This is a genomic window from Paenibacillus residui (genome assembly GCF_042677205.1).
Classification (GTDB): Bacteria; Bacillota; Bacilli; order Paenibacillales; family NBRC-103111; genus Paenibacillus_L; species Paenibacillus_L residui.
Map to the genome: position 1 here is coordinate 1 of NZ_JBHTIU010000037.1, position 47,478 is coordinate 47,478.

39 protein-coding genes are annotated in these 47,478 nt (G+C 51.3%); 4 read left to right on the plus strand and 35 right to left on the minus strand.

Going from position 1 to position 47,478, the window contains the following annotated elements:
- Nucleotides 1-112: 112 nt before the first annotated feature.
- From sigG to ACFQ03_RS11925, 22 genes are all read right to left on the minus strand, one after another.
- On the minus strand, nucleotides 113-895 hold the full coding sequence (sigG, locus tag ACFQ03_RS11820; protein WP_144935870.1) for an RNA polymerase sporulation sigma factor SigG: 783 nt from the start codon (nucleotides 893-895) through the stop codon (nucleotides 113-115).
- A 140-nt stretch (nucleotides 896-1,035) separates the two neighbouring features.
- Nucleotides 1,036-1,758, minus strand: coding sequence for an RNA polymerase sporulation sigma factor SigE (sigE, locus tag ACFQ03_RS11825; protein ID WP_144935867.1), 723 nt, complete (start codon nucleotides 1,756-1,758; stop codon nucleotides 1,036-1,038).
- Nucleotides 1,759-1,788: 30 nt separating this feature from the next.
- On the minus strand, nucleotides 1,789-2,826 hold the full coding sequence (gene spoIIGA / locus ACFQ03_RS11830) for a sigma-E processing peptidase SpoIIGA (protein ID WP_379288294.1): 1,038 nt from the start codon (nucleotides 2,824-2,826) through the stop codon (nucleotides 1,789-1,791).
- Between the two features lie 429 nt (nucleotides 2,827-3,255).
- A complete protein-coding gene (ftsZ, locus tag ACFQ03_RS11835; protein WP_144935861.1) occupies nucleotides 3,256-4,368 on the minus strand; it encodes a cell division protein FtsZ in 1,113 nt (370 codons plus the stop codon).
- 84 nt (nucleotides 4,369-4,452) lie between these two features.
- Nucleotides 4,453-5,688, minus strand: coding sequence for a cell division protein FtsA (gene ftsA / locus ACFQ03_RS11840; protein WP_144935859.1), 1,236 nt, complete (start codon nucleotides 5,686-5,688; stop codon nucleotides 4,453-4,455).
- A 181-nt stretch (nucleotides 5,689-5,869) separates the two neighbouring features.
- Nucleotides 5,870-6,655, minus strand: coding sequence for a cell division protein FtsQ/DivIB (locus ACFQ03_RS11845; protein WP_225312715.1), 786 nt, complete (start codon nucleotides 6,653-6,655; stop codon nucleotides 5,870-5,872).
- 89 nt (nucleotides 6,656-6,744) lie between these two features.
- Nucleotides 6,745-8,025, minus strand: coding sequence for a UDP-N-acetylglucosamine 1-carboxyvinyltransferase (murA, locus tag ACFQ03_RS11850; RefSeq protein ID WP_379288297.1), 1,281 nt, complete (start codon nucleotides 8,023-8,025; stop codon nucleotides 6,745-6,747).
- A 15-nt stretch (nucleotides 8,026-8,040) separates the two neighbouring features.
- Complete coding sequence (gene murB, locus ACFQ03_RS11855) at nucleotides 8,041-8,946, minus strand: UDP-N-acetylmuramate dehydrogenase (protein WP_379288299.1); 906 nt, start codon at nucleotides 8,944-8,946, stop codon at nucleotides 8,041-8,043.
- Nucleotides 8,947-9,740: 794 nt separating this feature from the next.
- Entirely contained in the window at nucleotides 9,741-10,838 is a 1,098-nt protein-coding gene (spoVE, locus tag ACFQ03_RS11860; protein WP_379288301.1) for a stage V sporulation protein E, read from the minus strand.
- 55 nt (nucleotides 10,839-10,893) lie between these two features.
- Nucleotides 10,894-12,321 (minus strand): UDP-N-acetylmuramoyl-L-alanine--D-glutamate ligase, encoded by a 1,428-nt coding sequence (gene murD / locus ACFQ03_RS11865; protein ID WP_379288303.1) that lies wholly within the window; start codon nucleotides 12,319-12,321, stop codon nucleotides 10,894-10,896.
- A gap of 3 nt (nucleotides 12,322-12,324) precedes the next feature.
- Nucleotides 12,325-13,287, minus strand: coding sequence for a phospho-N-acetylmuramoyl-pentapeptide-transferase (gene mraY, locus ACFQ03_RS11870; protein ID WP_379288333.1), 963 nt, complete (start codon nucleotides 13,285-13,287; stop codon nucleotides 12,325-12,327).
- A 71-nt stretch (nucleotides 13,288-13,358) separates the two neighbouring features.
- On the minus strand, nucleotides 13,359-14,747 hold the full coding sequence (locus tag ACFQ03_RS11875; protein WP_379288305.1) for a UDP-N-acetylmuramoyl-tripeptide--D-alanyl-D-alanine ligase: 1,389 nt from the start codon (nucleotides 14,745-14,747) through the stop codon (nucleotides 13,359-13,361).
- Nucleotides 14,740-16,230, minus strand: a complete 1,491-nt coding sequence (locus ACFQ03_RS11880) for a UDP-N-acetylmuramoyl-L-alanyl-D-glutamate--2,6-diaminopimelate ligase (RefSeq protein WP_379288307.1) — start codon at nucleotides 16,228-16,230, stop codon at nucleotides 14,740-14,742. Before ACFQ03_RS11880 ends, ACFQ03_RS11875 begins: the two co-directional genes overlap by 8 nt.
- Nucleotides 16,231-16,334: 104 nt before the next feature.
- On the minus strand, nucleotides 16,335-18,278 hold the full coding sequence (locus ACFQ03_RS11885; protein ID WP_144935833.1) for a stage V sporulation protein D: 1,944 nt from the start codon (nucleotides 18,276-18,278) through the stop codon (nucleotides 16,335-16,337).
- Between the two features lie 115 nt (nucleotides 18,279-18,393).
- Nucleotides 18,394-20,826 (minus strand): penicillin-binding transpeptidase domain-containing protein, encoded by a 2,433-nt coding sequence (locus ACFQ03_RS11890; protein ID WP_186328319.1) that lies wholly within the window; start codon nucleotides 20,824-20,826, stop codon nucleotides 18,394-18,396.
- A gap of 13 nt (nucleotides 20,827-20,839) precedes the next feature.
- Entirely contained in the window at nucleotides 20,840-21,253 is a 414-nt protein-coding gene (gene ftsL / locus ACFQ03_RS11895) for a cell division protein FtsL (protein WP_144935827.1), read from the minus strand.
- A 24-nt stretch (nucleotides 21,254-21,277) separates the two neighbouring features.
- Nucleotides 21,278-22,228 (minus strand): 16S rRNA (cytosine(1402)-N(4))-methyltransferase RsmH, encoded by a 951-nt coding sequence (gene rsmH, locus ACFQ03_RS11900; protein ID WP_144935823.1) that lies wholly within the window; start codon nucleotides 22,226-22,228, stop codon nucleotides 21,278-21,280.
- Nucleotides 22,229-22,297: 69 nt separating this feature from the next.
- Nucleotides 22,298-22,735 (minus strand): division/cell wall cluster transcriptional repressor MraZ, encoded by a 438-nt coding sequence (mraZ, locus tag ACFQ03_RS11905; protein ID WP_144935819.1) that lies wholly within the window; start codon nucleotides 22,733-22,735, stop codon nucleotides 22,298-22,300.
- Between the two features lie 310 nt (nucleotides 22,736-23,045).
- Nucleotides 23,046-24,311, minus strand: a complete 1,266-nt coding sequence (locus tag ACFQ03_RS11910; RefSeq protein WP_144935816.1) for an adenosylhomocysteinase — start codon at nucleotides 24,309-24,311, stop codon at nucleotides 23,046-23,048.
- 67 nt (nucleotides 24,312-24,378) lie between these two features.
- Nucleotides 24,379-26,004 carry a bacillithiol biosynthesis cysteine-adding enzyme BshC gene (bshC, locus tag ACFQ03_RS11915; RefSeq protein ID WP_144935813.1) on the minus strand — a complete coding sequence of 542 codons (1,626 nt, stop codon included), beginning with the start codon at nucleotides 26,002-26,004 and terminating at the stop codon, nucleotides 24,379-24,381.
- Nucleotides 26,005-26,092: 88 nt separating this feature from the next.
- A complete protein-coding gene (locus tag ACFQ03_RS11920; protein ID WP_186328318.1) occupies nucleotides 26,093-27,055 on the minus strand; it encodes a ketopantoate reductase family protein in 963 nt (320 codons plus the stop codon).
- 561 nt (nucleotides 27,056-27,616) lie between these two features.
- Nucleotides 27,617-28,264 (minus strand): RsfA family transcriptional regulator, encoded by a 648-nt coding sequence (locus ACFQ03_RS11925; RefSeq protein WP_144935807.1) that lies wholly within the window; start codon nucleotides 28,262-28,264, stop codon nucleotides 27,617-27,619.
- Nucleotides 28,265-28,587: 323 nt separating this feature from the next.
- Here ACFQ03_RS11925 and ACFQ03_RS11930 point away from each other — a divergent pair, with 323 nt between their 5' ends.
- Nucleotides 28,588-28,818 carry a DUF2626 domain-containing protein gene (locus tag ACFQ03_RS11930; protein WP_144935804.1) on the plus strand — a complete coding sequence of 77 codons (231 nt, stop codon included), beginning with the start codon at nucleotides 28,588-28,590 and terminating at the stop codon, nucleotides 28,816-28,818.
- A 176-nt stretch (nucleotides 28,819-28,994) separates the two neighbouring features.
- On the opposite strand, the gene ACFQ03_RS11935 is transcribed toward ACFQ03_RS11930, so the two are convergent.
- Nucleotides 28,995-30,098 carry a class I SAM-dependent methyltransferase gene (locus ACFQ03_RS11935; protein WP_150960011.1) on the minus strand — a complete coding sequence of 368 codons (1,104 nt, stop codon included), beginning with the start codon at nucleotides 30,096-30,098 and terminating at the stop codon, nucleotides 28,995-28,997.
- 110 nt (nucleotides 30,099-30,208) lie between these two features.
- On the opposite strand from ACFQ03_RS11935, the gene ACFQ03_RS11940 reads away from it, so the two are divergent.
- Nucleotides 30,209-31,159, plus strand: coding sequence for a hypothetical protein (locus ACFQ03_RS11940; RefSeq protein ID WP_379288313.1), 951 nt, complete (start codon nucleotides 30,209-30,211; stop codon nucleotides 31,157-31,159).
- 117 nt (nucleotides 31,160-31,276) lie between these two features.
- Complete coding sequence (locus tag ACFQ03_RS11945) at nucleotides 31,277-32,359, plus strand: coiled-coil domain-containing protein (protein ID WP_379288315.1); 1,083 nt, start codon at nucleotides 31,277-31,279, stop codon at nucleotides 32,357-32,359.
- A gap of 65 nt (nucleotides 32,360-32,424) precedes the next feature.
- Here the strand turns inward: ACFQ03_RS11945 and ACFQ03_RS11950 are convergent, their stop codons facing one another.
- Together ACFQ03_RS11950 and ACFQ03_RS11955 are read right to left on the minus strand one after the other, a co-directional pair.
- Entirely contained in the window at nucleotides 32,425-33,732 is a 1,308-nt protein-coding gene (locus ACFQ03_RS11950; protein ID WP_186328317.1) for a sugar ABC transporter substrate-binding protein, read from the minus strand.
- Nucleotides 33,733-33,965: 233 nt separating this feature from the next.
- On the minus strand, nucleotides 33,966-35,297 hold the full coding sequence (locus ACFQ03_RS11955; RefSeq protein ID WP_144935791.1) for a PhoH family protein: 1,332 nt from the start codon (nucleotides 35,295-35,297) through the stop codon (nucleotides 33,966-33,968).
- A 105-nt stretch (nucleotides 35,298-35,402) separates the two neighbouring features.
- Here ACFQ03_RS11955 and ACFQ03_RS11960 point away from each other — a divergent pair, with 105 nt between their 5' ends.
- Nucleotides 35,403-35,933, plus strand: coding sequence for a YhcN/YlaJ family sporulation lipoprotein (locus tag ACFQ03_RS11960; protein ID WP_379288320.1), 531 nt, complete (start codon nucleotides 35,403-35,405; stop codon nucleotides 35,931-35,933).
- Between the two features lie 107 nt (nucleotides 35,934-36,040).
- Here ACFQ03_RS11960 and ACFQ03_RS11965 read toward each other — a convergent pair whose 3' ends face one another.
- The 10 genes from ACFQ03_RS11965 to ACFQ03_RS12010 form a co-directional block, all read right to left on the minus strand.
- Nucleotides 36,041-36,184, minus strand: a complete 144-nt coding sequence (locus ACFQ03_RS11965; RefSeq protein ID WP_186328316.1) for a hypothetical protein — start codon at nucleotides 36,182-36,184, stop codon at nucleotides 36,041-36,043.
- A gap of 76 nt (nucleotides 36,185-36,260) precedes the next feature.
- The gene (locus ACFQ03_RS11970) at nucleotides 36,261-36,566 is read right to left on the minus strand and encodes a hypothetical protein (protein WP_379288322.1); all 306 of its coding nucleotides are present in this window, start codon (nucleotides 36,564-36,566) and stop codon (nucleotides 36,261-36,263) included.
- Nucleotides 36,567-36,654: 88 nt separating this feature from the next.
- Nucleotides 36,655-36,933, minus strand: coding sequence for a YlaH-like family protein (locus ACFQ03_RS11975; protein WP_144935917.1), 279 nt, complete (start codon nucleotides 36,931-36,933; stop codon nucleotides 36,655-36,657).
- A gap of 24 nt (nucleotides 36,934-36,957) precedes the next feature.
- The gene (typA, locus tag ACFQ03_RS11980) at nucleotides 36,958-38,796 is read right to left on the minus strand and encodes a translational GTPase TypA (protein WP_379288324.1); all 1,839 of its coding nucleotides are present in this window, start codon (nucleotides 38,794-38,796) and stop codon (nucleotides 36,958-36,960) included.
- Between the two features lie 189 nt (nucleotides 38,797-38,985).
- Nucleotides 38,986-39,468, minus strand: coding sequence for a hypothetical protein (locus ACFQ03_RS11985; RefSeq protein ID WP_144935779.1), 483 nt, complete (start codon nucleotides 39,466-39,468; stop codon nucleotides 38,986-38,988).
- Between the two features lie 146 nt (nucleotides 39,469-39,614).
- A complete protein-coding gene (locus ACFQ03_RS11990) occupies nucleotides 39,615-42,551 on the minus strand; it encodes a VWA domain-containing protein (RefSeq protein WP_379288326.1) in 2,937 nt (978 codons plus the stop codon).
- The gene (locus ACFQ03_RS11995) at nucleotides 42,535-44,478 is read right to left on the minus strand and encodes a vWA domain-containing protein (RefSeq protein WP_379288328.1); all 1,944 of its coding nucleotides are present in this window, start codon (nucleotides 44,476-44,478) and stop codon (nucleotides 42,535-42,537) included. The genes ACFQ03_RS11990 and ACFQ03_RS11995 overlap by 17 nt, the downstream gene beginning before the upstream one ends.
- 120 nt (nucleotides 44,479-44,598) lie before the next feature.
- A complete protein-coding gene (locus ACFQ03_RS12000) occupies nucleotides 44,599-45,531 on the minus strand; it encodes a DUF58 domain-containing protein (RefSeq protein ID WP_150960014.1) in 933 nt (310 codons plus the stop codon).
- 54 nt (nucleotides 45,532-45,585) lie between these two features.
- A complete protein-coding gene (locus ACFQ03_RS12005) occupies nucleotides 45,586-46,575 on the minus strand; it encodes an AAA family ATPase (protein ID WP_150960015.1) in 990 nt (329 codons plus the stop codon).
- Between the two features lie 518 nt (nucleotides 46,576-47,093).
- Nucleotides 47,094-47,345, minus strand: coding sequence for a hypothetical protein (locus ACFQ03_RS12010; protein ID WP_379288331.1), 252 nt, complete (start codon nucleotides 47,343-47,345; stop codon nucleotides 47,094-47,096).
- Between the last annotated feature and the right edge of the window lie 133 nt (nucleotides 47,346-47,478).

Sequence of the window (47,478 nt, forward strand, 5' to 3'; positions counted from 1 at the left end):
CCACCCGCATAGCGGGTGGTTTTTTGTTTCGCGCGTTTCACGCACTCAACTGGCTAAAGCCTAAATAAAATACCGGCCTCCTCCAGGGAAGGCCGGTTTTGTTTAGAACCTCTTAGGTTTTAACATGCTTTTGCATTTGCGATATGGCTGATTTCTCAAGTCTGGACACCTGAGCTTGAGAAATACCGATTTCTTCTGCAACCTCCATTTGCGTCTTGCCATCGTAAAACCGCATGGACAAGATCATTTTCTCCCGGTCATTGAGCTTGCGCATTCCTTCCCGGAGAGCAATCCCTTCGATCCAGGTTACATCCTTGTTGCGATCATCGCTGATTTGGTCCATGACGTATATCGGATCTCCCCCGTCATGATAAATCGGCTCAAACAGCGAGACCGGGTCCTGAATAGCATCCAGAGCGAACACTACGTCTTCTTTAGGAACATTCAGAGCTTCGGAAATTTCGTAAATCGTCGGCTCCCGCGAATTCATATTTGTCAGATTATCGCGCACCTGCAGAGCCTTGTAGGCAATATCGCGGAGGGAACGCGACACTCGGATCGGGTTATTATCCCGTAAATAGCGCCTGATTTCGCCGATAATCATCGGGACGGCATAGGTTGAAAATTTCACATTTTGGCTTAAGTCGAAATTATCAATGGCTTTCATAAGGCCGATGCATCCTACCTGGAACAGATCGTCCACGAATTCTCCGCGGTTGTTGAATCGCTGGATAACGCTCAGAACCAATCTCAAATTGCCATTGACCAGCTTCTCCCTTGCAGTATGATCATTGTGTGTTTGCAGTTGGACAAAAAGCTCCCGCATCTCCGTATTTGTAAGCACAGGAAGTTTTGATGTATCCACACCACAGATTTCGACTTTATTTCGTGTCACCGTGATTACCTCCCAAGGAGCAACATTAATGTTAATTATCTCCTTGGGATCATTTTTTATGCGCGTATGAACGAGCCCTTAAATGGGCATAAGGCTGTGCCACAGCAGTCAAAAACGGCCCAACGGAGCCGTTTGTAAGCTCAAACCATTTTGTTAAATTCTTTACGCAGCCGTTTGATGATCCGCTTTTCCAACCGTGAAATATAAGATTGGGAAATTCCCAACAAATCGGCCACATCCTTCTGCGTTTTCTCCTCGCCGTCCTGCAGGCCAAAGCGAAGCTCCATAATGACCCGCTCCCTCTCGGACAATTTATCCAGAGCTTTATGCAGAAGCTTGCGGTCCACCTGCTCTTCAATGTTTCGGTATATGGTATCATTCTCAGTGCCGAGAACATCGGATAGTAGCAATTCATTCCCATCCCAATCAATATTCAGAGGCTCATCGAAGGAAACCTCGGTGCGGACCTTGCTGTTGCGGCGAAGATACATAAGAATCTCATTCTCGATGCAGCGGGAGGCGTAGGTGGCCAGCTTGATCTTTTTCTCCGGATCGAAGGTATTCACGGCCTTGATCAGTCCGATCGCCCCGATCGAAACCAAATCCTCGATATTGATTCCGGTGTTCTCGAATTTCCTTGCAATATATACGACAAGGCGCAAATTTCGTTCAATCAGCATCGCCCGGATGGCAGCGTCTCCGGATGGCAGCTTCTGCAGCAGAAACTCTTCTTCCTCGCGAGTCAGAGGTGGGGGCAGCGCTTCACTTCCGCCAATGTAATAAATTTCGTCGCCTTTCAAACCGATCATCAGCAATAACCGGTAATAGTAAATTTGCAGCGTCAGCTTCCATTTGTAAAGCATTGGGCACATCCTCCTCCAGAGCTTGCTTCCTTAATCCATCGGCAGGTTAAGCGGCTTTTTGACTTCAGCTTCCGTCGCTAATTTCCCATCCATCTTCGTTGCCGGGCTAAGGCTCCCCTGCTCTCTTACCTTCAAACTTCCTCCCTCTTCCCGGGAGACGACAAGATCCGGATGAATAATCGCCTCATATGAACCGTCAGCGCTCAGCTTGCCCGCATCCAATCCGATCAGTACCTTGCTGGTTACCAGATGCTTATCGTTGTAGCTAAGCGAGACCTCATCCGGCTTCACCGCCAGCATGAATTGCGTTGCTTTGTTGACTCCGCGGTAAGGAACGAGACGTATCCGGTCCGGCCACTCAAAGTCCTCCTCCTGCATGGCCGCCACCATCCGGTCCACTTCAGAACGGCGAATATGGCGGACCCATTTCTCCGGCAGCCGGTCTCCCCATAGGGATGTCTCTACAACCATTACCGGGGTTTTCGTCAGCGGATCGTAGAGGCGGTTACCGGTATCGATCAGTCCCTTGCAGGTCAGAGTCAGATCATCCAGCTTGATGACCACTTCGGCTATATAAGCGGTCAATTCCTCTTTCCGTTTCGCCCCTTGAAACATACGCAAATAGAAAAAAAGAATAAAGGCCAAACCCAGTCCGACTATCCATAAATGGGTTTGGAAGGGAAATATCAGCCCCCCGGATGAAGTGACCAGAATCCCGTTCATGACGTCTAACGAGGGGAGGAAGAAATAATGTAATCCGTAAAGTCCTCCGGCAGCTACGAAATTGACGACATAGAACATTCCGAGATTCCGAAGGAACGGAAGCAGTCCGCGGTAAGAGAAAGCGGTTGTAATCATCCCGGCGGAAAAAAGGACTTTAGCTATAAAGGTATACATCACGGAGAGTTCGGGGATCAGCATAAAGACGGTATAGGACGCGCCGATAGCGGCTGCACCTGCCAGCCGGTGCCATCGGATATCCAGCTTTCTTGTCCAAGCTGTCGTCAGCAGCAGAGCCCCGTCAATGATGAAATTAAATAGGAAAATAAGATCCACATAAACTACCACTCTCCTATCCTCCTACCTTATCGCGACGGATGACCCCAGTATAATCCTTTCCCCCTCCAAAGTCTGTCTAACTGTGATGTACCATCCACAGTTTTTTTGTCGAAGTTAGAAAAGTATATGCGAAAATTGCAAGGAAATAACCCAAGCTGAAATAAAAAAAGCTCCAAACGGAGCCTTATGACTGCCCCACAAAGTGACGTATGACCTTCGAAGTGTATTCCGGGTACTTTGCGGGGAGCCCCGGAACTGAAGAAGAATAACCCGGTATTAGAGGTTGCTTTTTATGCCAACAGGAATCTTTGGTTACACCACATTAACGTTGTAAAGCAATTAAAGATTCCTTATGTGGTAAAAAAAGCTCCAAACGAAAACAACAACAAAGCCTCTCTTGCTTCACTTGGAAACAAAAGAGGCTGGTCGGCAAATAAACTATTCAAGGTTATTCTTACCCCGGTTGCGCAAGAAGGTCGGAATATCCAGATGATCGCTGCTTGGCTGAGTCCCGAAAGGACGGATATTCGGCGTCCGAGTCGGCTCTGGAGCTGCATCGGATTGTCCCGGCTGCTTGCGCGGCGACGAAGAATGAGGCTTCGTTTCGAAGCCGGTCGCAATAACCGTTACTTTAATTTCTTCTTTATAGCTCTCGTCAATGATCGCTCCGAAAATGACATTCACTTCAGGATCAGAAGCGGCAAATACAATTTCCGCAGCCTCATTGACCTCATATAAGCTCAGGTTGGAACCGCCGGTAATATTCATGATAACCCCGCGGGCCCCTTCGATGGACGTTTCAAGCAAAGGACTCATAATTGCTTTCTTGGCGGCTTCCGCAGCGCGGTTCTCGCCGGTTCCCATGCCGATTCCCATTAAAGCTGAGCCTCTCTCGGTCATGATGGTCTTAACGTCGGCAAAATCCAGGTTTATCAAACCTGGTACCATGATCAAGTCGGAAATCCCTTGAACCCCTTGACGAAGAACGTTGTCCGCTTCGCGGAATGCCTCTATCATAGGAGTCTTCTTGTCTACCATCTCCAACAGGCGGTCATTAGGAATGACAATCAGAGTGTCGACCTTTTCCTTAAGGGTAGAAATTCCGAGCTCCGCCTGGGCTTGACGCTTGCGCCCTTCGAAAGTGAACGGACGGGTAACAACGCCGACTGTCAACGCACCGCATTCCTTGGCGATCTCGGCAATAACCGGAGCTGCCCCCGTACCCGTTCCGCCTCCCATTCCTGCAGTAACGAAAACAAGATCGGCCCCTTTCAGCACCTGGGTAATCGCTTCGCGGGATTCCTCAGCCGCCTTCTTACCGACCTCCGGATTCGCACCCGCACCCAAGCCGCGAGTCAGTTTCTCGCCAATCTTCAGCTTGGTTTCGGATTTCGCAAGATTTAGAGCCTGCGCATCCGTATTGACCGTTATAAATTCTACACCTTGAATTCCGTTCTCTATCATTCGATTGACAGCGTTGCTTCCACCGCCGCCAACACCGATTACTTTAATAGTGGCCATTTGATCCAATTCCAAATCAAATTCAAACATAGCGCTTATTATCCTCCTCACCCATACTGTTGAAACACTTGAATAAGGCCTAACACCGGCTGCTGCAATCTTATAGAATTAGTACTAGATAAGTTCGCTTAACCAGTTTTTGAATCTTTCAAACCACCCCGGTTGTTTGGACTGGCTTTTCTTGGGGACTGTTTTCTTGGGGGCTGCTGCAGCACTGCGTGTACGGAACGATCTAGTGAGGAATATAATAATGCCGACGCCGCTGGTATAGGATGGATCGCGCACGCCAATATAATCGGGTGCGGCAATTCTTACCGATGTGGCCAACTCCTCCTGGGCTACCGACAACATTCCCGGCATGGACATCGTTCCGCCGGTGAGCACAAATCCGCCGAGAGGATCGCTGTAACCCATGCGGGCCGCTTCGGCGCGGATTAATTGCAGCATCTCTCGAACTCTAGGCTCTATAATGTTGGCTAGATCTACTTGGGAGAATTCCTTCTCCGTATTACTGCCGATCCTCGGCACCTTAAAGACCTGATCCGCTGCCGAATCTTTCACGGCGGCACAGGCGAATTTAAGCTTGATCTTCTCCGCATTCTCCAATTGTGTGTGAAGACCGATGGAAATATCGTTCGAGATGAATTCTCCCCCGATAGGAAGTGTGGAAGTCGCTGCCAGGGTACCATTCTCAAATACGGAAATCGTCGTAGCACCCGCTCCGATATCAGCAAGTACTGTCCCGATCATCTTCTCGTCCTTGGACAGCGTCATTGTCCCCGCTCCCAAGGACATGAGAACGAGATCAGCCACGTTAAGACCCGCTTTCTCCACGACACGACGCAGATTATGTATAGCCGTCTTGGCACCGGTGATAATCGTAGCTTCCACTTCCAGGCGTACACCAATCATTCCCCTGGGATCCTGAATCCCTTCCAGGCCATCGACCAGATACTGCTGGGGAACGACTCCGATGATCTCCCTTTCCGGAGGAAGGGCAATTACTCTCGCCGCCTGAAGCACCCGTTCGATATCTTCCTCTCCGATCTCACGATCCTCGTTGCTGACAGCAACTACGCCGTGACTAGTTTGCAAGCCGATATGGTTGCCGGATATGCCGACATAAACGTCTGATATTTGGATGCCCACCATGCGCTCCGCATGGTCGACCGCATTGCGTATTGACTGTACGGTTTGATCAATATCGACAATGGAACCTTTGCGAATGCCTTCGGATTCCGAGGAGCCGACTCCAATGATATTGATCGATCCGTTCGCTACTTCCCCGATGATGACTCGAACCTTGGAAGTACCAATGTCCAAACTGACTATGACGTCATTGTTGCTCAATCCTAGGCACCTCCTGTTGCTTGTCCGTATTGCAGTCTATTTAGACCTCTGTACATATTCAACATGGTTCTTGTATTCCCTCTTTTTTTAGCGATTTTTTATATAGTAAATTATTCCTATCGTCACAGAAATTCCATAATATCAATTTTATCATTATTGACTACCAAAGAGTAGTCTATTTTTATCTTTTTTTAGCATCTTTTTGTCCTTTGGAAGCCTTGGAGTTTTCGTTGTTGTCAAAAGGAATTCCCCTGTCTTGCTCCATTAAAATCAGCTCTCCGGACAGAACACCCTGCTCCCTCCATTCGGCGATCAGAACCCCCAAATATTGCAGCTTATCCTGCAAATATTGGATTCGTGTGGATACCTCATATTGCGACTTTGTATAGATTCTGATCTTATCCTCATAGGCAGCTGTCGGCTCTGGGACGATCTCGGAAATATCTGCGAGCAAAGGATCGGGAATGTCGGCTAATACGGCGCATAGCTTAAGCTTCATCGGATTATCGTTCGCCCAGCCGCTCAGAATGGGTTTATCCAGAGGAATAGGCCGATCCTGGATCGGAAAGGCACTGCCGTCAGCCAGCAAAGCTTCCCTCTCGCCGTCAGCGTTGATTTGATAGGCTACCCTTTTGTATTCCTTCACCTTGATCGTAACTTCCCCGGGGAAATTTTTGGTGATCTCCACCTCTTCAATCATATCCAGAGAGCGGATAAGTTCTGCAGTTCTATGAGTATCTATCAGAAAAAAGCTGTCGCCTATCTGAATATTGGAGGCTTGTCCAATTTGCTCGGAGGGCACCATCTCGTTGCCGGAAATTTCGATAACCGAAATTTTGCTTATGGAAGATTGAAAAAACAGAATGGCCAACACCGTCAGAAAAAAAACGACTAGAAGAGCAATCAGCCTCCGGCCCCCGCTTCTGCGGGGCCTTTCGGGTTTGATCGCGGGCACTTTGAGTTCCACAGACAACTTAACACCTTCCTGGTTCTCCGGCTGCAAAACGTCCTTATCCCTTCCTACAGTCAGGAAGGGACTCGGAGCAGCCTTGATGGTCAAGATAAGAGGGATTTGCTGGCAACCTCTGTATACCGGCTTACCTTGGCTCCCAGTTGGCCGAGCAACAGTTCAATTCTATCATAGCCTCTATCAATATGATGCACCTGCTCGACGACCGTCGTGCCGCGCGCAGCCAGACCGGCTATCACCAGTGCCGCACCGGCCCTCAAATCGGTTGATTCGACAGTTGCGCCATACACCCGCGGCACACCGCGAATAAAGGCGGAGTTCAAATCAGTGCGAATATCGGCCCCCATTCTGGATAATTCGTCAACGTGTTTGAATCTACCGTCGAATATCGTTTCTTTAATTATACTAATACCTTCCGCCAAAGATAGCAGAACCATCATTTGGGGCTGTAAATCGGTAGGGAAGCCCGGATAAGGCGCCGTTACTACCCGTTCGACTGCTTTTGGCCGCGTATGGCAGGTTACATTTATTATATCATCGTCCGTAGTCACTTGAACACCTGCCCGCTTAAGCACATGGGTAACGGATGTCAAATGAGCGGGATTTACGTTCTCCAGAGTCACATTGCCTCTTGTAACCGCGGCCGCCATCATCATCGTCCCCGTCACTATCCGGTCCGGAATGACTTTATAGGTTGTCGGAGTCAGTTTCGGGACCCCTTCTATCGTGATGGTATCCGTTCCGGCACCGATCATTTTGGCACCCATGGTGATCAAATAATTTTGCAGATCTACAATTTCCGGTTCCCTGGCCGCATTGTAAATCGTCGTAATGCCTTCCGCCATGGCGGCCGCCATCATAATATTCTCTGTAGCTCCAACGCTAGGAAAATCCAGCACGATATCAGCGCCCTTCAACCGTTTGGCCCAACAAACGATCGTATGGCCCGACTCTTCCACTACGGCCCCAAGTGCCTGAAGCCCTTGCAGATGGAGATTGATTTTCCGTTCACCGATGGCGCAGCCTCCCGGCTGATAAATCTGTACTTTACCGAACCTCGCCAACAGCGGGCCCATAAGAAAAACAGACGATCTCATTTGTTTCATTAATTCTTCCGGGATATGAGAAGAATTGGCCGACGACGTATCCACGGTCACGGTGTCGCCCCTAAGCTCCGCCCTACAGCCCAGGGCGCGTAAAATGTCCAGCATAACGTGGATATCCAGCAGATCAGGTACGTTCTCAATGGTATGTGTTCCTTCTGCCATGATGCTTGCGGCAAGAACGGGCAATGCTGCGTTTTTCGCGCCGTGAATCCGTATGGTTCCCGAGAGAGGTTTCCCGCCTTCGATCACCAACTTTTCCAATGTTTCACCTCCGAATTACCGTTCACCCACCACCATAACTTCAGGAACCAGCTCCACATTGTATTTTTCCACGATTATGGCTCTAATCTTATCAATGAGGGTGAGCACGTCTTGAGCTGTCGCCTGCCCGGTATTAACGATAAAATTGGCATGAAGCGTCGATATTTCCGCTCCTCCCACGCGCATTCCTTTAAGGCCTGCTTCTTCAATTAATTTGGCCGCATACTGATTTGCGGGATTGCGAAATACGCTTCCTGCGCAAGCCAATTGCAAGGGCTGCGTCCGGAGCCGTCTTTCTTTATGCGCCGCAAACGCGTCCGCCAGCTCCTTACGGTCTCCTTGTTTCAGCTCCAGCACCGCTTCCGTCACTATGCCCCGCTTAGTCTGCAGAATAGACGTGCGGTATGAGTAACAAAGCTCTTCATTTCGCATGGTTACCAATTCTCCGTTATCGAACAGGACTTCAGCTTGCTTGAGAATGCGCGACATCTCCGACCCGTGTGCCCCTGCATTCATGTAGACAGCTCCCCCGATGCTACCCGGTATGCCTCCAGCGAATTCGAGTCCGGCCAACCCGTTCTTTGACGCTATGGCAGACAGCTTGATGAGAGAATACGCTCCCCCCGCATATACCGTAGTTCCTTCAAAGCGGGCATAATCCAAAGCTTCCCCCAGCTTGATGACGACCCCGCGTATCCCCTTGTCGGTGACAAGAAGATTAGAGCCTCTGCCCAGTACAAACCAGGGCACACGATGTTGTTGGATTATCCGGATCGTCTCCATCAGCTGTTCCTTATTCTTGGGTTGGACGAACACATCGGCAGGTCCGCCGATTTTCCAATAAGTGTGAGGCGCCATTGGCTCATCACATTGAATATCGTTGACGCCGGCAGCCCGTAAATCAGTTATAACCTGTAGCACTGGGATATACCCTCCTTAACAAGATCGTGGGCAAAAAACCAGTCGGTCGAGCGAATATGGGCCTCTCTTAGCTGCCGACTGGTCCGGGTGTTTGTCACGGTTATAGTGTATCTTATGTAAATTTGCAGAGAGTGTGACAACAGCCCAATCATTGCTTTTCTGCCCTGTGAAAGTTTCAATGTTGCCAATTTCGGTTGTATCAAAAACATCCGTATAGTATCGAAAGCTTCGCTTATGCGAACCCAAACGTGCAAATACCGTCCTGACAGGCTTGTCCCTAACAATTCCAAGCAAAAAAGTCATCCATATGAAAACCATCTATCGTTATTCACACCATTTCCAACTCTATACACGAAAAGCCCGTCATCGTTTAGAAGAGATGACCGCCTTCCGTATGCCGGGACTGGACCTGGTGAACTAACTCAGCGCATTCCGCCAAGCGGGCCGAGGCCGGCATGGGAACTGATCATCCGCCATGCAGCTCCGGGAACGCGTGCCGGGAGAGGCGGGCATCGATAAAGAGCAGCCACTATGGAAGCATTTAATATTGGCCCAAACCTCCCGGAATAGAGTGCCTCCGCTTCCCGTTCCACCTCTTTGCCACTCTGTCACCAGGCCTATGGAAATCGTGAAAATATCGATACGATAAAGATTATCGCTGCTTTACGATAAAAACTAGACCTCCATCTGCTTTCCCAAGCTTCTATTCAAGCGGGTAAACCGGGTTAGCCTTCTAAGGGCCCGACTGTTGCAGTGCCACGGCCCTTCAAGCTCACCTGACTCCTGCCGTGAATTTATCGGGAATATCGCGAGATATTCAACAAGATTCCAATGGATGTAAGCATCAACGTCAACGAAGAGCCCCCATAGCTGATCAATGGAAGAGTGATGCCGGTAACCGGCATCATGCCGATGACTACGCCGATATTGATAATGACCTGTACGGCTACCATACCGGCTACTCCGACCGCCAACAAACTTCCGAAAGTATCCGGAGCCGCTATGGCCGTTCTCAGCCCTCTCCAGACCAGGATTGCGAACAGAATAAGCACTGTCGCTCCGCCTATGAATCCCAGCTCCTCGCCGATGATAGAGAAAATAAAGTCCGTCTGCGGCTCCGGCAAATAATTATACTTCTGCAAGCTGTTGCCAAAGCCGAGGCCGCTAAGTCTGCCCGGCCCAATGGCGTACATCGATTGGATAGATTGATAGCCGGCTCCCAGCGGATCCTGCCAGGGATCCAGGAATGCAGTAATCCTCTGCAACCGGTATGGGGCAGCGAGTATCAGCCCTACCAAACCGGCCACCCCGATCAGTGCCAGCAAAGATAGATGAGCTATGCGGGCACCCGCCGTATAAATAATCAACAGGGAGGCTCCTACCAGCACCGCGCCCGTACCCAGATCCGGCTGCAGCATAATCAACCCGAAAGCCGTTCCCATAATTAGCAAGGGAGGTATTAATCCTTTAGTAAATTGTGTAATCTTGTTCTGTTCCTCCGACAGAAGCTTTGCCAAAAAGAGAATCATCCCTATTTTCATAAACTCGGAGGGCTGAATACCGAAAGAGCCGATTCCAAGCCAGCTTCTCGCTCCTCCGCGCACCACTCCTAGTCCCGGTATTAGCACGACAAGCAGGAGCACAAAACAAACAATCAAGCCGATTTTCGCATATTTTTTCCATACCCAATAGTCGATGTTCATCATGGCGAACATCGCCAGGATGCCCAGCACTGCAAACAAAAGCTGCCTCTTTACATAGTAATAAGAGTCGCCGAAATCATGAAATGATAGTACCGAGCTCGCACTGTAGACCATCACCACTCCAATGGCCAGCAGCAGCAAAGTCGCAAGCATCATCAGCGCATCGGGGGCGGACCGTGCTTTTCCCATGTCCTCACACCTCTCACCATCAATGTGGGGACAGCCAAGGCTTGGTTATCCCTTGTTAAAGGTTATGCACGGACTCTTTAAACATTCGTCCCCGTTCTTCGAATGAGGGAAACATGTCCCAACTTGCGCATGCCGGTGATAAAAGGACCACATCCCCGGGTTCCGCCAGCTCTTCCGCATACTTGACCGCCTGCGCCAACGTTTCGGACGGGCTACTCCCATTATCAACCAAACGAACCCGGGTCATTCCTGCCGATCGGGCCACGTTGGCTAATTTGTCACGGGTTTCCCCGAGAAAAACAGCCGCCTTTACTTTATCCCGCAGATAAGGCTCCAATTCCCGATAATCCATCTCCTTATCGGTCCCCTGTCTGTCCATCCCCCCGGCAATCAGCACGATAGGTTGATCAAATACTTCGAGCGCCTTGATCGTAGCCGCCGGATTGGTCGCCTTGGAATTATTGTAGTAGGCAATGTCCCGGCAGGTCCTAACATATTCCAGACGGTGCTCTACGCCGCGAAATTCACGCAGCGACTCGGCAATATAAAGCAAGGGCACGCCCGCGGCGATAGCAATAGCCGCTGCGGCCAAACCGTTCCCTACGTTAAAATCTCCGGGGATACCAATCTCCTCCGCCCGGATTATGGGATGAACCGTTCCTTCTGAATCCCGGTAAACTATATCCCTCTCCAGCCTTCCGGTTTCCGCGTGTCTGCGCAGGTATACCCCTTCCTTCAATTCTTCTTTCATGGAGAAGGGGAATACCCTTGCCTGCACTTTAGTGCTGAGGAGGCGGCATTCGGTATCGTCCCAATTCAATACGGCAATATCCTCTTTATATTGATTCGCAAAGAGCTTCGCTTTAGAGGCCGTATAATCCGACATGGTGCCGTGGTAATCCAGATGCGTCTCATAAACATTCAGCAAGCAAGCTATGCGCGGACGGAACTGATCGGTGCCCTTCAATTGAAAGCTGCTCAGTTCCGCCACAAGCCAATGATCTTTAGTAGCATCATTAGCGGCATCACACAAGGCCCGTCCAATATTACCGGCAACGATCGGAGACTTGCCTGCCTTAGCCAGCATTTCTCCGACCCATGTCGTCGTAGTTGTCTTCCCGTTGGAACCGGTAATGCCGATGATCGGGGCTTCACTTAACTGATAAGCGACCTCAACTTCAGTCACTACTTCTATTCCAAGCTCCAGAGCTTTCCTAACCGGCTCCGCCCCATAAGGAATGCCCGGGTTCTTGACAACTAGAGCTACACCTTCATGAATCAAGGAATCCGGATGGCCTCCGCAAACAACAGAAATACCCAGCGCCTCCAACGGGTCGGCCTCCGGGCATTGATTACGATCTTTACGGTCATTAACCGTTACCTTGGCTCCAAGCTCATGAAATCGAACGGCTGCAGCCATTCCGCTCTTGGCCAGGCCCAGCACAATCACTTCTTGATTCTTATACTCTCTTGGATGCTTCATATGCTAGAACACCTCATTTAGATAAAGTCCGAACGCGGCAAGCAGAAATCCGACCACCCAGAATGTCGTGACGACCCTCCACTCGGACCAGCCGACCAATTCAAAATGATGATGGATCGGGCTCATCTTGAAAACCCGTTTACCGGTCGTTTTGAACGAAATCACTTGAATGATGACCGACAATATTTCGATCACGAACACCCCTCCGATAATGAGCAGCAGCAGTTCGGTATGGGTTAACACGGCCGCGGCGACCAACCCTCCTCCGATCCCGAGAGATCCGGTGTCGCCCATGAACACTTTCGCAGGATGCGCATTGTAGACCAGGAAGCCAAGCACCGCGCCGACCATCGCCGCATTGAACACTGCGATATCCGGACTATGCAGCTTCATGGCTATAATGACAAAGGCCCCGAAAGCAATCGCGCTCGTTCCCGCAAGCAAGCCGTCCAATCCATCCGTGAAGTTGACGGCGTTGGACATGCCCATCATCAGAAGGATAACGAAAATGTAATAGAACCAGCCAAGCGGAATAGCCGTATCGAAGAAAGGAATTTGTACCTCAGTCGGATGATCGATCCGGTATAACAGAAAGCAGACGATCCCCGAAACAATCAGCTGCCCGGCTAATTTCTGCTTGGCCGTCAGCCCTAGCGAACGTTTGAATACGATCTTAATATAGTCATCCAGGAAGCCTACCAGTCCAAAGCCTAGTGCAGCAACCAATAATATGACAAGCTCGGGGGTTTTATCGGCAAAACGAAGCGCCGCAATCGCAAGAGCCAGCAGAATGATAGTTCCCCCCATCGTGGGAGTTCCTGCTTTTTTCTGATGAGCCTGCGGGCCTTCCTTGCGGATTTGCTGGCCGAACTTCAATGCCCGCAATACCGGGATAAGCAGCGGGCCTGCCAACAAAGCCAACACGAAGGCGGCGCCGAGAGGAAACATTATTTCTTTAAAATCAATCACGATAAACCCTCCTGAATCCAGTCCCGTTAGATCTATTGAGTAAGATTATAAATTAATTTTTGCGCAAGTTATGATTGTTGGACGGCCTGCACAACTTCCTCCAGCTTCATACCTCTGGATGCTTTGAACAGGATGGCATCTCCGGGGAGTATGGCGGAAGTAAGCGCCTCGATCAGCTGCTGGCGGTCATTAAACCACTGCACCCGTTCATGGCCAAGCTTCCGCCCGGCTTCTTCCGCAATATAATAAGATAAAGGACCATAGGCGAATACCCGGTTAATCTCCTCGGGATCCAGCAGCCGGCCTACCTCCCGGTGAAATTCTTCCTCTTCCGGGCCCAGCTCCAGCATGTCTCCAAGTACGATCATTTTCCTCTGGTGTCCCTTTAAAGAATGAAGCAGGCGAATAGCCGCCTTCATAGCTGCAGGATTGGCGTTGTAGGCATCATTCAGCAGCAAGGCGCCGGATGCCGAGCGAACGATTTCGATCCGCATTCCGGACATTTCTACCTTCTTCAGACCTTCAACTATGTCTTTATCTTGCACTCCCATGTATTTGGAAACTGCAATTGCAGCCAGCGCATTAATGACGTTATGTTCTCCCAGCAGCGGAAGGTAATAGCCCGGTGAGTCCGGCCAATTAATATGAAAATGCATCCCATCGGTATCCTGCAGAATAGCGGTCGGGTAAATGTCATTGCTCTCGGAGAGCCCGAACCGGTAACGAAGCATCGAATCCGGATGCGGCATATTCGGATAAGTACGTTCAATCAAAGGTTCATCGCCATTGTAGACAAAAAAACCATCCTTCTTCAAACCGCTTAAAATCTCGGTCTTGGCCTTCGCAATTTCCTCCCGGCTTCCCAACTGCAGCAAATGCGCATCGCCGATATTGGTAATAATAACAGCCTCCGGCTCCGCCAGCCTGGACAGCAGCTCAATCTCTCCGCGTCCGCTCATCCCCATCTCGATAACGGCCATTTCAGTATCCTCGGCCAGCTCCAGGAGAGTCAATGGCAGCCCGATATGATTATTCAGGTTTCCTTTGGTCTTATGAACACGATAAGTGGTTGACAGAATGGAAGCTGTAATGTCCTTCGTCGTCGTTTTGCCGTTGCTGCCCGTAATCCCGACAATGCGGACGGACAGCTGATCGCGGTATGCCTTGGCCAGCCGCTGAAGGGCGGCGATCGTATCTTCAACCATTATTACCGGGCGCCCTGCCGGGGGCTGTCCTTGGTCTTGCTGCCATAGCGCCGCCGCCGCTCCCTTGTTAAAAGCTTCTTCCGCGTATGCATGACCATTGAAATTGTCCCCTACGATGGGAACAAATAAATTGCCTGGCTGGATGGAACGGCTGTCGGTGGAGACTCCGCAGATTTGCAGATTCTCCGAACCGTTCATATGGCCAATTCCGTTAACCATTTGATCAATTTGAGAAAAAGAACGATTAATCACGATTCAATCCCCTTATCGCTTCACGAGCGACCTCCCTGTCATCGAAATGAAGGACGGTCCCGTTAATGATCTGATAGGTTTCGTGCCCTTTGCCGGCTATTAGAACAACATCATTGGGCCGAGCCATCTCAATTGCTTGATAGATGGCTTCCTTCCGGTCAGCGATTTTGCTGTATTCCGATGACGCAAGACCCGCTTTCAGCAAGCCCGGCTCAATATCGTCCAGAATACGCTCCGGATCTTCCGATCGCGGATTATCCGATGTCATAAAGACAAAGTCGCTGTATCGGGCGGCAATTTCCCCCATTAACGGCCGTTTACCGCGGTCTCTGTCGCCACCGCAGCCAAAAACGGTAATCACCCGGCCCTCAACAAACTCGCTAATCGTTTTTAATGCGTTCTCCAGTCCATCGGGGGAATGGGCATAATCAACCAGTACGAGGAAATTCTGTCCTTCGTTCACCGGCTCCATCCGCCCCTGCACGATTTCCATCTCTTCTAAGCTATTCTTCACTTGTTGAAGCGGTACACCTTCCAACAAAGTTGCGGCAACCGCCCCCAAGGCGTTATATACGTTAAATTTGCCTATAAGTTTCAAGTGGACGGGAACATCTCCGCAAAAAGTGGACAGCATAAAGGAAGTGCCGGCAGAGGTAAACTGAATGCCGCTGGCTCGCACATCCGCTTCCTGATGAATGCCATAGGTGACAACCTGCGCGGAGGTCATGGCGGCAAGCTCGGCGGATGCCGGATCATCAACATTAAGCACGGCATATTTCCTGTCGGATTCATGAGGGGAGTACTCGTTGCCCAGTCTGGAGAAGAACAAGCCTTTGGCCGCCAAATAACGGTCCATCGTCTGATGATAATCCAAATGATCCTGCGTCAGATTGGTAAACAGCGCAGTGCGGAAGCGGCAGCCCTTCACCCGGCCCATAGCCAAGGCGTGACTGGAAACTTCCATAATGCAGTACCCGGTTCCGACATCCCGCATCCGTCTGAAAGCAGCCTGCAGATCGGCCGCATCCGGGGTCGTATTTTGGGTAGGGTAGGTTTTGTCTCCGATTCTCATCCCGATGGTCCCCAGCAACCCGGTAATCTGGCCATAATCGGACAAAATTTTGTCAATAATAAAGGTAGTCGTTGTCTTGCCGTTCGTGCCCGTTACTCCTATAACCTTCATTTCATGGCTGGGATAACCGTAGAAATGGTCGGAGATAATCGCCATCGCGGTTCTTGAATCTTTGATATACAGCACCGGGGCGGCAATGTCCAACGGACGTTCCGCCACCAGCGCCGCAGCCCCTTGGGTTATTGCCTGCCCGGCATACTCGTGACCGTCCTGCGCGGTCCCCGGCAGACAAATAAACAAATCCCCAGGCTTCACCTTGCGCGAATCCGTCTGGATGCCGGTTATCTCCGTTTCTTCTGCTCCGGTTATGCGGGAGCCAACGATGAGAGATGCAAGTTCTTTAAGCTGCATCGGATATCCTCCTCGGTTTGACTGACTCTGTCTATATCGATCCGGCAGCACCGGATCGAATAACATCTTGATTAAATATATATGGAGCGAACTGCAAATTACGATCACTTTTGTGCCGGGGGCCCCGGATCCTGATCGGACAAGAAGATCCTCACCGTCGCTCCTTGATCCACCTTCGTTCCCGGTTTGGGAGCCTGACTGATGACATAATTCCCGCTGCCGGATTTGGCGATGTTCAAGTCGGAACGGATATCTTCGTAAATCTCTTGTACAGTAGCTCCTATCATATTAGGAACCTCAACCATCTTGGGTTCGCCATAACGATATTCTTTCTCTATTTGGTCTTTGCGAGGCTCTATTTGCATATACCGCAGAGCATCGCTCATTATATTTTTGACAATCGGCGCAGCGATCAAACCTCCGAACTGGATTCCCTGAGGGTTGTCTACCGCAATATAGACAACCACTTTCGGATCGTCTGCGGGCGCGAAGCCAATGAACGACACGATATGTTCATTAGGAGAATAGCGGCCGTTGACCACCTTCTGGGCGGTTCCCGTCTTCCCGCCGACCCGATAGCCTTCTACGAATGCATTGCGCCCGGTCCCTTTGGCCACTACACTTTCCAGAGCTTCCCTGACCAATTTCGACGTATTTTCTGAGATTACATTGCCTACCAGCTCGGGCTGTATGGTTTCGACGACCTCGCCCGTCTCCGGATTATACCACGCTTTAGCCAGATGGGGCTTATACAGCTTGCCTCCGTTAATAGCTGCCGACACGGCGGCCACCTGCTGAATGGGGGTAACAGAAACTCCTTGCCCGAATGATGTCGTGGCCAATTCTACCGGCCCTACTCGCGAGGGCTTAAATAATATCCCGTTCTCTTCCCCGCTCAAATCAATTCCGGTCTTCTGTCCGAAGCCGAACCGTTTAATATAATCAAACAGCAAATCTTTGCCGAGCCGCTGGCCCATGACAACGAATCCGGGGTTGCATGAATTTTCCACCACCTCAAGGAAGGTTTCGCTTCCATGTCCTCCCCGTTTCCAGCATCGCAACCGGGAGCCGGATACTTCAATATGGCCCGGATCGAAAAAATGCTCGTTATGAAGATCGACCTTTCCTTCCTCCAAAGCGGCGGCGAGCGTAATGATTTTAAAGGTCGATCCCGGTTCATAAGTCATCCAGATGGGCAGATTCCGATTATACACCTCGGACGGGTATTCGCGAAACCGGTCGGGCTCATAAGTAGGCCGTCCGGACATAGCCAGGATTTCTCCGGTATTCGGGTCCATCATCAGCCCGATAATATGATCCGCCTGCAATTGCAGCATCGCTTGATCCAATTCCCGCTCCAAGACCGATTGCAGGTAATGGTCGATCGTTAACTGCAGATTGAGTCCATCTCTGGGATTCACAAATTCATCCGAAGTGTTCGGCATTTCGCGTCCTGCAGCGTCGGACAGATAGGAAATATTCCCGGCCTGGCCGGTCAGCAGTTTATCGTACCTCGCTTCCAATCCCGTTAGCCCCTGATTGTCTATTCCCGTAACTCCGAGAATATGGGCGGCGAGGGATCCGAACGGATAATACCGCTTGTTATCCTCGGCAACAACAATACCCGGGAGATTCATGGCGCGAATTTCCTGAGCTTTCTCCTCCGTAATCTTCCGTCCGGCAGGCTGAATTTTCTGGATGGACTGCCTTTTCGTAATTTGCTCGTAAATTTTCTCCTCCGAGCCCTGCAGCGCTGCCGCCAACCGGGATGCGGTCATTTTGGGATCCTTAATCTGCGCGGGGATGGCCATGACCGAAGGGGAACTGACGTTATAGGTTAACCGCACCCCGTTGCGGTCCCAAATTTCTCCCCGTTTCGCGGCAAAGGGAATGTTCCTTCTCCATGAATCCTCTGCCATTTCGGCCAATTCCGAACCTTTCCACAGCTGAACATATGCCAATCGTATCACTAATGCTAAAAAAATCAATATTCCGGCAAGCATGGCTATCCACAGCCTCCGCCTGACGGTTACACTGGAAACTCGCATGGACGAAATAACCCCCTTTGTCCCGTCAAGATCGTTCATAATCCAGACTATTCGGGACAACCAGGGGTTAGAACAACTTGTCTCGAGACTTCGGGCAGATCTCATCTGTTTTTATCTAGGAATTTTTCGATGGATCGGCATTCTTCGAAGGAACCGGTTCATCCGATGAATTATCGGACTTGTCCGTTTTGTCATCGGATTTACGATCGGATTTGTCATCCGGTTTATCCCCGGCCTTATCCTGACCGGTATCTTCCCGAGATTGACCGGATGAGACACCGGAATCGTCCGCTGAAGGCGAAGAAGCTTCATTCCCTGATTCTTCTCCCTCCTTCTCCTGCTCCTCCGTTTCCTCCTGGACATCCGCATTCGGATTGAGCGGCTTTAATTCCAGAACAACCGATTTGGCTCCCCCGCTCTCCGCAGCGGATTGAGCCGTTACGTAGCCCGAACCTTTGAATTGGCAATCGGCTTCGAGAAATGTACAGATCTCCATCGCTTCCCGCATCGATTTTCCTGTCAGATCGGGTACCTGCAGTTCCCCAATACTTTTGGAAGCCAGATAGACAACTTGGGAACGGGAAACTTCGCGTCGGGGCTCCGGGTACTGCTTAACGACTGTTTCGCCTTCTCCAATGACTTCCGCGGTCAGGCCGGATTGGCCGAGAATGGTTTTCGCATCGGCCAGCGTCTGGCCGGTGACGTTAGGAACGACCAGCGAGGACGTTCCGGCGGAACTGGACTCCAACGAAGTATCTGCCGGGACATTTAAATAATTGAGTGTCTGGACGGCAATCTCTTTGAAGACCGAAGTGGCCACCTCTCCGCCCAGACGGTAGTCCCCTTTCAGGTTAGGCTGATTGACCAGAACCGTAATCAAAATGCGGGGATTGTCCAAGGGTGCATATCCGACGAAAGAAACGAGCCAAGTATCATTCGAATATTGCTTCTCTCCCTCAGGAACGATGTTCGCGGTCCCCGTCTTCCCGGCCACCTTATAGCCTTCAATATAAGCATGGCGGCCCGAGCCTTTCTCCTGATTCGATATCGTCTGTTCCAGATAAAATCCGGTCAGCCTGGCGGTTTCTTCGCTGACGACGCGGCCAATCTGCTGCGGCCCGAAGGATTGTACGACCTCCCCGGTTACCGGATCAATAATTTCCTTTACCAGATATGGCTTCAATAGTATTCCGCCATTGGCAACGGCCGCATAAGCCGCCGTCTGCTGCAAAGCGGTGGCGGTTACCTGCCCCTGGCCGAAGGTGGCGCGGGCTACGTCGGAAGGATATTGCATGTGAATTCCGCCGGAAGCTTCGTTCGGAAGTTCAATTCCGGTCTTCTGCCCGAAGCCGAACCGATCGATATATTCCTGAAGCTTATCCTTACCCATCTTCTCGTACCCCAGCTTGGCGAAAGCAACGTTACTCGACCGCAAGAGTCCGTCCAGATAAGTGATAGGCCCCCAGCCTACGCGATTGTGGTCATGCACCGGATAACCCGGAACGGCCAGCTGACCCGATTGAAACCAGTCATTCGGCTTGAACAACCCTTCCTCGATAGCACCGGCCAGCGTAACCAGCTTAAAGGTCGATCCCGGTTCGAACTGGGACGAGACGGCGTGGTTGATCAAATCCTTCTGGCTGTCGATCTCCCAGTACCGATTCGGATTGAAATCCGGCAAGCTTGCCATGGCCAAGATTTCCATCGTTGCCGGATCTACCGCAATGGCCGTCATATTTTTCGGCTTCCATTTGTCATACGCTTTGCGCATGGCGCTCTCCGTGTAGAACTGAATATTCTGATCAATCGTTAGACGGAGATTCATGCCATTAACCGGCGGCGTATAGGAAACTTTCCCGTCCGGCAGCTCGACACCAGTCCGATCCCGCTTGCGGGTTATATCGCCATCGGTACCCATCAACTGCTCGTTGAACATTATTTCGAGACCGCTCTTGGCCTCTCCTTCCAAATCGATGTAACCGAGAATATGCGAGGCCAGCCGGTTGTTCGGATAATAACGCTTCTGCGTTTCTCTCAAGTAAATTCCGACACTGTTTTTGTCGGTAATTCTTTTCAATTCATCAATAAAGGCCTCCAGCTCATCCTTCTTATCGGCATCTACTTTGTAGCCCTCATTGCGTATTTCGACTTCCCGCAGGAAGGCGGTTCCGTCTTTGTTTTTCTTGGTGACCAAGCCGTAAATTTTCTCTTCCAGCTTGGCAAGACTCCCTTCTTTCTCCGAAACGTTCAATATTTTGGCAAGGCCTGCGGCCACTTCCCTGGCGATTCCCCGTTCGTTTATTATCTGGGGATTAACCGTCACGTTGTAAGCGGCGGAATCTTCGGCCAGAGCCTTTCCGTTGCGGTCTATAATCATCCCCCGCTTGGCCCGAAGAACCTCGCTTTCCTTCCAACGGATTTCCGCCTCGCTTTGCAGCCATGAAGCTTCGACCACCTGTATCCAGTAGACTCTGCCAATCAAACCGATAAACAGCAGTGAAAAAACCAACCCGATGAGCAAAGATCTGACTTTTACTTTTTTTGTCATAGCGGTCCTCTGCTTACGGGTTAGTTTGTGATCCGGCGTCATTACCCGACGGAGCAACCGTCAAGGGGACGCGCACAATTTGCTCCGGCTTAGGGGAAGTCAAGCCGTTCTTTTCCGCTTCCAGCTTAATCCGGGTTAAATCGTTCATTTTATCAATCTGCTGTTTAAGGCTGTTGTTGGAGATTTCAAGCTCCCTGATTTGAGTTTCTACTTTATGAATTTCGCTGTTGAGCTGATAAATCAGCGCATAGCGCCAAAGTACGATTCCCGCCACAGTTACCAATAACGAAATGATGAACAAATAGAACAACTTTTCCTTGATTGGAATCGTTTTGGCGCGGTATACCGCTTTGCGGTTAGGTTTAACCCTAACCTGATTTTCTCGCTCCTGCTTCAATGCCGAGCTGCCGTGCATATAGGACGCCAATCTCTCCTCCTCCTTCTCTGCGGTTTATATCTTCTCCGCCACCCTCAGCTTGGCGGATCGTGCCCTGGGATTATTCGCTAGTTCTTCTTCAGACGGCAGTACAGGCTTGCGGTGAACAAGGCGCACCACAGGCTCTCTGTGACACACACAGACCGGCAGATCCGGCGGGCAGGTGCAGCGGTTCGTCAGTTGAGCAAACCATTGCTTGCAAATGCGATCTTCCAACGAATGGAAGGTGATAACGGAAATTCTTCCTCCCGGAGCAAGACAGTCCACAGCCTGCTCCAAAGCATCCCGGAATGCGCCCAGCTCATCATTAACCGCTATCCGCAATGCTTGAAAGCTGCGTTTGGCCGGGTGCGGTCCGGTTCTTCGGGCTGCAGCGGGAATGCCCTCCTTAATCAGCTCCGCCAATTGGGAAGTAGTACGGATCGGCTCCTTCTCCCGGGCCTGCACGATTCGTGCGGCAATTCTTCTCGAAAATTTCTCTTCGCCATATTCAAACAAAATGCGGGCGATCTCGGATTCACTCCAGCCGTTAACTATGTCTTTGGCGGTAAGCTCGGACGATTTATCCATACGCATATCCAGCTCCGCATCCTGGTTGTAGCTGAAGCCGCGGTCTGCTTCGTCCAATTGTGGGGAGGAAACGCCCAAATCGAATAGTATTCCATCGACTTGAGGGTTATCCCCGTTCATCGGAACGGCGAGTCCGCTAAGGACCTCCCTTAAATGGCGGAAGTTGCTCTTGACGATCGTCAGCTTATCTTCATAACGCTCCAGCCTCTTCCTTGCATGGAGGATGGCCTGATCATCCTGATCGAAAGCAATCAACCGCCCTTGAGGTCCGAGTCGGGATGCGATCAGCTCGCTGTGCCCCGCTCCTCCCAGAGTGCAATCGACGTAGATCCCGTCCGGTTTAATATGTAATCCTTCCACAGCTTCTTCCAACAGTACAGTGATATGATGAAACACCTTATGATCCTCCCGGGTCTGAAATTAGGATGCACGAATCCAAAGGGCGTGCCGACCGGCTCGACGTGGCTACAGATCAAAATTAAAGTCGACCAGCTTCTCGGCGATTTCATTAAATGATTCTTCCGACTGCTGGAAGTAGTTTTCCCAAAGGTCCTTGCTCCAAATCTCCACGCGGTTCGATACGCCCAACACGACGCAGTCCTTCTTGAGTTTGGCGTATTCGACCAATATGTTCGGCAAGTTTACCCTTCCCTGTTTGTCAAGCTCGCATTCGGTCGCTCCAGAGAAGAAAAAACGGGTAAACGCCCGGGCATCGGATTTCATCAGAGGCAGCGATTTGAGCTTACTCTCCAACACTGCCCATTCCTGCATGGGGTAGACGAACAAACAATTGTCCAATCCGCGGGTAACAACGAATGTAGAGCCGAGGGCTTCACGAAATTTGGCGGGAATAATCATTCGCCCCTTCTCATCTATGCTGTGCTGGTATTCCCCCATAAACATGAGCTGGCTCCCCCTTTCCCACCACTTTGCCCCACTTTCCCCCACTTAAAAAGGAATATTCTCTATTATAGCAAAAAATCCTGCTAATCCAAGCAAGTTATCCAAAACTTTTTGAGGTGAAATGTCCCTTTGATTTAAACAAATTCCATTCACTCCATAATTAGGCAATTCGAAAAAATAAAAAGGACCGCACGATTAAGTACGGTCCAAAAATGCTATTCTTATTATTTCCAATAAGACACTCGGCTTAAGACCCGGCTTCTTTCGTCCCAAACCTTAAGCTTGACTGCCGTCCCGGGGCCGGTTTCGATTATTCGTGGGCCGCCCAGCTGTCCAAGTAATCGATCTGCTCCTGAGATAGTCGATCAATCGAGATTCCGAGCGATTCCAGTTTGAACCGGGCAACTTGCTCATCCAGTTCATAAGGAACATTTACTACCTTATTGCCGATTTCTTTATACTTTTCATTCACATATTTCAGAGACATAGCCTGCAGAGCGAAGGTCATATCCATAATTTCAGCGGGGTGGCCGTCGCCTGCCGCCAGGTTCACCAGCCGGCCTTCCGCCAGAATATAGAACTTGCGCCCGTCGGCCAGCTTATACTCTTCAATGTTGCGTCGAACGGTCCTTTTGGAAACAGCCAGTGCCTCCAATTCCGGTTTATTCACTTCGACGTCGAAATGTCCCGCGTTGGACAGAATGGCTCCGTCCTTCATAACCTTGTAATGCTCGCCGCGAATGACATCGCGGTTACCGGTAACGGTGACGAAGAAGTCGCCTACCTTGGCCGCCTCCAGCATGGGCATTACCTGGAAGCCGTCCATGTACGCTTCCACCGCTTTAATTGCATCGATTTCGGTAACAATTACATTGGCTCCGAGTCCCTGAGCACGCTTGGCCACTCCCTTGCCGCACCATCCGTAACCGACCACTACAACGGTTTTGCCCGCGACTACAAGGTTGGTCGTGCGGTTGATGCCGTCCCATACGGATTGACCTGTCCCATAACGGTTATCAAACAAATATTTGCAGAATGCATCATTGACGGCCACCATCGGGAACTGAAGCTGGCCTTCTTTCTCCATGGCCTTCAAACGAAGAATACCGGTCGTCGTTTCCTCCGCGCCGCCGCGGATGTTCTTCAACAAATCCCTGCGTTCGGAATGGAGGATCGAAACCAGATCGCCGCCGTCGTCGATCAGTAAATCCGGCTCCGTCTCCAATGTTTTGATCATCAGCTCTTTATACTCTTTCGGATCGGGATTATATTTGGCAAAGACGGTAATTCCGTCTTCCACCAATGCGGCGCAAACATCATCCTGGGTGGACAGCGGGTTGCTTCCGGTAATGGCTACCTCCGCCCCTCCTGCCTGAACGACTTTCGCCAGGTAGGCCGTTTTGGCTTCCAGATGCAAAGAAATGGCTACCTTCAGTCCTTGAAAAGGCTTCTCCTTCTCGAACTGCGCTTTGATCCGGTTCAATACCGGCATATGTGCGTCAACCCAATCAATCTTTAGATGTCCTTCCGGCGCCAAGGACGGATCGGCGATAATGCTTCTTTCTTTCGTATTCATGAACATCCTCCTAACATATATATGCTCCGACAAAAGTCGGCCTTGCTCAGTTCCAGCCGTATGGCGTCTAGAAATAAATAATCGAGTGAACCGGCCTTAGCGATAGCGGCTGGCGAACCAGCTCGTCCAGCCAATCCGTGCCATACTTGTTCAAATAGGAAAAAATATTATACACTCTTTCCTGGCTCCGGCCAAGCGGAAACAAGGTCAGACGGATTCGCTCCAGTTGTCTTATAGCGGCTTCATGCTGGGCCAGACTCGCTTCCGTGGAACGGGTCTCAAGAAACTCGATTTGCTCCAGTATTTTCTGCTCATTGGCTTGGCCCAGTTTGGCCATTCCGGGATTGATAGAGCCGACCGTTTCGAGCAGCGGCCGATAAAGCTTGGAGAACTGTTCCTTCACTTCCGCAAAGCGCTCCTCCAGCCTTAGCTCGTCTTTCTCCCTCAACCATTCCTGCTTCTTCTCTTCAAACCGATGCTGAACATCATCGAGAGTCAGTCCGAATTTGTCCATATGCTTCTGAATAGTCCCCTCTAACAGGGTATGCTCCCTGCGGGGCAGGAGAATCGGCATCTGCATCCCCATTGTATCAAAGATGGGGCGGGTCATTCCCCAATAGGCAATTTCCCCCGGCCCCAGCACGGCCCCCAGAACCGGAAGCAGGTAATCCTGCATGAGAGGGCGGGTCATTACATTATTGCTGAACCGCTCCGGGCTCTGCGAAGCCAGCTCCACAAGCTGCGCCAGATCGTAACGCCTTTCTTGCTTCCGGTCCGTGAGACCGTCTCCGCCGCGATACAGCAGAACTCTCTCTCCGTTCTCCTCGAACACAAATAGATGAGCGCTATCCGGATGGGCTTCCGCCTGAGGAATATACCCGAGGTTCTTCACCTGCTCCGAACCGCTAAGCGCCGCTTTGTTCACTTCGGCATGCTTCTCCAGCAGGCGGGCAAACATCGGACCCTCGAGCTTGCGGATCCCCGGATCATCGGAGTCCAGCAGCACAAGCCCATGCTTGCCGAACAGCCATGCCATGATTCGTCCGAAAAATTCGCTGAGCGTAGACGATTTACCCGCGAGCTCCATCAGCTTCTCCAGAAGAGGGGCTTTAAACTCGGTATCTATCAGACTGTGATCCAATTGAGTCAACGCATCCTCCCAATTGTCGATTACAAGCCTGCTGACCGAAGTCCGGCCTCCCGAAGGATTGTCCAGCTTCAGCTTCTGTACCTGCATCTGCTGTGTCAGGACATAAGTATGGTTGACTTCATCAAAATCATGATCTTCGCCGGCGATCCAGAATACCGGGACAACTGGACGATTCAGCCTCTCCGCTGCGTGCCTTGCCGCCTGAATAATAGTGGCCGCCTTATAAATGACCAGCAGCGGTCCGGTGAACAAGCCCGCCTGCTGTCCACCGACAATAACGAGCGTTTCCGGACGGCGGAGCAGCTCTAACGATTCGAAGCTCTGCGGTTCGTTCCCGAGCTTGTCGTTATAACGGATAAGATTGTGTACCAGTTCCGTCCGGTTGGCGGACAAACGCGGTTGATCGAGCCAAGCGGCCCTTCTTTCCCAGCTTGTTTCATCCCATACGTTATACTCGTATATATCACGCACCCGTTCGAAGTGATGCTCATAATCCTCGGCCAATGACTGGCCGGCTTTCCGTTCATAAGGTTCCAGCTTCATCGAACGGCCCCCTTGTCATTAAGGTATGTATAAGTGATAGTGATCAGGTTCAATTTGATTGTACACATCCCGGTTATTTTAGTCAAAATCACTCCTCTGCCTCCATCCCCTTAATTAAATGATATAAAGCCCGATGGGTCGGTGCGTCTATTCCTTCTTCACGGGCTATCCTGACCAGGCTTCCGTTAATCCAGTCAATCTCCGTCCTTCGCCCGGCAGACACATCCTGCAGCATGGAGGAATGATTGGCAGCGGTCCGTTCACATACGTTCATGATCTGTTCCCATAAATCTTCATCCAACTGAATGCCTCTGCTTTCAGCCACCGTTCCGGCTTCCGCCAGCAAAATTTGGGCGAGCTTTACAAGCTCCGCATTATGAATCAAAGCGCCGTTCCGTATACCAAGCAAAGCGGTTAACGGATTGACAATCGAATTAATGACCAGCTTATTCCAGCTATACCTTTCAATATGATCCGTCCATCGGGCATCGAAACCGGCCTGGTGCATGATCTGAACCAGCTTTTCTTCATATGGACGGTGTACGGGCGACATTGCAGCAGAACCCCGCCGTAATGCTCTGCCGATGCGCGTCACTCCCATTCCCGTATGCTCCACCTCTACAGAAGATCTTCTGCGGGCGCCCTCGGTGGTAACGGCCAAATATATAGCGGTCGAAGGAAGTGCTGACGGCAGCAATTCCTCGTGCCCTATTCCGTTCTGAAAACCAACTACACCTGTATGAGTTCCGACCTGACGGGAAAGCCACTTCAATACGCGTTCGTCCAAATCCTTCTGCTTGAGGGCCAGAAGAATCCAATCGGGCTTCGATTTCTCCGCAAATGCTTCTTCTTCGAAAGAAGACACCTCCGGCTTCACTATCCGCCGTTCTCCTTCCAGCGAAATAACGGATAGCCCTGAGCGTGCGATCTCGGCAGCCTGGACAGCGGTCCGGCAAACGATCTCCACACGAACCCCTATACTATCCGCACCTGCCAGCTTGCCGGCCAGCAGCAGCCCGACCGAGCCGCCTCCGACAACTCGAATATACATAGAAATCATCCACTTTCGGTTTCTGTACAATCTTATTTATAATTGGCAGCCGCTTCACGTACTGCGAAACAATGCCGGGCTTTCAATCGTTGTTATCTCCGATTTCTATCGAAAGTAATCTCTTTTTATAACGGCCCACTTTTATATAAGCAAATAATCTTACAGCTTCATCGTACTTCTTATTCACGCTTTATCGCAACCTTTTCTTTTTAAAAATACACACCCGACAAAATCAAAAAAGCTCCTGACGGAGCCCTGTAAAATCCATTCACAAAAGGGGCGTATGCCTTCGAAGCGTATTCCCGGGTAGTTGACGGGAAGCCTCCGGAATTGAAGATGAATAGCCCGGTATTAGAAATGCTTTTTATGCTATAGGAATCTTGTTTTGCATTACATTAACTAAGTAAGAACTTTGTATGAGAAACGGTCTGAACCGACAAAAACCATTTGAAAGCTTTCGAAAAAAACGAGGCGAATGGTCAATTCCGCTTACATTCGTTTCTAAAAAAAGATCCGCCGCTCCCAATAATAGGAACGCCGGATCTGCCGGAATAGCCGTGGCTATTCAATTCTTTCGAGATTGCCATTGGCATCCATTTTGAATCTCGATTTTTTGTCGTCATCCTCTTCCACCAAAAACGCCATCTTGCGAGCCCGGTCCATGATTTGAATCAATGCCCGGTAGTCGTCATTGACAACCTGATAATCGCTCTGCACCTCATTGACCTGCTTGCTTAGCTTCTCGTTCTCCTGCTTTAACAGCTCGAACTCCTCCTGAAGCTCTTGAAGCTCTCTTTCCATAGATTTGGTCTGGCGGGACATCTCCTGATAGGATGTCTTCCACTGCTTCAAAAAGCGGATCACGGCATCGATAGATAGGGTCTCTTCACTCAGAAGATCACCCTTCAGCCCTGCTTCCCCCTCCAATACCGCCACCGAGGAAACGCTGGAAACCGGCATTCCCGTCTGTTTTTTCATTTGATGACGCTTCTGCCGTTGGGCCTTTGCTATTTGAATGGCTGCTTCATATTTTTTCCGAACACAGCTATTCCAGCGGAATCCGCAGGCTGCGGCGGTCCGGCCGATTTTTTCGCCTACTTCTTCGAAGGCGGTTAACTGGGTGCTGCCGTCACGAATATGCCTTAACGTCACCTCCGCAAGAATCAGATCGTCTTCTTCGCTCCAAGCATCTTGTCTAACTGCCGACATCTAAATACCTCCCAACCAATAATAAAAAGATATTGCAAGAGTGGATTCAAACCATAATAACATCGTGACCCATCTATGCGGTCTCCCCGTTAATTTATCTCTATGCCCATACTAGAGTTCATAGAATCTATTTGATACTAAAGCTATTTCCATTTTTTTTGACGTCCATACATGTTTTTCGAAAGAAAAGGATAAACTATTCGCGTAATAGCTCGTCACAAAAGTTTACGAATTCGTCACCGTTTACCGTTTACACCCGGAATGTTGAACTGTATAATGAAGTGAGTGATAATGAACGTTGCATTAGAGAGGAGGATGTCAGGATGGCACGCATGTATCGCGTTCTTGGCTTTTGGACACTCGCAATCGGACTAATGGCTTTGGCCGGCGACATGGTACCGATGGCTTTGATTTTCTTTTTCCAAACCGCATTATTCGTATTATTGGGCTACATGAATCTTTCCGAGCGTACCTACATACTTATGTTTTGGGGGTACATGCTCATCTCTTTTACCGGCTTTACGTATTGGTCCTTCTTCCGGATGGAGCTGTAAAGCGAATATTGACATTAAACCACAGAAGGCGACCGTTATCGGCCGCCTTTTTTTTCATATGTATTAATGATTTTCCGAAGCCATTTCTTGGAGCTTTGACCGAAGTAGAATAAGTCGCCGATCCAATGACTAAGCAGACAAAATACGCCGCAAAGTCCCCTTATCTATTCGTTTAGTTATTTGGTTTGCACCAGCACTTTAAACAGCTCGCTCATCCCATCGCTGATCAGAAGCTGGCGAACGGCCCGGTTACGTCTCGCTTCCGGACTGAACGGATCACTGCCGGAATGATTCTGAAGCAGGCTGAAAATTCCCTGCTCGACCAGAAACTGCTTCTGCGTCATCAGACTCCACTCCCGGATCCCCGATTCCTGACCGGCACGGATGCAGGCCGAGAAATTGACATGCGAGGTCATATCCTGCTCCCCGATATGTTCCAGAGGGTAATCCCCCGCGAGGTGATCCCGGTAGCACATCAGGGTGCCGTTCATCCGGTGTTGGGAATAAAGCTCTTCCGCCACATCCCCGTAATCCACCGTCACCAGACTCCCTTCCTCCAACCGGGCGGCCTGGCGGCCGATCCATTCCTCTGCCGACAAGTTAATTTCCGCCGTCTGTCCTTCCGTTAAAGTGATTTGGTTCCGTTCCAAATAGCGCTCAAGCCTCTTATCTTCCGCAGGCGTCCAACGGCTCGCAAAACGGCCCTCCTCTTCGTTCCAGTAAACCCGTTGCTCCTTCAGCCTGCCCTCGGACCATTGGACACGATGAACCGGAAAGGCATCCAGCAGCTCATTGGAAAAAATGACCGTCCGCCGGCTGCCCTCTTTCTCCCATAATTCCTCGTCTATAAAACATACCGCCTGCTGGTGGTCAAGCAGCGTTTCCCGTTGGCGCTGCAGATGAAACGGGCTTTTTTCAATCACAAAATAGGTCAGCCGCTCATATATTTCGGGGTCCGAGGAACGGACCTCGTCCAATATCTGTTTGGCCAACTGTCCGGTCCCTCCTCCCCATTCCACCCAGACTATCCGCCCGCCTCTCCACGATTCGGACAGCTTGAGCATCAATCGGGCGACCATGATGCCCATTACTCCGCCTATAGCAGCGCTTGTATAATAATCTCCGTCTCTGCCCACTTTACTCTTCTCACTCATATAGTAACCGTAATCAGGCTGATAGAGGCACCACTCCATGAAATCCCGGAACGTTGCCGCTTTCTCCGGACTGGCCTCTAGGCGGCGGCGAATCCAGTCGATTAATGGCTTTTTTCCTTGCTGCATGTTTCAATATGTCCCCTTCCCAAAAGTGCTTGCTTCCCATGATTCGTAAAGACAAGTTTAAATATAAACGGTATAATGGTAAAAGATTTTAGACAAAGGAGAGACCTTATTTGCGATTAACCAAATGGATTCCGTTCGCGGCATTGTTATCCTTGCTGTTGGTGCTCAGCGGATGCGGAGCATCTAATGCGAAGTGGAAAGAACAAGTAATCAGCGCCTTGGAAAAACAGAAGGAAATCAACAGCTATTCCTTCGCCGGAGAAGCAAGAATAAAGTGGGGAGAGCCGGAAGACAGCGGTCAGAGCAGTCCCGTCTCGCAATCTCTCGCCCAATTGGTGACTAATGGAAAATGGAGCTGGTCGGGCATTGCCTCCGTTAATCCTCTTCGTCTGGAATCGGAGCTGGAGCTTGCGTCGGCTGATTCGTCTGCCGTGATGACCCTTCCGCTGATTCTTAACGAGAATCATATTTATGTTAATATACCATTGATCAACCCCAAGGATGAATACTTTTCCCTCGATTTGGACGCATTGTCCGAAATGTCGGGAGGAACCGGCAAGCTATCACCGGAACGGCTGCATAACGTTATGAATATAGCGTCCCAGTTGTCTACCCGCTTGTTTGCAGCCCTTGACGAAAAATGGTTCGCCAAGGCGGATCAACCGAATGCAAATGGGCACACCGTCATTGAAGTGAACATAACAGAGGACAATTCTCAAGCGATAACCGAAGCCTTAAAGGAACAATGGCCTTTAATCATTGATGATATGAAGGAAAACGGCTTGCTAGCCGAGGAACAGGCGGCCGTTTGGAAACAAGCGGCGGGTGAAATTAAATTGGGATTGGGCAAGCTCTCCGTAGCCGTGGACAATGGCGGATTTATCCGGGAGCTGACGATCCATACGGAATTAGGAATGGGACAGGAAGATCCGGTACGTCTTATCCATGTAAGGCAAGCTTACGACCGGATTAACGAAGCCCCGGTCTTCACGAAAGAAATTCCGGAGAAGACCAGACCGTTAACCGAGGTTCTGAAATTAATGATGAACAGCTCCAAATAAGGAACGGAGGCATCCCGCCGCGGCTCTTAAACTTTCTGCGGCGGGAAGTTTTTTGGCATCATTTAACATCTATTTTTATAAAATAGAGAGAGTACAAGTAAAATGAAGGGGAATGTCATGGCCAAGCTTATTCGCAATTCCCTGCTGGTAGGCATCTGTCTCATTCTCTGTTTGTCCGGCCCCCCTTTCCTGCTCGCGGAGTCCGAGCCTTCACTCGATGAAATCAAGCAATTGCTGCAGAAAAGCTTGACCATATATGAAATCGACCGGGAAATTGCCAGACTGACCGGGCGCGAAGCGGAAATCGCCAAGCGGATTACCGAGACGGAGAAGGAAATCGGGGCGGAACAGGAACGTCTCGTTCGAACCCGCGAGCATGCCGGAAAAATATTAAGAGCCTACTATATGGGGGAACGCGACAATCTATGGATGCTCATGTTTAACGCCGATTCGTTCTCCGACGCCATTTCCATCTATCAATATTTAAATATGATTCTGGAGAACGATAAACGAAAGTTAAATGCATACAGCGATTCCTACCAGCAGTTGAATCGGACCCGCGATCAATTGAAGGAAGACGAAATCGAGCTCAAGCGGGTCAAAGAGGAATTCATTCGGCAAAGAGAGCGTGTGCTGGCCTTACAGCAGGAAGTGGACGACCAATTGGCAGCTTCCGAGGAAGCAGCGGAGGTGTTTCAGCAAATGGTTGACCTGACTACCGCCTGGCAGGAAAAAGGCTTGCCGGTGTTCCGAACCTATTTTCAGGCAATCGCTGACGAAATGAACGACATCTCGGATTTGTTTAATAATGGCGGAACTAATAAATATTTAAACGGACTTACTTTTCAAATCAGCGATCAGGAGCTGATCGATTATTTCCGGGAGAAAAACCCTTTGTTCGAAAACATCGATTTCTCATTCGAAGACGGCTTATTTACAGCGGATGGCAAGGAAGATGATGTCGAGGTTTCCATCCAGGGACGATATATCATCGAGAACAAGCCTAAGAACAGGCTGCAGTTCCGGGTTGAACAATTAACCTTTAACGGGTTTGTGCTTCCGGACACCACCAACCGGGCATTGGAGGAAGAATTTCCTCTCGGCTTTTCCCCGGAAACGTTCGTTCCCTTCATTCACGCCTCGGAAGTGACGACAGACAAGGGAATGTTCACCCTAAAATTAAAGCTGAAGCTTAATTAGCTTCAGCTTTTTGTTTATATATTTCGCAGCTGCCGTTTGGAACAAACGGCCTATTCCCAGAGCGGTTACTCGTCCTTCCACAGGGCTGCCGCCTTGGCCGCGAACTCGCTCAAGGGCTGCTCTCCCCGGTACATCATTCCCATTTCGGCAGCCAGGGCATTGAGCCGCTTGGCGGAGTCGATTTGTACCGGCAGCAGATTACCCTGCTCCAGCAACCAGGTATAGGAGCGGTATGACGGATCATTCCTTAATTCCGGAGTGGAATAAGCCGCTACATGAGCCGGGAGCACCTTAGCTTCCCCCCACAGCTTCATTTCCGTGTTGAGAGAAGTCAGCTCCCTCAGCAAATCATTAACGGCAGCCTCGTTCCCGGGCCGGGATGAAACGGCGTAGCTTCTTCCCTTCAGCCATGTTCCCGTCTGTCTCTCTCCCTCCGCCACCATCGGCAAAGCGCTTAAAGCTATTTGATCATTCTCATTCCGCTTGAAATCCGATACCGTTGTAATCATGGCCGCAAGATTCCCTTCGGTCAACTGCTTCCACGGATCCCAATCTTTGGACGGGAGCGGGAAATTCATCTGCAGCAGATTCGCATCCCAGCTTGCATTCCGGGGGTTAAAGAAGGTTTCCAGCGCCTTCAATGTCTCCGGATCGTCCAGCTTGGCCAGCGGGTTGACTCCGTCTATGGACGGTACCCCGAGAGCGGACAGCAACGAAAGAAGCGCATAGGGATCTCCCGGATGATAATAAACCCCGTATTTTTTCTCGTCGGGATTCATAAATTGGGAGTTCCATTGCAACAGTTCCTCCGCAGTTTGGGGCGGTTCTTCCGCTTGTATTTCTTCAGCCTTCTGCTTGTTCCAGGCAAGAATATAAGGATCTACATCCTTCGGAATTCCCCAGATATAGCCGTTCCACTTCACCTGATTCATGACGGCGGACAATCTCTGGGCTTGCGGGTCGCTGTCCAACAGCTCGTCAACAGGCTTCAGATAACCTAGAGCAGCAAACTCGTTGACCCAAGCGTTATTCAGAAGCATGATGTCCGGTGCTTCTCCCAATTGGGAGGCCTGCTTCAATACGTCGTAAGCTTCCTCCAGGGGCAGGTTGGTCAATTCCACCTTCACTCCGTGTGCCGAATAGTCGCCCACCCATTTTTCCAATGCTGCATACTCTTCCGGTTTCAGAGAAACGGCGAAATGTATAATCTGTTCCTCGCTGTCGGAGAGCCCGTCCGCATTTTTGGCAAACAGGTCTTTGCCCGAGACCGATCCGGCCTTGGGACTTCCGCCCGGGCCCATAACTCTCGAAATAAGCAGTATTGATAATCCAAGAATAATAAACAGTACGATCAAGCTCTTTTTCCTAGTCACATCCAAAACTCTCCTTACTCCTGTTTCATACGAGGCTAGCAGCGCGGGTGCCTCCATACCCATTGCGGAGAATCCATTCCAGTGTTGTATTTCTTTATTTTTCTATCATAGCAAAAAAAACGTCGCGATTCCTCCTATTTTTGGGGGAATAGAAAAAGGAACCGGACCTAAGGAGCTTTCCTTAAGATCCGGCCCTATGCTATAACGCCAAGTTGAAAAGCCGCGACAGCCGCCTATAACAGATCGGCCGCCAGCTGCGCCAACCGCGATCTTTCCCCTCTTTGCAAAGTAATATGTCCGCTTATAGCCTCCTGTTTAAACCTTTCGACAACATAAGTGAGCCCGTTGCTGGAAGAATCGAGATACGGATGATCGATTTGCTCCGGATCACCCAGCAGTACGATTTTGCTGCCCTCCCCGACGCGGGAGACAATAGTCTTCACTTCATGGCGTGATAAATTTTGCGCTTCATCGATAATGATGAATTGTCCCGGAATGGAACGGCCGCGGATATACGTCAGAGCTTCTACTTGAATGCTGCCCATCCCGGCCAGTATTTTATCAATGTCTCCCGTTTTCTTCGTATCGAACAGGTATTCCAGATTATCGTAGATCGGCTGCATCCACGGACGGAGCTTCTCTTCCTTCTCTCCCGGCAAATAACCGATGTCTTTCCCCATCGGGACGACCGGTCTGGCAATTAACAGCTTCTTATATTGGTTCTCGTCTTCTGTTTTAAGCAGTCCCGCCGCCAAAGTCAGAAGAGTCTTCCCCGTCCCCGCTCTACCGGTTAATGTAACTAGCGGGATATCGTCATTCAGCAGCAATTCCAGAGCCATTCTCTGCTGGGCATTGCGGGCCGTAATTCCCCATACCGGGTCATTGCTCAAATGCAGCGACTCCAGCCTTCTGCCGTCCGCACTCACCTTCAGAAGGGCCGATTTCGCCGTGCCCATCTCATCCTTGAGGATAACAAATTCATTAGGAAGCAGAGTCAAGGATGCCGGCAAACTGCTTAAATTTAACTTTCTGAAAGAATAAAACTCATCGATTATAGACGGGTGAACCTTCAGGGTGACCCATCCGGTATACATTTCCGATAAGCTGACTACCCGATCCGATAAATAATCTTCCGCCATTAACCCGAGAACATCCGCCTTGATTCGGACAAGCGAATCTTTGCTGACAAGGATAACCGGTCTGGGATTGGGCTTGCTTTGCTCTTCCGTCCAATAATTCATGGCCACGGCGAGAATCCGGTTATCGTTCGTCATTTCTCCAAAGACATCCTGCATCTTGAGGAAGCTTCGATGGTTCAATTCTACCTTCAAGCTTCCACCGTTCTCCAATGTGACCCCATCGTGAAGTCTGCCCTGGCTTCGGAATCCATCGAGCAAACGGGATACGTAGCGGGCATTCCGACCGATCTCATCCGCAAGCCTCTTCTTAGAGTCAATTTCTTCCAACACGGTTGCGGGAATGATCACTTCATTATCCTGGAAGGCAAATACGGCGTTAGGATCCTGTAACAGCACATTGGTGTCCAGTACATAAATTTTTTTCATAAGGAATCCCTCCACGTTATCGGTTAATCGAGCGGAATACATAAGAAAAAAACTGTAAGGACAAACTATCGGTAGCTTGATTTTAGAAGAAAGGACGATCATGTCATGAGAATGCTTTTGGTTATTGCATTAGTTATCGTTATGCTGTCGGGCTGTCAGACTGCCGGCCAAACGGGGGCGTCTTCGGGAGGAGGAGCACCATCCGGCAACCAGGTTCAAAGCCAACAAACGAACCCGGACCAACAGCCAATGAACAATGATGCGATAGCTACTCATCTGGAAACCATCGTTAAATCTATTCCACAAGTCGAGGATGCCACATGCGTCGTTATGGGAAATACGGCGATCGTCGGAATTAACGTTAAGCCAGATCTGGACCGCGCGCGTGTCGACTCCATCAAATATTCGGCCGCCGAAGCGTTGAGAAAGGATAAGTACGGTGTGAATGCACTGGTTACGGCAGATCTCGATATGGGACAACGAATCCGGGAAATGCGCGAAGATATCCAGAAAGGCCGCCCGATGGCCGGTTTCGCTGAAGAGCTTGGCGATATTATCGGGAGAATTATGCCGCAGGTGCCGCAAGATATAACTCCGGCCGATAGTCCTCCTCCTCAACAGAAAAATCAACAGTAGCGACTCAAATTATTTAGTAAAGCAATATATGGAGGAATGAGGAGATTTATACAACCCTTTTCAAGCGGCTCCACTACCCGAGGCAGTATAAATGCAAGAAAGCCTAGCTATATACTCACAGCTAGGCTTTCTGCATCTTGTCCGTTCGATTTATCTGCAGCTCTTGGAACATAATTTTCGGGCAGCACGAATTTGTCCTTCCGAAACTGCTCATACTGTGTCTCCGGCAAAGCGGTTATGGCATCAGCCATATACTCGCCCTCCCTACCTCCGATAATGTCATATTCTTATTATAGCATATGCATACGAAGAAGTACTACCTGACAACTATGGAGAATCGCAGCGCCGGGACGTCTCGGGCCGGCCATACTGAGGGTTGGATTGAATATCTTCCAGCAGCTGCTCGGCCATTTCCCGTTCCGCCAACTGCTCCTCTTGCACTCCGTTAACGGTATATTGTATCCGATAAGTATGGTCATTCAGCAACGACATTTCAACCCGGGTCAAATGATGGTCTTCCGTTAAGATCTTCTCGAAAAACTCCAGACTGTTCCTAGCCGCACCGTCTTCAGGACGGGCGTCCGATACAATTTTGATCTGCAGCCAATTGAAAAGCGCATCCCGCAAATTCATTAACGTCAGCCCTTTCGAATCAGATAAATGTTGCCTAGGCACTGCCGCAAGCTTGCTTTCTTCAACCGGCGGAAAGCTTAATCCTGCCTTATTCCTGTTTCTTCTGCCGATCCGTTATCCAGTAGCGGATTCGGACGATAAACATGAGTCCGACCGCGACAGCGAGGCTGGGAATGATCGGGAGCTGCAGATCGAGCTGAAACAGCAGGAGAATGAACGAACCGATGGCCAAAATAATATAAATGAGAATCTCCTTCAGAATCGGAAGCCTCTTCTGCACCTTGAACACTTTATTATAAACATAGGCAAGAGCAACATAAATAATGAAATAAGTTATCCACGGATGGTTAAAAAACCATTCGTTCAGCCCTCCCACGGCCGATCGACCTCCTTAACTGTTGGCTTCGGACAATTTGCGATGCTTTTCTGCCCGCTCCCTCTCACTTTTGTTTAGTATTTTCTTGCGCAGCCGGATCGATTTAGGAGTGATTTCGCAATATTCATCATCGTTCAAATACTCCAGAGCCTGTTCCAGACTGTATAACCGCGGCGTTTTCATTTTGACCGTATCTTCCTTCGTTGCGGAACGAACGTTGGTCAACTGCTTTTCCTTACAGATGTTGACTATAATGTCATTATCCCGGTTATGCTCACCTACGATCATTCCTTCGTAGACCTCCGCTCCGGGTTCAAGGAAGAGAGTTCCACGGTCCTCAATAGATAGAATCCCATACAAGGTCGCTACACCGGTTTCGCTGGACACGAGAACGCCCTGATGTCTTCCGCCGACCCCGCTTCCTTGGTAGGGGCCATAGCTGTCAAAGGCGTGATTCATAATCCCATATCCGCGGGTCAGTGTAAGAAAATGGGTACGGTATCCGATCAGACCGCGTGCCGGAATAAGAAATTCCAACCGGACCTGCCCGCCGTTATTTGTCATATTCACCATTTCTGCTTTGCGCGTGCCGAGACTTTCCATGACCGCCCCCATGCTTTCCTCGGGGATATCGATAATGAGCCGCTCAATCGGCTCCATCTTCTGGCCGTCGATCGTTTTAATAATGACTTCGGGCTTGGATACCTGCATCTCGAATCCTTCCCGGCGCATATTTTCGATCAGAATGCCCAGGTGCAGCTCTCCCCTTCCGGAAACGATGAACGCATCCGGGCTGTCGGTTTCTTCCACCCGCAGGCTGACATCCGTCTCCAGTTCCTTGTCCAGTCGTTCGCGAAGCTTACGGGAGGTGACCCATTTCCCTTCTCTTCCGGCAAACGGGCTGTTGTTGACCAGGAAAGTCATCTGCAAGGTAGGCTCGTCTATTTTCAGAACGGGCAGCGCCTCCGGGTTGGCCGGGTCTGCGATCGTCTCGCCGATGTTGATATCTTTAATCCCGGCAATGGCTACAATATCCCCGGCTCCCGCTTCCGGGACTTCAATCCGCTTCAATCCCTGGAACCCGAACAGCTTCTCCACCCTTGCGTGCTTGGTTCCGCCTTCGCGGGTTATAACCGCCACCGGCTGGCCTTGCCGGATCTGTCCCCGGTTCACGCGGCCGATGGCGATACGGCCCAGATATTCATTATAGTCCATCAATGTAACCTGGAACTGAAGAGGCTTCTCTACGCTTTCTGTAGGCGATGGGATATGCCGGACGATAGCTTCGTAAAGAGCTTCCATCGTGTCGCCTTGAACATCGGGGTCCAGGCTCGATTTGCCCTGCAGCCCGGAAGCATAGACAACGGGGAAATCCAGTTGTTCGTCATTCGCTTCCAGCTCAATGAACAGCTCCAGAACCTCGTCGATCACCTCGGTCGGCCGTGCGTTCGGACGATCGATTTTGTTGACGACAACAATCGGCTGAAGCTGATGCTCCAATGCTTTGCGAAGTACGAATTTGGTCTGCGGCATACAGCCCTCGAACGAATCGACAACCAGAAGCACTCCGTCTACCATCTTCATGATCCGCTCTACCTCTCCGCCGAAATCGGCGTGGCCCGGAGTGTCAACAATATTAATTAGATAATCTTTGTAATGGATGGATGTATTCTTAGCAAGAATAGTAATGCCCCGCTCCCGCTCCAGATCATTGGAATCCATAGCGCGTTCCTGCAGCGCTTCGTTCTCGCGGAACGTGCCGGACTGCCTCAGCAATTGGTCCACTAATGTTGTTTTGCCGTGGTCTACGTGTGCAATAATCGCTATGTTCTTAATTTTATCTCTTGCGTGCATAAAATGTCTGTCCTCTCTGACGAATAGAGTAACGAAAGCAAAAATTCACCGAGCTTGTTCCGGATGAATCCGTTGTTCGTCCCGTCCACGAAAGAAGCGTCGGACCTTTAAGCGCCGACGCCTCATTATCATACCTATTATACGCTTATGCCCTGCAAAAATCAAGGCTGAGCTGTATGCCGGTAACGGTTACCAGGTCTTGGGTCTGCGCAGCACCATGAACAATCCCGCTGCAAGCAAAATAGCCGCTACAACATAGATACCCCCGGTAAAGATAAACATTAACGCAAAGAACACAGCCGATATAACTGCCAGCACAATGGAAACCAACCACAGCTGCCTCGGACTGTTGCGGTCAAACAGATACAGCTCGTACAGTCCGACGGCGACACCGAAAATAAAGAATGGCCATAAATATTTCATCCAGTGCCAGCCGAACAAATTACACAGGAAAAACAATACCGAATAGGTGACCAGCATTCCGCCGGGAACCAGCACCCCGGAAGGCAAAACTTTGCTGAAGAACAGAAAGTGCAGCCCGAGGCCGACCGCAAGTACGATCAACGGCCAGAAGATGTAACCCAGGAAGCTGAAAACGCCCAGTTTGCCCAAAATCAGAACAACGGCAATTCCTATTAACAATACACCGATGGAAAAATTGTTTCTTTGCATGGCCTTCCTCCCGCTTGACAGAATGCGACAAGTCTTACAAACAGTGTAGCGGAAATAGAGTAAAATTTCCAGTCATCACGCCAATACTCGCGATATTTTTCCAGAAACCGCCTTTTTCTCCGACTTTATTCTTTTTTCTGACTCATTTATAATTTTCTGCGTTTTTTGGCGGCAAGCAGCCGGTTCATGGTGTCATCCTTCGAGTGCTTGGCTTCTTCCTTACGGGCTGCCGCAGAATCCCTCCCGGAATCCGCAAGACCCGGGGGTTCTCCGGAGTCCTTCGTTCCATGCCCGAAAGTGTTCCCCGGGGTCGATCGCTGCTCCGGTACCGGCTTCTCTTCAGCTAATGCGGAGCGAATCATTCCTCCGGAAGCTGCAGCGCCGTCCGCCCTTTCCTTCCCGGAGTCGGCGCCCTTATTCTTCGATTGCTGCAATCGGCGGAATAGCTCCGATCCTTCCGACGATTCGGACGGATCTGTGTTTCCTGTGCCGCTTCCTCTCCAGAACACCAGGGAACCAACCAAACGACTCCACGGAATCGACAGACGGCGTACGGCGATATCCGCAAGCCACAGCAGCAGCGCCGCCGCCAGTAACGGCCAGGTCAAATCGCGATACTGCTTCTTGCTTGCCGCCTCTACGGCAAATACCTCCTCCGGGCGATCCACGGAGAGCACTCTTCCTCCGGTCAGCTCGGCCAGGCGGCGCAGCTTCTGTTCGCCGTCCCCAGCGGTTATCCGGTACTCCGGCGAATAAGGAATGACGAAGCCCGATGTTATGCTTCCGATCACTTCGGAATCTTCTTCTCCGTCCTTCGATTGAAGGACATCAATTTTAGTCAAGTACGCCCCCGGCCGGGTCACCGGAAATTGCCCGGTATATTGGCCCGGTATAACCGGATGAAGGGACACCTCCTGCGCCTCAAGAGCCTCGTCAGTTATCGTCGCTTTAAGCTCTCCTTGAAAATCCGGCATGAGGCTTTTCACATCCAACGCAAGCTGACTGCCTCTCAATTGTGTGGATATCTCGAGCGGAGAGGAGTTAAACTGCGGAAACGTCCATTTAATGATTTGACTCATTGCTTCCGGGAAGCCTTCCCAGGCTATCCAATCCTTCGCCCAACGGCCCGTCACATCGCTCGTCCAGGCAACCGTCCTGCCGGAGCCATACTGCCATCTGGCAAGCAGCGGATCGGGTTCCGGACTCATGAGGGCCACTTCCGCCGTCTCCTTGGGAGTAGCGGCAATGTAGGCCTGAACCATCGGAACTCCATTGCGGAACAGACTGCTCCAGTCCGCCGCTTGCCCGACGATCGGTGCGAAGGGTTGGTCTACAATATACGTGCGGGAAACCATGACCGCTTCGCGGCTGAATATTGCGGGGACGGTGCTCTGGTCATTGGTAAAGTAGTATCTTCCCTTGGCCAGGTTGGCCAGCCGCTCTAACAACTGGGTATCCGCCCCGTCGCCGATCGCTACGGTGGATAATGTAATATTGTCTTCCGTCATCCCGGCGGTGAGCTGCTCGTAGCTTTGACTCGTAGCCGATTGCCCGTCGGTAAGCAGGATGATATGCTTACGCTGGGCTTCCACCTGCTTAAGCTTGGCATAGGCCTCTTCCAACGCAGGATAAATCTCCGTTCCGCCATCGGCCGGGATCGAATTGATTTCCCCGATGACCTTCTCTTTATCCGTCAGTTTATCCGGCTCGGAGACCCACCAGTTGCTCGAATCGAACGCCAGAATGCCGAGCGTATCCTTCTCCCGAAGCAGCTCGACCGTTCGGGTGGCCGCTTCCTGGGCCAATGTTATTTTATCGCCGGACATGCTGCCGGATTTATCAATCACCAGAATAAGTCCCAGGGAAGGGATCTCCCGCTTCCCTTGCAAATCCATATATACCGGCAGGGCTTTCTCGATCGGAGTATGAAAATAACCGCCCAAGCCGAAGCTGTTCTCCCCGCCAAACATGATCAGCCCTACGCCGTAGTCACGAACCGCCTGTTCTATCATGCTCATCTGAAGCTCGGACATTCGGGTGGCAGGAACATTATTTAACAGAATACTCTCATAGGAAGTGTATCCGGCCAACTCCCGGGATAGCATCTCCGGCGGGAGGATGTCGTAGGGGATAAGGCCCGAATCCAATACCGAGGCCAAGTTCTGGGAGGTTCCGGGCTCGCCTTCAACGATCAGCACCTTCGGCGGTCCCGTCACCCTGCTGAAGGCAGCCCCCGAATTGTTCGCTGCTTGGGTATCCCCGGGAACATAGATTTCCGCCCGGTAACGGTGAAAGCCGGGTTCCTTGGCCAGACTCTGCAGGGCGAACCGGTTCTCTCCCCGCTCCAGCGATACCTGCTGGATCGAAATTTCCCGGTTGTCCTCATAGATGCGCAATTCACCTTGTACGGCCTCCGTACTGGACAGAACGACCTCCAGCGTATACTGCTCGGCCTGATACAGCTTTTCCGGAACTTTGATGCTCTCTACCGCTACATCCAGTCCGTTCTCCCTGGGAACATACAGGACGTCAACCGGCACGTTTTTGTCGCCAAGCAGCCTTGCTTGCCGCAGGAGATCGCCGGCGTTCTCCTCCCCGTCGCTGACGAGAACGATTCTCGATGTATACTCATCGGACAGCAATCCGCCTGCCGCTCGCAAGCCCGCTTCCAGATTGCTGAATTGCCGATTAATCTGGCTTGTCCACTGGAAGCCCTCCAGATTCCGCGAATCGGGCTTGCGCTCCACAGCAGGTTCCAGCCCGGCGGCGACAACCCCTACCGCATCCTCCGTGCCTTTGGCATCAGCCGCCAGTTTCATCCAGTCGAGCAGTGGAGCCGCGGATTCCGGCATGCTGTCCGAACGGTCGTGGACGAAGACGACCGCTTTACGCTCCAGAACAGAATAGATCTGCATCCCGGCCAAAGCGAGGATGAGCAGCAGCAATACGGCGCTTCTCAGGGCAATGGCAAGTCGCTTCCTGTTCCCGCTCAACCGAACGGTTCCCCGTCCGAAACGGTATAACAAGTACACGGCCGGAAGCAGGAGCAGCAGCAGCCAAGGGGTGCTAAACTGAATTCCCACGCTGATACACCCCCCATTCCAATAAAACAACTATTATAACCAGAACGATCAGCCATGAGGTGACTGGTACCGGTGCTTTTCCTTCCGCCTGCCGGACAGCCGGAGATTCACCGGCATCCGCCCCGCTCTCCTTCGGACCGGCCTCCTCTTGGCTGCCGGAACCGAAGGTTAGCCCGGGCTGCATCGCCAGATTGGATTCGCGCGAATCCATCACTGACGCCAGCCATCTCGATTGCAGCTCCGTTCCGTTCTCATCCCATTCCACGAAGCGGTACAGCCCCGGAACAGGAGGAACCGTCTGCAGGCTGGAGACCCGGCCATCCACTATATCTGCGTCCCATCCCTGCCCGCCGTCCGCGGCTATCCATTGGGCGCGAGCCGCCTTCAGGGAGACCGGAATCTCCCTCGTCTCCGAAGCGGCGGCGAGACCAAGGCTGGACGTCCGCGATTTGCCCAGCCACTCTACCGCATTCTGAACCAGAATCGGAAATTCCGAACGCAGCGGCAGATCGGAGTCATGCAGGTCGAAGGCAAACAGCAGCCGTTCCTGCCCATTCTCCTCCCCGGCATAGACGAGAGGAAGCTGGCCGGCCGTGATAATGGGCTTGGCCCATACCGGCGGCTCCCCGGCCAGAGCGGAAGCAATATGCGTATCGAGAAGAGAGATGTATTGAGTTACCGGATGATCGGCCACGGAATAATCGTTAACCCCGACCGCGGTTTCCGCTCCTTCCAGGCCGGTACGAACATACCAGACCGGCTTGTCGGCCAGCAGTTCCTGCCATTCCGCCCCCGCAATAGCGGAGTTCTCGACCGCATCAACGACTACGAAGTCGAACGGGCTCTCCGGAATGGCGAACGTCGCTCCGCTCCGCTGCACCTTGAGCAAATCCACACCGGCCAGCGAAAGCGCCTTTTCCAAAAACAGGTTCCCTTCGCCGGCCAGAACCGCGGTTAAATGCCGGCCGCCGGAGAGGAAGGCGTAAGCGGTGTTGTCTTCTTGCAGCACATCATCCGCTTCGGCATCCAACCGATAGTAATCCGCCGAGGGAAGCCCTTGGAAATAGACGGTTCTTTGTTCCCCTGCGGCAAGCTGCAGTTGCTTCGTCTCCGCGAGCCTGTCGGCGGCATACAGGGATACGTCGAATACGGCTTCCTGTGCGCCCCAATTTTTAACCGTGGCCACCGCAGTAACGGTCCGTTGCCCCGTACCGTCCTCCCGGACCCCGAATTGCACAACCTGAATATTGTCCGTATCCAACCGGGTTGGCTGATCCACCGTCCACGGAACGTCCAGACGAACGGCCGCAGCCGATTCCGGCCACTGTCCGTCGGTTACCAGGCGAATTTCCGCTTCGGGATCCTCACGGGTCAAGGCGGCAGCCAGCGAGAGCGCCTCTTCGTAAGCGGCTGTGCCATAGAACGGGTCAATTCCGGCAAGGGCTTGATCGAGAGCAGCGAAAGAGTCGTCCGAGGAAAGCCGCACTTCAGGAACGCCGCCAACGGAAATGACGGTAAACCGGCTTCCCCGAGCCTCTTGCTTCGCCCATTCCCTTATCCGGTCCTTCGCCTCTTGCAAGCGGGTATATGGACCCCCTTCCTGCGAAGGCTTCCGGATGAGCGACTGCATGCTGGCCGAGTTGTCGACAACGAGGACGACATGATCGCGGGCCTCCTGTTCCGACCAGACGAACGGTTTCATCAATGCAAGCACAAGAAGCGCCGCCGCCAATAGCTGGATGAGCATCAGCAGTCGGTTTCTCAGCTTTTGCCACGGCCGATTCGCTTCGATATCCTTGAGGACGCGGCTCCATAGCAGATGGCTGGACACAGGAGTATCGATATATTTTCTTTTGAACAAATACATGACGATGATGGCCGGCAAAGACAACGCAAACCACAAGCCGGCCAACGATTCAAAGAACATAAGGGCTCACCTCGAGCTTCAATACGATTTACAACGGACCGTTCCTCATCTGCAGATCAAAACCAAGGGAGCCTGATCCTGCAGCGATTTGCAGAAGGGCAGCCCCTGTCCGCGAACAAATTATTTCAATAAACCGCTGCGCCTGAACTCCGTAATCGTTACAGACAGCGGCGAATCCGTTATTGCAAGCTGGTAGGCAATGCCCCGTTCAAAGCAATATTTGCGCAGCGCTTCCGTATATTGATGGACCGCGGCTTTATATTCCTTAATAATTTTACCGGATATGGCCACTTCCTTGCCGCTTCCCGACTCCACGTCGATCAGCCGAAGATCCCCGAACAGCTCCGGGTCTACCTCCTCCGGCGATAATACCTGAACGACAGCGATCTCCTGACCGGCGGCCAGCAGAGAGGAAAGCGCCTGCTCCACTCCGGATTCATACAGGAAATCGGAGAAGACCCAGCTCATTCCGGGCCGGACAGGCAGCGACGAAGGATGGCTTAAGGCAGCGGCAATATCCCCCGCTTCCCGGGATTCGGTCCGTGCCAGAAAATCAAATATTCGCTGAGCGGATGCTTTGCCGCGCATCATCGGCAGCCGGGCGTACAAGCGGTCGCTGAATACACCGATTCCGACCCGGTCGTAGCCGCACAAAGCCGTGTATCCGATACAGGCAGCCAGTTGACGCGCAAATAGATACTTATTGACTCCTCTGGAGGAAGCGCCGAATTTCATCGAGGCCGAGCCGTCCACATACAAGCTGACCTGCAGCTCCTGTTCATCCATATACAGCTTAATGAAAGGCTTGCCTGTCCTCCCGTAGGCATTCCAGTCCAATTGCCGGATATCGTCTCCGGGAGTATACAGCCGGTAATCGGCAAAATCGAGCGAACTGCCCATCTGCTTGGAACGGCGTTTGCCCTGCATCGTCCCGCGTATGCGATCTTTAGCCCATAAGGAGGAACGCTCCAGCCGAAGAAGCACCTCCTGGGGAACCAAACCGGCCGCTGTGTTCTTCGTGCCTTCACTGTTCCCTGCCCCGGCCTCATTCATGTTCTTCCCTCCGCTTCCTGTCCGTCCCGAGTAACGACACGATCAATCCTTCGCTCATTGTCCCCGCTCCGCTTCCTCTATAACGGCCTCCAGAATTTCATCGGTCGTCTTGCCCATCGCCTGGCCTTCAAAATTCAAAAACAGCCGATGGCGAAGAGCCGGAATGGCCACTTGAACAATGTCGTTGCGGGAAACATGCAGCCGGCCGGCAAACAATGCCCTGACCTTTGACACTGAAATAATAGACTGGATTCCCCGCGGACCCGAGCCGAATCTGACGTATTTTTTGACGGCATCGGGAGCCTCCGCCTCCTGCGGGTGGGTCAGCATAATGAGGCGGACCGCATAATCGAGCACATCGTCAGCCACCAACAGCTCCTTGACGCCATTCTGGATCTCGGTCACTCTCGGGCCGTCGGCTACTTTATGAGCCCGCAGCTCCGCCGCCGATGTGGTTCTCGCGACAATTTCCTTAAGCTCTTCTCTGGAGGGGTAGGATACCTGGATCTTCAGCATAAAACGGTCCAACTGGGCTTCCGGAAGCGGGTAGGTGCCTTCGTTTTCCAGCGGGTTTTGTGTAGCAAGAACGAAGAAGGGGCGGGGAAGCGGGTAGGTTTCGGAGCCGACCGTGACGGTCTTCTCCTGCATCGCCTCCAGGAGGGCGCTTTGTGTTTTGGGAGTGGCCCTGTTAATTTCGTCGGCGAGCACCAAATTGCCGAAGACCGGGCCCTTCTGGAATTGATAGGACGTTTCACCTTTTAACCCGAATTGAATGATATTCGTTCCTGTAATGTCCGCCGGCATCAAATCCGGTGTAAACTGAATACGGGAAAAGGACAGGTCGATCGCGTCGGCGATCGTACGAACGAGCATCGTCTTCCCCAAGCCGGGAATCCCCTCCACTAGCGCATGCCCTCCGGCAAAAATACACCACAGCATTTGCTCGACCACATCCCGTTGGCCGACGATGACGCCAGCCACCTGCTCACGTATGGCGTTGATCGTTTCCATCCATTGTTCCAGCTGCTGCTTCGTTTCAATCATGACAGGTCCTCCTCTGCTCGTATTATGAATTCCCCCTGGGCTTGACCAGCGGCTGGGGACCGCTTTTTGATTTAATGTAGTTCACGGAAGGAAGGGACTATTTGGGGATTGGAGATGTTAGGAAAAGTTGTTTCTTCTACACTCGGCAGTAAATATTCAGGCTGTTGAGAAATCGCCTACGTAACTCGATAATGATACAAATGCGCGATACATGGATGCGAACGAGTGCGATTTGTACGAAAAATCATTCAGTCAGACATGCGTATGCCGCGAAGATTTCGATTTTTGTATGAATAATCGTACAAACAGCTGTGTACGTGCAGCGAAGATCCTGCTTTGTATGAAATATCGTACAGATGAACAGACCAGTTCCGTCAAACGATTTTTCCAACAGCCCCAAATATTCCAATTAAACATCAACGCACTCCGGTTAGGACGCATCATTCTTCCGCTGGAATAGCTAAGTTCATTGGCAGTCATACAAATATACGTGTGTCTGAGCATCATTGAATTTGTTGTTAGCGGTTAGGTTGAATTTCCGTAAAATAATCCCGCACCAGGTTCTGCATGCTTTGCGGAAGCTGGGAGCGGTTCAATGATTGCGTTGCCTCAGCCGCATACTCCGAATACACTTCCTCGTAAGGGCGGGACGCTCCGTCCAACACCGGGGCCTGGCCGCCTTTCTCGATCTCCCCGCCGCGGCCGTTCAGCGGTCCCTGGTCCGAGGTGGGCGTTCCTCCGCCATCAGGAGTACGCGGGGTAGAGATCATACTGCGCGAACCGCTGCCGGTTCCCCCGGCAAGGCCGCCTTGGCCGCCTCCGCCTTGGCCACCTCCGCCCTGGCCGCCGCTGCCCTGGCCACCGCTACCTTGGCCGCCTCCACCCTGGCCGCCGCTGCCCTGG

Coding starts and splice junctions, on each gene's coding strand:
- sigE (WP_144935867.1), bottom strand. CDS start 1,758: ATGCTTTACAAATGGAAGCTGACGCTGCAAATTTACTATTACCGGTTA.
- ftsZ (WP_144935861.1), bottom strand. CDS start 4,368: ATGTTTGAATTTGATTTGGAATTGGATCAAATGGCCACTATTAAAGTA.
- spoVE (WP_379288301.1), bottom strand. CDS start 10,838: ATGGGAAAAGCACGGTCCGCCCCCGATGCGCTGATGATGCTTGCGACT.
- murD (WP_379288303.1), bottom strand. CDS start 12,321: ATGAAGCATCCAAGAGAGTATAAGAATCAAGAAGTGATTGTGCTGGGC.
- ACFQ03_RS11880 (WP_379288307.1), bottom strand. CDS start 16,230: ATGCAGCTTAAAGAACTTGCATCTCTCATCGTTGGCTCCCGCATAACC.
- ACFQ03_RS11885 (WP_144935833.1), bottom strand. CDS start 18,278: ATGCGAGTTTCCAGTGTAACCGTCAGGCGGAGGCTGTGGATAGCCATG.
- ACFQ03_RS11890 (WP_186328319.1), bottom strand. CDS start 20,826: ATGACAAAAAAAGTAAAAGTCAGATCTTTGCTCATCGGGTTGGTTTTT.
- mraZ (WP_144935819.1), bottom strand. CDS start 22,735: ATGTTTATGGGGGAATACCAGCACAGCATAGATGAGAAGGGGCGAATG.
- ACFQ03_RS11910 (WP_144935816.1), bottom strand. CDS start 24,311: ATGAATACGAAAGAAAGAAGCATTATCGCCGATCCGTCCTTGGCGCCG.
- bshC (WP_144935813.1), bottom strand. CDS start 26,004: ATGAAGCTGGAACCTTATGAACGGAAAGCCGGCCAGTCATTGGCCGAG.
- ACFQ03_RS11920 (WP_186328318.1), bottom strand. CDS start 27,055: ATGTATATTCGAGTTGTCGGAGGCGGCTCGGTCGGGCTGCTGCTGGCC.
- ACFQ03_RS11925 (WP_144935807.1), bottom strand. CDS start 28,264: ATGTCGGCAGTTAGACAAGATGCTTGGAGCGAAGAAGACGATCTGATT.
- ACFQ03_RS11930 (WP_144935804.1), top strand. CDS start 28,588: ATGGCACGCATGTATCGCGTTCTTGGCTTTTGGACACTCGCAATCGGA.
- ACFQ03_RS11935 (WP_150960011.1), bottom strand. CDS start 30,098: ATGCAGCAAGGAAAAAAGCCATTAATCGACTGGATTCGCCGCCGCCTA.
- ACFQ03_RS11945 (WP_379288315.1), top strand. CDS start 31,277: ATGGCCAAGCTTATTCGCAATTCCCTGCTGGTAGGCATCTGTCTCATT.
- ACFQ03_RS11955 (WP_144935791.1), bottom strand. CDS start 35,297: ATGAAAAAAATTTATGTACTGGACACCAATGTGCTGTTACAGGATCCT.
- ACFQ03_RS11960 (WP_379288320.1), top strand. CDS start 35,403: ATGAGAATGCTTTTGGTTATTGCATTAGTTATCGTTATGCTGTCGGGC.
- ACFQ03_RS11965 (WP_186328316.1), bottom strand. CDS start 36,184: ATGGCTGATGCCATAACCGCTTTGCCGGAGACACAGTATGAGCAGTTT.
- ACFQ03_RS11970 (WP_379288322.1), bottom strand. CDS start 36,566: ATGAATTTGCGGGATGCGCTTTTCAATTGGCTGCAGATCAAAATTGTA.
- typA (WP_379288324.1), bottom strand. CDS start 38,796: ATGCACGCAAGAGATAAAATTAAGAACATAGCGATTATTGCACACGTA.
- ACFQ03_RS11985 (WP_144935779.1), bottom strand. CDS start 39,468: ATGCAAAGAAACAATTTTTCCATCGGTGTATTGTTAATAGGAATTGCC.
- ACFQ03_RS11995 (WP_379288328.1), bottom strand. CDS start 44,478: ATGTTCTTTGAATCGTTGGCCGGCTTGTGGTTTGCGTTGTCTTTGCCG.
- ACFQ03_RS12000 (WP_150960014.1), bottom strand. CDS start 45,531: ATGAATGAGGCCGGGGCAGGGAACAGTGAAGGCACGAAGAACACAGCG.
- ACFQ03_RS12005 (WP_150960015.1), bottom strand. CDS start 46,575: ATGATTGAAACGAAGCAGCAGCTGGAACAATGGATGGAAACGATCAAC.
- ACFQ03_RS12010 (WP_379288331.1), bottom strand. CDS start 47,345: ATGATCTCTACCCCGCGTACTCCTGATGGCGGAGGAACGCCCACCTCG.